Annotated in this window: 34 protein-coding genes and 3 pseudogenes; 23 read left to right on the forward strand and 14 right to left on the reverse strand. The window is 66.3% G+C overall.

Going from position 1 to position 47,844, the window contains the following annotated elements; all coding sequences use genetic code 11:
* The first annotated feature begins 128 nt into the window (after window positions 1–128).
* Entirely contained in the window at window positions 129–1,106 is a 978-nt protein-coding gene (locus tag IQ782_RS26145) for a TRAP transporter substrate-binding protein (protein WP_194137622.1), read from the forward strand.
* Between the two features lie 93 nt (window positions 1,107–1,199).
* Entirely contained in the window at window positions 1,200–3,080 is a 1,881-nt protein-coding gene (locus tag IQ782_RS26150; protein ID WP_194137623.1) for a TRAP transporter large permease, read from the forward strand.
* 826 nt (window positions 3,081–3,906) lie between these two features.
* Here the strand turns inward: IQ782_RS26150 and IQ782_RS26155 are convergent.
* The 5 genes from IQ782_RS26155 to IQ782_RS26175 all read right to left on the reverse strand — a co-directional run bounded on the left by IQ782_RS26155 (window position 3,907) and on the right by IQ782_RS26175 (window position 7,421).
* Window positions 3,907–4,641 carry an amino acid ABC transporter ATP-binding protein gene (locus IQ782_RS26155; protein WP_194137624.1) on the reverse strand — a complete coding sequence of 245 codons (735 nt, stop codon included), beginning with the start codon at window positions 4,639–4,641 and terminating at the stop codon, window positions 3,907–3,909.
* The gene (locus IQ782_RS26160; RefSeq protein ID WP_194137625.1) at window positions 4,638–5,312 is read right to left on the reverse strand and encodes an amino acid ABC transporter permease; all 675 of its coding nucleotides are present in this window, start codon (window positions 5,310–5,312) and stop codon (window positions 4,638–4,640) included. Before IQ782_RS26160 ends, IQ782_RS26155 begins: the two co-directional genes overlap by 4 nt.
* Before the next feature lie 4 nt (window positions 5,313–5,316).
* The gene (locus IQ782_RS26165; protein ID WP_194137626.1) at window positions 5,317–6,087 is read right to left on the reverse strand and encodes an amino acid ABC transporter substrate-binding protein; all 771 of its coding nucleotides are present in this window, start codon (window positions 6,085–6,087) and stop codon (window positions 5,317–5,319) included.
* 295 nt (window positions 6,088–6,382) lie between these two features.
* Window positions 6,383–6,604 (reverse strand): hypothetical protein, encoded by a 222-nt coding sequence (locus IQ782_RS26170; protein WP_194137627.1) that lies wholly within the window; start codon window positions 6,602–6,604, stop codon window positions 6,383–6,385.
* Window positions 6,605–7,097: 493 nt separating this feature from the next.
* The gene (locus IQ782_RS26175; protein ID WP_194137628.1) at window positions 7,098–7,421 is read right to left on the reverse strand and encodes a P-loop NTPase family protein; all 324 of its coding nucleotides are present in this window, start codon (window positions 7,419–7,421) and stop codon (window positions 7,098–7,100) included.
* 933 nt (window positions 7,422–8,354) lie between these two features.
* Between IQ782_RS26175 and IQ782_RS26180 the strand changes: the two genes are divergently transcribed.
* The 6 genes and pseudogenes from IQ782_RS26180 to IQ782_RS26205 all read left to right on the forward strand — a co-directional run.
* Window positions 8,355–9,545, forward strand: a complete 1,191-nt coding sequence (locus tag IQ782_RS26180; protein ID WP_194137629.1) for a pyridoxal-phosphate-dependent aminotransferase family protein — start codon at window positions 8,355–8,357, stop codon at window positions 9,543–9,545.
* 128 nt (window positions 9,546–9,673) lie between these two features.
* A complete protein-coding gene (locus IQ782_RS26185; protein ID WP_194137630.1) occupies window positions 9,674–10,633 on the forward strand; it encodes a Bug family tripartite tricarboxylate transporter substrate binding protein in 960 nt (319 codons plus the stop codon).
* A 73-nt stretch (window positions 10,634–10,706) separates the two neighbouring features.
* Complete coding sequence (locus IQ782_RS26190; RefSeq protein ID WP_194137631.1) at window positions 10,707–11,225, forward strand: tripartite tricarboxylate transporter TctB family protein; 519 nt, start codon at window positions 10,707–10,709, stop codon at window positions 11,223–11,225.
* 24 nt (window positions 11,226–11,249) lie between these two features.
* Window positions 11,250–12,770 (forward strand): tripartite tricarboxylate transporter permease, encoded by a 1,521-nt coding sequence (locus IQ782_RS26195; RefSeq protein ID WP_194137632.1) that lies wholly within the window; start codon window positions 11,250–11,252, stop codon window positions 12,768–12,770.
* Between the two features lie 88 nt (window positions 12,771–12,858).
* On the forward strand, window positions 12,859–15,792 hold the full coding sequence (locus tag IQ782_RS26200; RefSeq protein ID WP_194137633.1) for an FAD-binding and (Fe-S)-binding domain-containing protein: 2,934 nt from the start codon (window positions 12,859–12,861) through the stop codon (window positions 15,790–15,792).
* 253 nt (window positions 15,793–16,045) lie between these two features.
* A pseudogene (locus tag IQ782_RS26205) lies at window positions 16,046–16,330 on the forward strand (pyridoxal-phosphate dependent enzyme); the annotation flags it as partial.
* A 386-nt stretch (window positions 16,331–16,716) separates the two neighbouring features.
* Here the strand turns inward: IQ782_RS26205 and IQ782_RS26210 are convergent.
* The 3 genes and pseudogenes from IQ782_RS26210 to IQ782_RS26215 form a co-directional block, all read right to left on the reverse strand.
* A complete protein-coding gene (locus tag IQ782_RS26210) occupies window positions 16,717–18,699 on the reverse strand; it encodes an acyltransferase family protein (protein ID WP_194137634.1) in 1,983 nt (660 codons plus the stop codon).
* 238 nt (window positions 18,700–18,937) lie between these two features.
* Window positions 18,938–19,173, reverse strand: a pseudogene (locus IQ782_RS30005) (transposase); the annotation flags it as partial.
* 158 nt (window positions 19,174–19,331) lie between these two features.
* On the reverse strand, window positions 19,332–20,309 hold the full coding sequence (locus tag IQ782_RS26215) for an MBL fold metallo-hydrolase (protein ID WP_194137635.1): 978 nt from the start codon (window positions 20,307–20,309) through the stop codon (window positions 19,332–19,334).
* Window positions 20,310–20,659: 350 nt separating this feature from the next.
* On the opposite strand from IQ782_RS26215, the gene IQ782_RS26220 reads away from it, so the two are divergent.
* From IQ782_RS26220 to IQ782_RS26235, 5 genes and pseudogenes are all read left to right on the forward strand, one after another.
* The gene (locus tag IQ782_RS26220; RefSeq protein ID WP_194137636.1) at window positions 20,660–22,183 is read left to right on the forward strand and encodes a tannase/feruloyl esterase family alpha/beta hydrolase; all 1,524 of its coding nucleotides are present in this window, start codon (window positions 20,660–20,662) and stop codon (window positions 22,181–22,183) included.
* A 1,067-nt stretch (window positions 22,184–23,250) separates the two neighbouring features.
* A pseudogene (locus IQ782_RS30450) lies at window positions 23,251–23,382 on the forward strand (GMC oxidoreductase); the annotation flags it as partial.
* 312 nt (window positions 23,383–23,694) lie between these two features.
* The gene (locus IQ782_RS26225; RefSeq protein WP_240989586.1) at window positions 23,695–24,702 is read left to right on the forward strand and encodes a TAXI family TRAP transporter solute-binding subunit; all 1,008 of its coding nucleotides are present in this window, start codon (window positions 23,695–23,697) and stop codon (window positions 24,700–24,702) included.
* Between the two features lie 120 nt (window positions 24,703–24,822).
* Window positions 24,823–26,904 carry a TRAP transporter permease gene (locus tag IQ782_RS26230; RefSeq protein ID WP_194137638.1) on the forward strand — a complete coding sequence of 694 codons (2,082 nt, stop codon included), beginning with the start codon at window positions 24,823–24,825 and terminating at the stop codon, window positions 26,902–26,904.
* A 173-nt stretch (window positions 26,905–27,077) separates the two neighbouring features.
* Window positions 27,078–27,773 (forward strand): transposase, encoded by a 696-nt coding sequence (locus IQ782_RS26235; RefSeq protein WP_194137639.1) that lies wholly within the window; start codon window positions 27,078–27,080, stop codon window positions 27,771–27,773.
* A 101-nt stretch (window positions 27,774–27,874) separates the two neighbouring features.
* Here IQ782_RS26235 and IQ782_RS26240 read toward each other — a convergent pair whose 3' ends face one another.
* A complete protein-coding gene (locus IQ782_RS26240; RefSeq protein ID WP_194137640.1) occupies window positions 27,875–28,792 on the reverse strand; it encodes a LysR family transcriptional regulator in 918 nt (305 codons plus the stop codon).
* 156 nt (window positions 28,793–28,948) lie between these two features.
* On the opposite strand from IQ782_RS26240, the gene xdhA reads away from it, so the two are divergent.
* From xdhA to IQ782_RS26270, 6 genes are all read left to right on the forward strand, one after another.
* On the forward strand, window positions 28,949–30,400 hold the full coding sequence (xdhA, locus tag IQ782_RS26245) for a xanthine dehydrogenase small subunit (protein WP_194137641.1): 1,452 nt from the start codon (window positions 28,949–28,951) through the stop codon (window positions 30,398–30,400).
* A 12-nt stretch (window positions 30,401–30,412) separates the two neighbouring features.
* A complete protein-coding gene (gene xdhB, locus IQ782_RS26250) occupies window positions 30,413–32,737 on the forward strand; it encodes a xanthine dehydrogenase molybdopterin binding subunit (protein ID WP_194137642.1) in 2,325 nt (774 codons plus the stop codon).
* Entirely contained in the window at window positions 32,734–33,561 is an 828-nt protein-coding gene (xdhC, locus tag IQ782_RS26255) for a xanthine dehydrogenase accessory protein XdhC (protein ID WP_194137643.1), read from the forward strand. The genes xdhB and xdhC overlap by 4 nt, the downstream gene beginning before the upstream one ends.
* 67 nt (window positions 33,562–33,628) lie before the next feature.
* Complete coding sequence (locus IQ782_RS26260; RefSeq protein WP_194137644.1) at window positions 33,629–35,212, forward strand: xanthine/uracil/vitamin C permease; 1,584 nt, start codon at window positions 33,629–33,631, stop codon at window positions 35,210–35,212.
* Between the two features lie 92 nt (window positions 35,213–35,304).
* Complete coding sequence (gene guaD, locus IQ782_RS26265; protein ID WP_194137645.1) at window positions 35,305–36,642, forward strand: guanine deaminase; 1,338 nt, start codon at window positions 35,305–35,307, stop codon at window positions 36,640–36,642.
* A 157-nt stretch (window positions 36,643–36,799) separates the two neighbouring features.
* A complete protein-coding gene (locus IQ782_RS26270; RefSeq protein ID WP_194137646.1) occupies window positions 36,800–37,684 on the forward strand; it encodes a bifunctional allantoicase/(S)-ureidoglycine aminohydrolase in 885 nt (294 codons plus the stop codon).
* Here the strand turns inward: IQ782_RS26270 and bhcR are convergent.
* On the reverse strand, window positions 37,665–38,507 hold the full coding sequence (gene bhcR / locus IQ782_RS26275; RefSeq protein WP_194137647.1) for an HTH-type transcriptional regulator BhcR: 843 nt from the start codon (window positions 38,505–38,507) through the stop codon (window positions 37,665–37,667). The genes IQ782_RS26270 and bhcR overlap by 20 nt on opposite strands.
* 168 nt (window positions 38,508–38,675) lie before the next feature.
* Between bhcR and bhcA the strand changes: the two genes are divergently transcribed.
* The 4 genes from bhcA (at window position 38,676) to bhcD (ending at window position 43,072) form a co-directional block, all read left to right on the forward strand.
* Window positions 38,676–39,866, forward strand: a complete 1,191-nt coding sequence (gene bhcA, locus IQ782_RS26280) for an L-aspartate--glyoxylate aminotransferase BhcA (protein ID WP_194137648.1) — start codon at window positions 38,676–38,678, stop codon at window positions 39,864–39,866.
* On the forward strand, window positions 39,866–40,837 hold the full coding sequence (gene bhcB, locus IQ782_RS26285; RefSeq protein WP_194137649.1) for a beta-hydroxyaspartate dehydratase BhcB: 972 nt from the start codon (window positions 39,866–39,868) through the stop codon (window positions 40,835–40,837). The genes bhcA and bhcB overlap by 1 nt, the downstream gene beginning before the upstream one ends.
* A gap of 3 nt (window positions 40,838–40,840) precedes the next feature.
* The gene (bhcC, locus tag IQ782_RS26290) at window positions 40,841–42,004 is read left to right on the forward strand and encodes a 3-hydroxy-D-aspartate aldolase BhcC (protein ID WP_194137650.1); all 1,164 of its coding nucleotides are present in this window, start codon (window positions 40,841–40,843) and stop codon (window positions 42,002–42,004) included.
* 102 nt (window positions 42,005–42,106) lie between these two features.
* Window positions 42,107–43,072 (forward strand): iminosuccinate reductase BhcD, encoded by a 966-nt coding sequence (gene bhcD, locus IQ782_RS26295; protein WP_194137651.1) that lies wholly within the window; start codon window positions 42,107–42,109, stop codon window positions 43,070–43,072.
* Between the two features lie 200 nt (window positions 43,073–43,272).
* Here bhcD and IQ782_RS26300 read toward each other — a convergent pair whose 3' ends face one another.
* From IQ782_RS26300 to IQ782_RS26315, 4 genes are all read right to left on the reverse strand, one after another.
* Window positions 43,273–44,736, reverse strand: coding sequence for a uracil-xanthine permease family protein (locus tag IQ782_RS26300; RefSeq protein ID WP_194137652.1), 1,464 nt, complete (start codon window positions 44,734–44,736; stop codon window positions 43,273–43,275).
* 52 nt (window positions 44,737–44,788) lie between these two features.
* Window positions 44,789–45,277: an ureidoglycolate lyase gene (locus IQ782_RS26305; protein ID WP_194137653.1), complete on the reverse strand. Its 489-nt coding sequence runs from the start codon at window positions 45,275–45,277 to the stop codon at window positions 44,789–44,791.
* The gene (puuE, locus tag IQ782_RS26310; protein WP_240989587.1) at window positions 45,274–46,710 is read right to left on the reverse strand and encodes an allantoinase PuuE; all 1,437 of its coding nucleotides are present in this window, start codon (window positions 46,708–46,710) and stop codon (window positions 45,274–45,276) included. The genes IQ782_RS26305 and puuE overlap by 4 nt, the downstream gene beginning before the upstream one ends.
* Window positions 46,711–46,833: 123 nt before the next feature.
* Window positions 46,834–47,769, reverse strand: a complete 936-nt coding sequence (locus IQ782_RS26315) for a LysR family transcriptional regulator (RefSeq protein ID WP_194137654.1) — start codon at window positions 47,767–47,769, stop codon at window positions 46,834–46,836.
* Window positions 47,770–47,844 lie beyond the last annotated feature (75 nt).

Consider the following 47,844-nt stretch of genomic DNA (forward strand, 5'->3'; position numbering starts at 1 on the left):
ATCTTCCTCGCCTCCGACGCCTCGAACTACGTCTCCGGACAGCTCATCTTCGCCGACGGCGGCATGAGCTCGGTGCTTTAGGTCGAGGAACGCCGAATTTTAGAGATTTTTTCAGGGAGGAGACATCAATGACCCAATTCAGCTTCGCCGCGACCGCGCTCGCGGTCGGCCTCACGCTGGCAGGCGCTGCCACCGCGCAGGAGTACACGGCCCGCTTCTCGCTCGACGTCCAGGAAGGGAACCCCAAATACCTGGCGGCCGAGAGCTTTGCCAACGCGGTCTCCGAGGCCACCGACGGCGCGGTGAAGATCCAGCTCTTTGCCAATGGCCTGCTCGGCGGTGAGGTCGAATCCGCCGAGGGCATGCGCCTCGGATCGATCCAGGGCGGCATCATCACCAGTTCGGTCTTCGCGACCTGGGTGCCCGAAGTGCAGGTGCTCGACCTACCCTTCCTGTTCCGCGACGACGCCCATGCGGTTGCCGCCAACCCGGTGCTGAGCGAGCGCTTGGCCGACAAGTTCGAGGCACAGGGCTTCCACCTGCTGGGCTTCTCGATCAATGGCGCGCGCCAGCCGATGAGCACCTTCCCGATCACCTCGCCCGAGGACGTGAAGGGCAAGAAGATGCGCGTCATCCAGAGCCCGATCCACATCGCGCTCTGGGAGGCGGTCGGCGCGGCCCCGGTACCGATCCCGGCTGCCGAGGTCTACAACTCCATGCAGACCGGCGTGGTCGACTTCTTTGACAACACCGCCACCAACTACCTGACCTTCAAGTTCTTCGAGGTCGCGCCCTATTACACCGACCTGCGGCACGTCTACGCCATGGGCACCTGGGTCGTCGCGAAGTCCTGGTGGGACAGCCTGCCGGCGGAATACCAGGCCGCGATCACCGAGGCCGCTGCCTCTGCCCAGGCCGAGGTTGCCCCGATGCTGGCCGAGGTCGATGCCGCTTCGCTCGCCGAGACCGAGGCCCAGGGTGCCACGATCAACGTGATCGAGGACAAGCAGCCCTGGATCGACCTGATGGAGCCGGTCTGGGCCGAGTTTGCCCCGAAAATCCCCGGCGCCGAGGCCACCATCGAGGCCGTCCAGGCCATCGAATAAGAACCTTCCGCCCGGCCCTCGTCCCACGAAGGCCGGGCGTTCGCCCTAGGACGACAGCACCAGGCAGAGGGCAGCCGACAGAGGGCAATTTCCATGAAAGACGACATCCGGGCGCACCAAAATGGCGCGGGAGCGACGACCTGCGCGCGCGGCCTCGACCGCCTCGCGGCGGGGCTCGAGCTCACCGCGAACACGCTCAACGTCGTGATCCTCACGGCGATCATCATCGTGATCTTCCTGAGCGTCATCCTGCGATATGTTTTCAGCTCCGGGATGCCTTGGTCCGAGGAGTTCGCGATCTGGGGCTTCACCTGGCTCATCTTCTCGGGCGTCGCCCTCGGGGTGCGCGGCGGGCGGCACGTGTCTGTCGATCTGCTGCTCGGGAAGCTGCCGGAAGGACCGCGCCGCGGCGCCGAGTTCCTGCGGGACGCCTTCGTCGCGATGGCCCTGATCTCGCTGGTCTTCGGGGGCACCCAGCTTGCACAGATGGTCGGCGGGGTCAGCACCAGCCTGCAATGGCCGAACTGGCTTCGCTACGCCGTCATCCCGGCGGCGGGCGCACTCGCGCTGGTCTTCCTGCTGCTCGAGGACACTCGCGGCCCCGCGCTTCTGCGCAAGGCCGGATCGATCGCGCTCGGCGCCGCGCTCTACGCGCTCATCCAATATCCCGCGCTTTCGCCCTTCGGCGGCGGCTCGGCCAGCGTGGCGATGATCCTCGTCTTCTTCGTCACGCTCCTCCTCGGTGTGCCTGTCGCCTTCGCCATGGTGCTGGGCGTGGTCACCACGACCTGGAGCGGAGGCCTCCTGCCCGCGCCGGCGATCCTGCAGAACATGGTGGCCGGATCGAGCAAGTTCATTCTCTTGGCTATCCCGTTCTTCCTGACCACCGGCTACCTGCTGAACATCGGCGGGCTGTCGACCCGGCTCATCGATTTCGCCTCTGCGCTCTTCGGTCACTTCCGGGGCGGGCTCGCGCAGGTGAACGTGTTCAACAGCGTGCTGGTCGGCGGCATCTCCGGCTCGTCGGGCGCCGACGCCGCGAGCACGACGAAGGTGCTCGTGCCGCAGATGGTCAAGCGCGGTTACGCCTCCGAGTTCGCCTGCGCCATCACCGCCGCCTCGTCGGTGCTGCCGAACGTGCTGCCCCCCGCGATCGCCATGCTGGTCTATGCCTCGGTGTCGAATGTCTCGATCGCCAAGCTGTTCGTGGCGGGGATCGCGCCGGGCCTGCTGATCGCGGCGGCGCTCATGCTGTGCAACAATCTCATCGCACGCAGGCGCGGCTACGAGAAATCCGGCAGCCGCGCGCCCTGTAGCGTGGTGTGGAGGACCCTTCTGCGGGCCCTGCCCGCGCTCGTCATCGCGGTCGTCGTGCTGGGGTGCATCCGCTTCGGCATCACCACCGCGACCGAGGCGGGCGTGATCGCGCTGGTCTGGGCCTTCGTGCTCGGCAAGTTCGTGTTCCGCGAGTACAGCTGGCGCCAGCTTGGCCAGTCGCTTGCAGAATGCTGCGTCGACAGCGCGCTGATCGGCTTCCTGATCGCGGCGTCGGTGCCCTTCGCCTGGATCCTGATCGCCGACGGCCTGCCGCAACAGCTCGTCGGGTTGACCCAGGACTACGCGCTCGGGCCGGCAGCGCTGATCCTCGTGGTCGTGCTGACGCTCTTCGTGGCGGGCATGTTCCTCGACCTGACTCCCGCCATCCTGATCGCCGCACCGCTGTTCCTGCCGCTGCTCACTGCCGCGGGGTTCGATCCGGTGCAGGTCGGGATCATCATGATCATCAACCTTCAGCTTGGCGGGGTGACGCCGCCTGTCGGCATCCTTGTCTTCATCACCGCCCAAATCAGCAAGACCCCGGCCTCGGCGGTGTTCCGCGAGGTGACTCCCTTCGTCGCGGCGATCATCGCCGTGTTGTGCCTGGTGTGTGCCTTCCCGGCGCTCACGCTGGGATTGTGGGCGTTGATCGGCTGAGTTGCGACGGAAACTCTGGCCGATCCGGCCGGGTCCCGGGCCGGGCTCCGCTTTGCGGCGGCGAAGTCCTCTGCCGACCGTCCGTTCCATTCCGGCGACGGCGTCAGCACGGATGGGCCCGTGACGAACCATAACCGCCCGCAGGGCAGCGGCCTGAGGTCCTGGCTCTCACGTCCCGCGACGATCTGCCCGTCAGCGCGCGGGTCAACGGACCCGTGATCATCCCGATCACCGTCGAGCACTAAGCCCTCGTGCCCGCCAAATGGAAGAGACGCCCCGGCCAAGGAGGTGTTGTGAAACAGTGTTCCTCGGCTGGCGGCCATGACGCGCGCCTTGTTAGCCATGTTTTGGCTGTCGGACGATGAAGGTGGACAGGATCGGGAAGGCAGACAAGATCGGCAGAACCACCGCCGAGATCAGACAGATGGGCATCGTGAGAACTGACACCATGCCGGGTTCGCCCTGTCATCGCCGCGGCGACAAAGACGCTGAACCCCACCGGCGTCGTCAGCAACCCCAGGTCCGAATTGATCACGACGACCACACCGAACAGGGCGGGCTGATCCAGTGGGCCCCGGCACCAGGGCGCTCTAGAGCACGAACAGAGGGATTGCCTGTTGCCTGTCTCCTGGACACGGCGATAAGACCGCGGCCACGCAATCGGCAGCAGAAGAAACGGATTCAGGACCAAGCGTGCCATCGCGGCCCTGTCACGGTCGCGGCTGGCGTCGAGGCAGGCATGGATGAACCCCGCCTGCCAGACCCCGAAGCGCAGGCGCACGTTGAACCGACCAGACGATCGGCCGAAACGCCCCGCGCGATCCGCCTATTGCGACAGCCGCCGGAGGAACCGCTGCAACCGCTCGTCCTGCGGTGCGCCGAAGAGCTGTTCGGGTGAGCCTTCCTCGACGATCTTTCCGCCGTGCATGAAGATCACCCGGTCGGCAATCTCGCGGGCAAATTGCATCTCGTGGGTGACGATCAGCATGGTCTGGTGGCGTGCCGCAACGCGGCGCATGAGGTCGAGCACCTCGCCGACCCACTCGGGATCGAGCGCAGAGGTCGGCTCGTCGAACAGCATCAGTTCGGCGCCGATGGCCATCGCCCGGCCAATGCCGACGCGCTGCTGCTGCCCCCCCGAGAGGCTCGCAGGATAACTGTCCGCCTTTTCGGCGAGCCCGGTCTCGGCCAGCACATCGAGCGCGCGCGCCTCGGCCTCGGCCTTGGGTCGCCCCTGCACGGTGACCAGCGCCTCCATGATGTTTTCCTTCGCGGTCTTGTTGGCAAAGAGCGCGTAGTTCTGGAACACGAAGGCAGAGCGGCGGCGCAGGGCGAGGATCTCGGCCCGCGTCGCACGGTCGGCATCGAGCGTCACGTCGCCGATTGTGATGTGCCCCGCGTCGGGCTGGTCGAGGAAGTTGAGGCAGCGCAGCAGCGTCGACTTGCCGGTCCCCGAGGGGCCGATGATCACCACCCGCTCGCCCGGCGCGATATCGAGGTCGATGCCGTTGAGCACCGCCGTGCCGTCGAAGGTCTTGCGGAGGCCGCGAACGGAAATCATCGTGCATACGCCTTGTTCAGATAGGTCTCGAGCCGCTTCTGACCCTGGCTCAGCAACTCGACCATGGCCCAGTAGATCAGCGCCACGACGAGGAAGGCCTCGAAGTAGAGGAAGCTGCCCGCCGCCTCTTTCTGTGCCGCGCCCATCATCTCGGTGACACCGAGGGTGAAGGCCAGCGAGGTGCCCTTGATCATGTCGATGAAGTAGTTGACCAGCGTCGGCGCGGCGACGCGCGCCGCCTGCGGCAGGATGATCCGCCGCATCATCTGAAGCTGCGTCATGCCGATCGATTGCGCCGCCTCCCACTGGCTGCGATCGACGCCAAGGATCGCCGCGCGGATGGTCTCGGCCATGTAGGCCGAGAAGTGCAGCGTCAGGCCCATGATCGCGGCGGTGACCCCGTCGATACTGGTCAGAAAGCTCATCACCTGCGGCAGGCCGTAATAGAAGAGGAACAGCTGCACCAACAGCGGCGTGCCCCGGAAGAAGCTGATGAACAGCACCACAGCCCAGTCGATCCACGGCAGCCGGAACACCCGCTCGACCGCCAGCAGCGAGGCGAGGATGAGCGCCAGCACCATCCCCGCCGCCGCCATGCCGAGCGTCAGCGGCACATAGCCCAGGATGACGGGGACCAGCCCCAGCATGTACTCGAGGTCCAGTCCCCGCATGGGTTCACTCCGGGCTGGTGATGTCGGTGCCGAACCATTTCTGCGAGATCTCGGCCAGCGTGCCGTTCTCGCGCAGGGTGGTCAGCGCCGCGTCCACCTCGTCGCGCAGCGCGGTGCCCTCCGCGTCGTTGCGGAACGGCAGGGCATTGTGGATCTCGGAGAAGGGCTTGCCGGCCAGGGCCAGCGGCAGCGGGCTTTCCTGGATCAGCTGCACCGAGGAAACGCGGTCCATGACAAAGGCGTCGACACGCCCCAGCGCGGTGTCCTGCGCGATGTTCGATTCGTAGGTCTTGATCTCGACCTCGTCGGCGAAGGGCAGCTCGCGCAGCAGCTGCTCGAAGTTCGAGCCGAGGTTCACCGCGACGGTCCGCCCGCGGAGATCCTCGACGCCGGTGATGTCCTCATTGCCCTTGCGGACCACCACCTGCGCGCCGTCGTAGACGTAGGGCTGGGTAAAGGCGAACTTGGCCTCGCGCTCCGGGGTGATGGTGATCTGGTTGGCGATCGTGTCGATGCGGCCCGCGTCGAGCGCGCCGACAAGGCCCGAGAAGGACATGGTCTCGAACGCCACGTTGAGGCCGGCCTCTGCGCCGACGGCGTTCATCACGTCGACCTCGAAGCCCTGCAGCACGTCCTGCTTGACGAAGGTGAAGGGGAAATAGCCGCCCGACATGCCCACGCGCAGGGTCGTGGCCTCTTGCGCCGTAGCGCTGCCTGCCAGTCCGCTGGTGAGCCCAGCGGCAAGGATTGTGGCGGTAACGATGGACTTGAGCATCTTGGCAACTCCTATGAATTAGGAGCACTAGGTGTCTTCCCGAGCCACGAGGATCAATGGCTGCGGAAAGAAAAGGCTCCCGTCTCCAGCAGACGCGCGGCTTGAGGAACGTCGTTCTGCGAAGGCCGCTCGGCGCAGAATGCACGTTTGCCCCGAACCGCGTGCAGGGGGCTTGCGGCGGGACGCATTCCTGAGCATGTCGAAGGTGTTGCGTCCTGTCGAGGGGCTTTGCGCATCGCCTGCGCCTGCCCCGGCGCTCGCTCTGGGGCCAGTCCGTGTGCCGCCGTAAGCTGGTTTACCTCCGGAACGGCGAGGGCCGTTGCCATCTCCTTCGCCCTGCCCGCCGACCGCAGGGGCCGGTCTTGGTGGGAAAGACGGCGACGAGCAACTCGCCAAAGGCGATCAGGAAGCGCGGGGTGGCCGCCGAGATGCGTGCGGCGGCACGCAGGGTGCCGTCGAGCTTGCGCATCGCGCCAATCAGCGAGGGCCGCCTGCCGGGCAGCAGCGCATACGCCATGCCGATCACCACGCCCGCCTGATGGAACAGAGGCTTGAAGGGTGTGCCCGCAACGCCAAGCCCGGCAGGAATGCTGTTGAGACCCTCCGTTGCGCCCGAGCAGCACGATGAAGACAGAGGGCCGACCGAGCGAGCCGGTCAGGAAGGGAAACAGGATCGCGATGCTGGTCAGGGCCGCCTTCCACCCCTCAAGGCGCGACAGGTCGGTTGCCGCCGGACAGCCGATCACGATGCAGGCAAGGGTCACTTCCAGCGCGGTGATGGTCGCTTGCAAAAGCACAAGCCGCAGGCTTGTGGACGCAGCGAACTCTCGGAATTGCACAAGCGGAAGACGGCCCTCTGGGTCGGTCAGGCTCAACGCGCGGACATTGACCAGCGGCACCAGAAGGCAACGCGATCGACACCCCCGCCGAGATCCGGCCGGTCGATGCCCCCACCGTCTTTCAGGAGGTTGAAATCGCCCAGAAACCGCGCGGCAAAAACGGTACGCGGGTTATTGGTAGAGCTTCTGGTCGGGGTCCTGTTGCTCGATCTGCCCGTCACGCATCAGCGCGACCAGATCAGACATGGGCATGGCCCCGTTCTGGGCGCGGGTGACGTAGATTCCCGTGGCACCGATCTCTCGCTGAAACCGACGCACATCGAGTTGCCGCTCTTCCTTGAGGCGCACATCCAGCGCGCCCATCGGTCCTTCCATCATCCGTACGGAAGGGTCGGACACCGGCGCCCGCGCCAGCGCGCCCCCTGTTGCTGCCGCCCCCGACAGCCGCGCGGGCTTGCCGTCCGAATGGACCCTGCTGAACGAGCTTCGAGACATCGGGCACCCACATCTCGATCTCGCGCCGCGCAAGCCTGCGCACGTCCAGGGGATCGGCGACGTTTCCGCTACGGTCATGTGCGGGAACAGCGCGTAGGTCTGGAACACTGCTGATATCTCGCTCCCGGCCGATTGAGCACGGTCACATCGCGCCCGCCGACGGTGATCCGCCCGGAATCCGGCTTTGGGAAAGCGACCACCGCCAAGATGGTCGACGTCTTTCCCGAGCCTGATGCCCTAAGCAACGTTGCGCGATCCCCCGGCGTTCATGAGCCAGCCCCAGCGAGTGGTCCGAGTTAAATGCCAATGCATGGTGGGCCTTCGGTTTGGTGGAATGAAGGTTTCCTGGACGCCGGATGCCCAATGACCTGCTGACCTAGGCAGCCAGGTCTTCCCGACATGGGACGTCGTCGGACCTGATAAACCACGACGGGCCGCGCTGGAGTGGTCCACTGCCCGGCAGTGCATCTCGGCGTGATCTCACGGGCGGGTTCAGCCAGAGCCGACCGCGCTTCATCTGCCTGTGCGGGACCGTTCGGCGGTATCCTTGATACCGATGGCGGAGCCGCCAAATGCGCGCCACTCGCTAGTGGTTCACCTACCGGCCGGCCCGATGCAGCAGCAAGGCGATCGCAGTTCAGGCGTCGTGAGCGGACCACTTCAAGGCGGCTGGCACAGGCTCACCCCTTCGGTCATCCCGGCAACTTCGGAAAGCCGCTCCGCGCTCAAGCGCGCTGCAGAACTGCCAGAATTATGCATTCAATATTTACAGATTCGCAGACCGCCAACGTAACAAGCAACTGAAATTAGATGATATTGCACCCAGATCGCCAGCCTTGACAGGCCGCCGTTCAAAATGCATTCATTATTCATATAGTGGGAGATATTTGGCGCCACGGCCTGGGCTGCGTCGCCGCATTGGGAGGACCAACCATGACACACAGGGCAGGACGCCATTTCCTTCAAATCCCCGGACCGAGCCCCGTTCCCGATAGGGTCCTGAGAGCGATCTCCACGCAGACGATGGACCATCGCGGGCCCGATTTCGCCGAAGTGGGACGCACGGCCCTGGCCGGCATGAAGTCGATCTTCAAGACCGAGCAGCATGTCTTCATCTACCCCTCGTCGGGCACCGGCGCGTGGGAGGCCGCGCTGGTCAACGTGCTGTCCGAGGGTGACGAGGTGCTGATGTACGAGACCGGCCACTTCGCCACGCTGTGGAAGAAGATGGCCACCAGGCTCGGGGTGAACGCCGAGTTCATCGAGGGTGACTGGCGGGGCGGCGCAGATCCGGACCGTATCGAGGCCCGCCTCCGCGCGGACAGCGCGCACAGGATCAAGGCGGTGTGCGTGGTCCACAACGAAACCTCGACCGGCTCGGTCTCGCCGATCGCCCAGGTGCGGCAGGCGATCGACGCCGCCGGGCACCCTGCCCTGCTCATGGTCGATACGATTTCCGGACTCGCCTCGATCGACTTCCGCTTCGATGAATGGGGCGTGGACGTCGCGGTCTCGGGTTCGCAGAAGGGTCTGATGCTGCCGCCCGGCCTGTCGTTCAACGCGGTGAGCGAGAAGGCCTTCGAGCTGTCCAAGACCGGCGGCATGCGCCGTTCGTATTGGGACTGGCAGGAGATGGCGACGATCAACGGCACGGGGTATTTCCCTTACACGCCCGGCACCAACATGCTCTACGGCCTGAACGAGGCCATCTCGATGCTGCACGAGGAAGGGCTCGACAACGTGTTTGCCCGCCACCAGCGGCACGGCGCGGCGACCCGCGCGGCGGTGCGGCATTGGGGGCTGGAGGTGCTCTGCCGCCAGCAGGGGCAGGAAAGCGGCGTGCTGACGGCGGTGCTAATGCCCTCGGGGCATAGCGCCGACAACTTCCGCAAGGTGGCGCTCGCGCATTACGACATCTCGCTCGGCAATGGCCTGTCGAAAGTCGCCGACCGGGTGTTCCGCATCGGCCACCTCGGCGACATCAACGACCTGACGCTGGCGGGCACGCTCACCGGCGTCGAGCTCGGCCTGCGCAAGGCGGGCGTTCCCCATGCCGCTGGCGGTGTGGCGGCAGCGATGGACGCGCTGGAAGACACGCGCATCACGGCGCTCGCCGCCGAGTAGTCCCGCAAGTTGCAGCATTGGCCGGGGTGGAGGCCCCGGACATCAGAACTTGGCCGCGAGGAGGCGACCAAGTTTCAGGCGGGGGTGGCGGGGCACTGCCCACCTCCGCGCAAATCAGGGAGGAAACAATGGAAATCAATGTCTTGAAAGCGCTTGGCAGCGCCGTCGTGACGACATCCGTCGTGTTGACCGCGGTGGCGGCGCAGGCCGCGGATTACCCGGCGCGCACCGTCGAAGTCATCCACCAGTACGGTCCCGGTGGCGGCACCGACCGTTTCATCCGCGCCATCGCCGAGCCGATGCAGGAGGCGACGGGCCAGAGCTTCGTGCCGATCTCGATCACAGGCGGCAACGGCGTGCCGGCCTATGTGAGCTTCCTGCAGCGTCCGGCCAATGGCTATACGCTCGTATCGCTCAGCCCTGATGACGTGATCAATGCCGCGCTAGGACGGATCGATCTGTCGCAGGTGATGCCGCTGGTACGCATCCAGTACGATCAGGGCCTTCTTCTGGTGTCCAAGGACAGCGCACTGAAGTCGCTCGACGACCTGCTCGATGCCGAGAAGGCAAACCCCGGCGGGATCAAGGTCGGCGTGACCGGCTCTGCCGGCTTCGACGACGCGCTGATCGGGCTGTTCAACGAGAAGGCGGGCACCGAGCTGGCGACCGTACCGTTTGGTGCTGCCGAGATGGTCTCGAACACGCTCGGCGGGCATGTGGACATGATGTACGAGGAATATGGCCCCACCCGCGGCCTGATCGAGTCCGGCGACCTCGTACCGATCTTGCTCTTCTCCGACGAGCGGCTTCCGGAACTGCCCGACGTCCCTACTGCCAAGGAATCCGGCTACGACGTGACGTTGGGACGGTGGCGCGGCTTCGGCATAAAACCCGACACCGATGCGGCGGAGATCGAGACGCTGGTTTCGCTGTTCCGCGATGCCTCCGCCAACGAGGGCTACAAGAAGATCGAAGCCGACAGTGCCCTGCAATACCGCTCCGAGTTCCAGGGGCCGGACGAGTTCAAGGCGTTCATCGACGAGGAGATCGCGACCTACACCGAGATCATGAAGCAGCTCGGCTACTGACGACGGGCCGGTGGCGCGGACCGCGCGCCACCCTGCCACAGGTCGACTGTCAGCCACTGGGAGGAGCTAAGTCATGCTGCACAAACTATTCGAGGTGGCGGCATTTGCCGCCATGACCATCGCGTCCGTCGCGCTCTGGTTTTCTGCCGACGCATTGCCTGTCTCCAAGCGCTACGCGCAGGTGGATGCCGACCTATGGCCCAAGATGGTGTTCGGGGCGCTTGCGATTTGCTGCGCGGTGCACCTCGCTCAGAAGGTCGCCGGGTTGATCGCCGCGCCCTCTGGCATGCCGCTTTCCGAAGACGAAAAGCTCGAGGCCTATCGCCCCGAGGGCTACCACCTGCGGCTCGCGCTCACCGGCGGTCTCGTCGTCGGCTATTTCTTTGCCCTGCAGTACATCGGTTTCCTGCTCGCCACGGTGATCTTCCTCTGGGCGGGGGCCTGGATCCTGCCGTTCAAGAACACCGCCGCGAAACTGACCTTCGCCCCGGTCTTCACCGTCCTTCTCGCGGTGCTCTTCAGCTACGGGCTGCAGCTGTCGCTGCCACGCGGCACCGGCGTCTTCTACGATCTCAGCCAAGCGCTCTTCTGAGCCTGCCCAGCACCGGAGACCCCCATGCTAGATGCATTCATTTCCGCCGCCGGGTACATGCTCGGAAACCCCATGAGCTTCCTGCTGATCATCTTCAGCGTCATCTGGGGGATCATGTTCGGCGCCGTGCCCGGCCTGACCGGCATCGTCGGCGTGGCGCTGCTGATCCCCTTCACCTTCGCCTTCGATCCGACCCAGGGCATGCTGCTGCTTGGCGGCGTCTATGTCGGCTCGACCTTCGGCGGCTCGATCTCGGCGATCCTGTTCAACACGCCCGGCTCGCCCGAGGCTGCCTGCACCTCGCTCGACGGCTACCCGATGGCCAAGCGCGGCGAGGCCGGCAAGGCGCTCGGCATCGCGCTGGCCGCCTCCGCCGTGGGCGGCATCTTCGGCACGCTGGTGCTGATGTTCGCGGCGCCGCCGCTTGCCCGGCTGGCGCTGGAGTTCGGGCCGGCGGAGTATTTCGCGCTCGCCGTTCTCGGCATCACGGCGATTGCCTCGATCGGTGGCGGATCGCTGATCAAGGGCTTGATCGCGGGCCTGCTGGGGCTCGCGGTGGCGCTGATCGGGCTCGATCCGCTGACCGGCGTCGCGCGCTTCACCTTCGGCAACATGATGCTGCTGACCGGGGTCAGCTTCATCGCGGCGATCATCGGCATCTTTGCGCTCGCCGAGGTGCTGCAGCGCTTCGCGGACGGGCTGCACAAGGCAGAGGCGATCACCGAGGTCTCGACGAAACTGCCGTCCTGGGCCGAGTTCATCGCGACCAAGGCCACCTTGCTGCGCTCCTCGATCATCGGCACGATCATCGGCGCGCTTCCGGGTGTCGGCGCGACCACCGCCGCCTTCATCAGCTACTCCGAGGCGTTTCGCTGGTCGAAGCGCCCCGAACTCTTCGGCAAGGGCTCGGCAGAGGGCATCGCCGCGCCGGAGTCGGGCAACAACGCCGCGGTCGGCGGCTCGATGATTCCGCTCCTGGCACTCGGCATCCCCGGATCGGCCACCACCGCCGTGATGATCGGCGGGCTGACGATCCATGGCATCGTGCCGGGGCCCATGCTGATGCAGAACAACTCCGACCTCGTCTACTCGGTGTTCATCGGAATGTTCCTGGCCAACGTGCTGATGCTGGTCTTCGGCCTGCGCGCAGCCCGTCTTTTCGCCCTAGTGCTCAAGGCCCCCTACCCGCTGGTCGGTCCTGCCATCGTCGTGCTGTGCATGACCGGCGTGTTTGCGCTGAACAACAACGTCTCTGACGTGGCGGTCATGCTGGTCTTCGGCGGCGTGGGCTTCCTGCTCAAGAGCCTGGGGCTGCCGGTGGCGAGCTTCATCATCGGACTGGTGCTGGGACCGATTGCCGAGGTCAGCCTGCGGCAGGGGCTGATCCTCGCGGATTATGATTTCGTCGCGATGGCCACCCGTCCGATCGCCGGCACGCTGCTGCTGCTCTCGGTTCTGTCCCTGGCCTACGGCGTCTGGGGCCAGCTGCGCCGCCGTCCGCCGCAGGACCCGCCAAACCCGCAGGCAGAGCCGGAACGCGCCTGACCCCACGCCCCCAAAGGCACATCCAAACATCAGCGACCGGGCCCAAGGGCCCGGACCGGACGCACCTTTTCGAACGAGAGGCTTTACGATGAACGCTCCGTTGCTCCAGCGTACCCCCCCGGCGGCCAGATCCGTCGCCCGCAATCAGGCCTTTGAAAAGGCATTGTCCGCCGCGATGGAGGGAGAGACCGACTTTGGCCGGTTCACCCGCGGCCGATATGCCACTGACGCCTCGATCTACCAGATCATGCCGATGGGCGTCGCCTACCCGAAATCCGCTGACGACATCGCCGCGGCGTTGCAGATCGCGGGCGAGCACGGGGTGCCGGTCATCGCCCGCGGCGGCGGCACCTCGCAGAACGGCCAGCCGATCGGGCGTGGGCTGGTGCTCGACATGTCGCGGCACTTCAACGACCTGATGGACTACGACCCCGCCGCGCGCGCGGTCACGGTGCGCCCCGGCATGGTGCTCAACACGCTCAACGACCGGCTGCGGCAGGACGGGCTGTTCTTTCCCGTCGAGCCCTCGACCGCCTCGCGCTGCACCATCGGCGGCATGTGCGGCAACAACTCGTCCGGCGCCCGCTCGCTGCGCTTCGGCAAGACCGTCGACAACGTGCTGGCGATGGAAGGCCTCTTGCACGACGGCGACACCTTCCGGCTGGATGGCGCGCGCTGCTCCGAGATCGCCTCGCCGCGGATGCGCGAGATCATGAGCAGGCTCATCGCGCTCGCCGACAGCCACCGCGACCGGATCGAGTCGATCTTCCCCAAGGTCCAGCGGCGGGTCGGCGGCTACAACCTCGACGAATTGCTGCCCACGCAGCCGAACCTCTCGCACCTGCTGGTGGGCTCCGAGGGCACGCTTGCGGTCAGCACCGCCGTCACCCTGAAGCTGTCGCAACTTCCCAAGCACCGCGTGATGGGCGTCTGCCACTTCCCCGATTTCCGCTCGGCGATGGAGACGACGCAGCATCTCGTGGCACTCGGGCCGGTCGCGGTCGAACTTGTCGACAACAACGTGCTGGTCATGGGCGCCGACATCCCCGCCTTCGTGCGCACCATCGGCGACATCACCAAGGGCACGCCCAATTGCTTGCTGCTTTGCGAATTCGCCGGCGATGACCTCGATGCGCTGAAGCGAGACCTCCAGCGTCTCGACGAATGCATGTCGGATCACAGCCATCCCGATGCGGTCGTCGAGGTCGTCGAGCCGCACCGGCAAAAGGCTGTCTGGGGCGTGCGCGAGGCCTGCCTGAACATCATGATGTCGATGAAGACCGAGGGCAAACCCGTCTCCTTCATCGAGGATTGCGCCGTGCCGCTCGAGCATCTGGCGGATTATACCGATGGCATTACCGATCTCTTCGCGCGGCACGGCACGCGCGGCACCTGGTACGCCCATGCCTCGGTGGGCTGCCTGCACGTGCGGCCGATCCTCAACATGAAGACCGAGGAAGGCGCGACGACCATGCGCGCCATCGCCGAGGAGGCCGCCGAGCTGGTGCGCAAGTACAAGGGGTCCTTCTCGGGTGAGCACGGCGACGGAATCTCGCGCTCGGAATACGTCGAGCCGATGTTCGGCGCCGAACTGACCCGCGCCTTCGAGCAGGTGAAGGACAGCTTCGACCCCGAGAACCGCCTGAACCCCGGCAAGATCGTGCGCCCGCTGCGCATGGATGATCGCGACCTGATGCGCTTCAAGCCCGGCTACAAGACCAGGCTTCCCGCCGAGCCCGCGCTCGACTGGTCGGACTGGGGTGACTTCGGCGGCGCGGTCGAGATGTGCAACAACAACGGCACCTGCCGGACGCTCTCGGGCGGGACCATGTGCCCCTCGTATCGCGCCACCCGCGACGAGCAGCACCTGACGCGCGGCCGGGCCAATACGCTGCGGCTGGCGATCTCCGGTCAGCTTGGCGAGGACGCCTTCACCTCGACCGAGATGAAGCAGACCATGGACCTCTGCGTCTCGTGCAAGGGGTGCAAGCGCGACTGTCCCACCGGCGTCGACATGGCGCGGATGAAGATCGAAGTCCTGCACCATTACCACAAGCGCCACGGGCTGCCGCTGCGCGAGAAGCTTATCGCCCACATGCCGCGCTACGCGGCGCTGGCCTCGCGCTTTGCCCCGCTGGTCAACCTGCGCGACCGGGTGCCGTTGCTGGCGCAGCTCTCGGAGAAATGGCTCGGGTTCTCGGCGAGGCGCCGCCTGCCGCAATGGCGCAAACCCTGGGCCGAGGGCCGCGCCCCCGCCAAGCTGCACGAGGTGAAGGGCGACGGGCGCGACCTCGTGCTCTTCGGCGACACCTTCAACCGCTATTTCGAGTCCGAAAACCTCGAGGCAGCCGAGCGGGTGCTGCTGAAAGCCGGCTACCGGCTGCACCGCGTCGTGGTCGAAGGCAGCAACCGCCCGATGTGCTGCGGGCGCACCTATCTCGCCTCGGGACAGACAGACGAGGCCCGCGCCGAGCTGCGACGCACGCTGGGCGCGCTGAAGCCCTTCGTCGAGGCGGGCGCACGCGTTGTCGGGCTCGAGCCCTCGTGCATGTTCACTTTCCGCGACGAGATGACGGCGCTGCTGCCCGCGGCCGAGACCGGCTTCATCGCGGGCAAGGCGCTGATCCTCGAGGAGCTGCTGGCCGGGGACATCGCCGCCGGGACCCTGACCTTGCCGGTCGGCGATGCGGGCGGGCAGGTGGTGCATGTGCACGGCCATTGCCATCAGAAGGCCTTTGGCGCCATGGGCGCGGTCGAGACCGTTCTGCGCGGCGTCCCCGGCCTTGACGTGCGGATGATCGAAAGCTCCTGCTGCGGCATGTCCGGCGCCTTCGGCTACGCCGCCGAGAACTACGAAGTGTCGATGAAGATGGGCGAGACCTCGCTGCTTCCAGCAGTGCGCAAGGCCGACGCCGACGCGCTGATCGTGGCCGATGGCACCAGTTGCCGCCACCAGATCCACGACGGCGCCGCGCGCGAGGCGATCCACGTCGCCCGCGTACTCGAGCGATACCTGCAGTGATCCCGGCCCACGCCGGCACCTGAAAGCCAGCTGCGCCCGTCGGCCGGGCGCAGCAGGGACATGGCTCAACCGATTTGACCAAGTCCGACCTGGGCGAAGATCCTCGTCCCGCCACATGCTGCGCATCCGCAGACAGCGACGCGCCATGCACCGGACGCACCGTGCCCTGAACGTCTTGTCCCCGCCATCCCGCCACGCTCGCCAGTGAGATCGCCCGATGGATGCCCCGACGATGATCTTCCCCACCTATGACGACATGGTTGTGGCGCCCATCGGCGGCGGCATAATCTCGGGCATATGCCTGACTCTGTCGACGCGGCCCCCCGAGCGCCGGTTCATCCCCGCCAAGCCCGAGCAGGCGGACGACGTCTACCGCAGCTTCAAGACCCGGCACATCATCGCCGACGGGCTGCTGGTGCCGCTCAAGGACCTGACCTGGCAATTCATCTCGAACGGGATTGTCGAGGCGATGCGGCTGATCTGGACACACCTGCGCGTGGTCATGGAGCCGTCGAGCGCGGTGCCCTGCGGAATGGTGCCCCCCTTCAAGAAGCGGAACCGGCCACCTGTCACGCGGCGTGTCCAGCGCAAGCTGGGCAGAGCCCCCACTGGCGGGTGGATGTTCGCAGCGCGAAAGTTCTGGAGCAGCAGCGCAAAGTCGTGCTCATCAACTCCCCGGCAGCGCATTGCGGAGCATTGTCCCGAGAGCGGCGGCACCGGCGAGGCGCATCTGGCTGTCGGGATTGCCCGGGCCTGCACCCGCAGCGGCCAGAGGCACCGCGTCTTCAACGTCGTCGCCCTGGTGAACGAGCTCGCGGCCCTAAAAGGCCTAGAGTGCCGGGCGAAGCTCAGACCCCGTTGCAACCTTTTGGCACTTACGCGCCCGGACACCGAGAACTGCGGCTCCCAATTCTGTCCGAACTCCTAGAGCCTGGGGCTTTGAGAGTTCGGATAGAGCACGGACAAGAGTTCATGTGCAGACGGCTTCAGTCTCAAGGCTCCCTTCCAGCTCAGGTGATCTCCATCGCGGAAGAGAAGAACATCTCCGTCGAAAAGGTGGCACACCTCATCGTCGCATAGGTCTTCGTAGATCGGACGATAAGAGATATTGGGCACGTCCTCGGCAAGTGACTTGAGGAGATCCTCATAGATCATGCGCTGTTCCAGGTTGATCTCGGACTTCAAACCCAAGGTCTCGGTTCTATCTAGCTTCATATGGCGCAACTGTTCCCTGACATGCAGATCCGAGCCGGAAGGCACGTCGTCCAGCAGAATGAACCGACGGTCCGGGAAGCGCGAAGCCAGCCTCTCAAGCCCACGCTTCACCGCCTTTGGATTGTAGTCTGTCAGTGAGCCGTCATATTCGGCATCCAGCCAAACATCACCCTGGTGGCGGTATGTCGCGCCCGTCACAATGTGAAGCCAATAGTTCTGAATGATGACCGTATTGATCTCGGGCCGTTCGTCGAGGAATTCGACAAACGCGTCCATTGTTCCCTTGTCGCGCTCACCCAACTCTCTCACTCCCAGCAGCGGTGCGAAACCAGCATCGGTAAACTGGTAACCCGCAATTCCCAGATCCTCGGCAGCCCCGAAAATCGCAGGGCTGATGGCGTCTGCATGGCTGTCTCCGACCAGAACAAAGCCAGGAGTTTCGGCGTCCCGTCCGCGCACGCAGATATCGCCTGCATGTGCACGTTCTGCGGTCATAAAATGGCAGTCTCGACGGTCATGCATGAAATTCTCGCTGTCGGACATCGCCAGAAGATTTGGGTCCATACGGCTTGGCAGCCCATCGAGTTTCCAAAGCGTCAGGCCAGCCAGGATGAAACATGCCATACCGGCCGCAGACCCCAGGAAAACCTTCCGTTCGCTGAAGCGCTTCCGGCTACGAACGGGCGTTTCGACGAAACGATACGACAGATATGCCAGAACGAAGGAGATGAAGAGGCAAAGGATGCCCGTACTCGTGGAAAGCGAACCATATCGATAGAATGCGTATACGACCACGGGCCAATGCCACAGATACAGGGAGTAGGACAGCTTTCCGATGAAGGTCATCAGGGGCAGCGACAGAAACCGTGCCGAAAAGGTTCGCCCCGACCCGCCAGATGCAATCAGAGCGGCTGCACCTAGACAGGGCGCCAGGGCAGCGAGTCCCGGGAACGGGGTCGCGGCGCTATAGATGAGTGTAGGGATTACGATGGCGGCCAACCCGGCCAGCCCTTGCAGGTGCGCCGCACGCGCAGGCATTTCCTGCAGGATCGACCACTTCTGCCAGAATCCCATGGCGAGCAGCGATCCTGTCAGAAGCTCCCAGGCGCGGTACTGCGGCAGGTAGAAGGCTGCTTTAGCTGAAACATTCAGCATATAGACCGCTGCCGCGAGAGACGCACATGACATCAGCGCGGTCAGCAGCAAGGTGACACGAGCGCTAGACCAGCGCATCAAACCATACAGGATCAGGGGAAAGAAGATATAGTATTGCTCCTCGACCCCCAGCGACCAGGTATGGAGCAGTGGAGAAAGCTCCGCTGCCTCGGTGAAATATCCTTGTTGAGAATAAAACCAGATGTTTGCGGCAAAAACGGTCGTTGCAACGGAAGATTTTGCGAAACTTTCCAGATCAAACGAAGTCATGAAAACTGTCGCGCCTGCGCCCGTCACGGCAAGCATCGCAAACAGCGCCGGAAACAGCCGACGCGCTCGTCTCTCGTAGAACTTGGCGACCGAGAATTTACCCTCATCCAGCTCCGAGAGGAGAAGTGATGTGATCAAAAATCCAGAAATGACAAAGAAGACATCTACCCCGACAAATCCGCCAGGGAAGGCCAGTCCGGTATGAAAAAGAACAACCGGAACAACAGCAACCGTTCTGAGACCATCAATGTCCGGTCTGTAGCGCAACTACTCGAATCCATTTGCCAAAAAGCGTAAATCAAATTTTGACACATATATACGGCAATATATGAAGAGAGTCCACCGACGCGGAAATCATAGGCCATCGCCTCGCCCGAAGTTTCGCGGGCGGGTGAATGGATTTTCGAGAGTTTTGTGAAAGAAAGCCCCGTCTCGCAAAGGCCTTATCGCTTGGGAATATGCCTGTCGACCGCGGTCGGGTTCCCCAATTTCTTGCCAATGGCCAGCTGAAGACCATTCCTGTGGTCTGACGGAGCGGCGGGCCGAAGAGAACCTTACCCAATAAGCCGACCTGGCTGGCCGCATCGGGACAAACTGCCGGACGCCCGGACCCGCCACATTTTGGACGCGCGCCAGGTCATATTTCCGTCCAGTCAGACGAGCAGTGACCCGCGCCGTTTCCAGTGCGTCGTCACAGGACTTCCCGTTCGTCGTAGGGTGGCAGGCAGGTTCAGGCATCATCGGGGCCTGAACCCACCGGACTCAGGCCGTGGCCTCGAGATGCCTAGGAGTTTTGCAACATTGCGGGAGCGGGTTCTCACCTCGCTCGAATGGTCTTTCCATTCTTGGCGAAGGCCGATTGCGGCGAAGGCCGGGCCATATTTCCCGGCCTTCGCGCATCAGGGATGATCGTGAACATCACCTGGGGCCAAGGCCCGGAACCTCTCTTGCGGAATGCCCGCAGCTTCCAAACTTGCCGAGAGCAGCGCCACCGGTTCCTCGCGCGGCTCATCGGTCAGCTGGAATGTTCCCCAGTGGATGCCAAGCGCCTGGCCCGCATCGACATCCGTCAGGATGCGCACGGCCTCCTCTGGTGCGACGTGTTGCGGCGCCATGAACCAGCGTGGCTCGTATGCCCCGATCGGGATCAGCGCGACCTCAGGAGCACCGTAACGAGCTCTGATCTCACGGAAGATCGACCCGTCGCCGTAGCCTGTGTCCCCCGCAAACCAGATTCGCCGCCGCGGGGCCTCGATCCAGAAACCGCTCCACAGCGCCATGCGTCGATCACCGAGGCCACGGGCGGACCAATGGTTTGCGGGCGTGAGGGAGACAGACACATTGGCGCCGACGTCGAAGCTGTCATGCCAGTCGCCGGTCATGATCCTCGCATCGCGCACGGCCTTGGCGACGGTGACCTCCGTTCCGAGGGGCATGACCATCTGCGGCCGGTGGCGTTCCTGCAGGCGTTTGAGTGTGGCGACATCCAGATGGTCATAGTGGTTGTGGCTGAGCAGCACGACATCGATCGGGGGCAGATGCTCGAAGTCGATCCCAGGCGCCGTGACCCGCCTTGGGCCGGCGAAGCTGAAGGGGCTCGCCCGTTCCGACCAGACAGGGTCGGTCAGGATATTCAGGCCGGCGATCTGTATGAGGATCGACGCGTGGCCGATCATCGTGATCCGGAGCGACTCGCTGCGCGCTACGGGAACCACCGGCGTTACGGGAACATGGGTCGGCCATTTGGCGCGCTGCCCGCTTCGATACCACCTAACGAGGTCGGCGAAGGAGCGGTCGGTCGAATGGCCCGGGGACTGAAACCGCGTGCCGTCAAAGTGGGCGCTGACCGGACCGGAATGGTAGCGATTGAAACGCATGGAGTTCCTGACTTTGGTTCTTCCTCAGTTAGTCGTTTTGCGCGCCCTCACAAGTGCTCGGGCCCTGCTCGTGTCATGCGGCCTGCGCCGCAGTCGAAGAAAATTGCCCGGAAAGCGCCAACCGCGCCATTCCAATGAGTTGATGCTGGCGTTTTGCTTCGGCATGAAACGAGGTTGTCACAACTGGGCCCGGCTCTCGCCGAGGCGTCGAGCACAAGGCAGATGCCATGCCGCGATCGGCGTTTGCGGGGCCCTTTCCAAGACCCCGAGGGTTCAAAACGGCGTTGCATTAACCGACCGGTCGGTTATTTTTTACCTAAGGTAAACCGAATCTTGGGAGGAGATGATTCATGTTGAACCGCATAGGCTTAGTGCCAGGCTTGCTGTTGGTCGTCATGGGCAGTCCGCTCTGGTCACAGACTTCGGAGCCGGATGATTTTGCGGCGTCCTGCAGCGCGACCGTCAACCGGATCATTTCAGGCGTGACGGTCACCGGGGCGGAAACGTTCACGCTTGAAGGAAGCTCCTACTGCGTTGTGGACGGAACCCGCGCGCCCTTCCTCGATATCGAATTGGTGATCCCCAAGGCTTGGTCGGGTCAACTGCTGCAGCGCGGCGGCGGCGGCTTTGACGGCACCATCCGCTCTGCGCTGTCGCGCAGCGAAACCGGCGAAGTCATCGGGCTACTGCCGCTGGTGGCGGATCGTGGAGTGGCCTACGTCGCCTCTAACGGCGGCAACCGTGCCAAGGTCGAAGGCGAGGCCGCCCCTCAGGTCTGGGCCGGGGAAAGCCCTCGGGCTCGGGACTCCGCGATCGATTACGCCTACCGCGCGACCGGGACGACGATCTTCTTCGCCAAGGAGGCCATCGCGGCAGTTCAGGGGAGATACCCCGAGCACAGTTATTTCAACGGCTGCTCGAATGGGGGTCGAAACGCCTACATTGCGGCGCAGCGGTGGCCCGCAGAGTACGACGGCATCGTTGCTGGCTGTGAAACGATGGACATGGCGGGACAGACCCTGGGCTGGTTGAACATCGGTCGCTTCGACGGAACGCCCGGCCAACTCAGCCCCGAGCAGTACAGCTTTGCGTATCGGGAGGCGGTCGCGGCGTGCGACGAGGACGACGGGCTTCGCGATGGCATCATTGCCAACCCCAGAGCCTGTGAGTTCCGGCCCGCCGAACTGGCCTGTGACACGAAGCCCACCGATCTGTGCCTCAGTCCGGAACAAGTGGCCACTCTCGATACACTCCTCAGCGACGTCGAGCTCGACGGGCAGGTCGTGTACAAGGGCTACAACTGGGCCGACCTCAGCAGCTATGGTCCGCGATACAACCAGTTGGCCTCCGGGTTCGCGCTGATCGCGACCGGGGACGCCGGCTGGCTAACCCCGGAGTATCCGCGCGCCTTCGATCCGGAACACGATTCCGCGCCGCTCTCGCTGGCCATGTTGCGCAGCGGCACGGACCAAGACCTGATCGGCGTGGCGCAATATGTGGCGGGGGGCGGAAAGCTCTTGTCATGGCACGGCAACAGCGACGGGCTTCTATCGCCGAATGCCCATGCGGCAAAGCACGCCGAGATGCTGGACCTGGCCCGCGAGTTGGGGATGGAAACCCCGCGCGAGGGCGCGATGTTCTTCACCGTGGCCGGATCCAACCACAACGGTGCGGGCGACATGCGCGGCGTGGACTGGTTTACCGCGATTTCGGACTGGGCAGAGAAGGGCCGCCAGCCCGCAGGTCTCACCTACACCTTCGAGGATGCGAGCGGGCCGCGCAGCATCCCGATCTGCGAATACCCCGCCTTTCCGCGCTACAGCGGTACGGGGGATCCGGCCAAGGCGGAAAACTTTGCCTGTACCGCGCCATGACAGGGTTCCCCGCTTCCTAGCGCGCTGTCCCGGTTGCGAAAGCTGGCCACGCCCAAGGCGTTGCTACATACTTTCATCGGGCAGATTGGCGGCGTGCATCTGAGCATCGGGCGCAGCCTGCAACCGAATTGCCCCAGCGGCGAGGGATCGGCTGGCCCTGCCAGCCTCGACGCCGGAGCAGAGCATGCCCAGGCCGCCGCGGTGACCGCCGCGGCGCTGCACGCCCTTCGGATGGTGCCCAAGCGCAAATCTTGTCCTCCCGACGCGTCCGAGGCGCGGCTTTGCGTACCGGAAGATCCCCGGACCGGCTGCGTCCAAACGGAACAGGGCGCCGAGGCCGAGAACAATCCGCGCCCAGTCAGCAGGAACAGGCGCGCATAGCTGCCGGTTTCGCTGCCATGGGGGTGCTGGACGGTCTCCAACCAGCGGAGCCTGTCCACGGCAGAGGCAGCATCGGTGAACTGCGCGGCGGCGGTCATGAACACGGGATCGGTGTCTAAATCGAAGCCATGGTCGTCGAAATCCGGGTCCGCCGGGTCGGGGACATTCAGCTCCTGTATCTGCGCCCGCGGAACTCGGACTGCTGCGAGGGCGCGGCTGGATCACCGTCGCGACCAGCGACGAGGGCACGCGCGCCAAGCTGGCCTTCCCGACCGAGGAGGGGCGTCGGGTCCTCGCCGAGATCGAGGGGCTGGTCTTGACGCGCCAGCAAGAGACGTTCAGCGCGTTGACACGGCACGAACGCGACCTGTTCCTAGAGCTATGCCGCAAGCTGATCCTCGGTGAAGGGCTTGCGGCCCCCGATGCGCTCGGTGCCGAGGGTGACCGGTGAAACGGCCGGACCAGCGCGCGCCCGTGTCGCGGTGGTCCGGGTGGCCGACTTCCGTTCTTGGACCCCCTTCAGGAAATACAGAATGCGGCTTGGCCGAAGTTGGGTCCGCCAGCCCGCCAATCGCGGCGCATTGAATACCCTGCGAGCCTCGACCAACCTCGGCTCAGGACACATGGTAGAGACGAAGGAGCATGATGCACCGCGCTCCACAGGGTGGGGACATGTCTGATACGTTCTGGCCGGGCGCGGCGCAGATGGCGCGCCTGTGGTCGACGCCACGCTGCGGGTCAGGGGGAGTAACGGCCCGCGGGTGGTCGATGCCTCGATCATGCCGCGGATCCTGTCCGGCAAAGCGGCCTCGCCGATTGTGATGATCGCCGAGAAATCCGCTGTGATGATCCTGCGTTCCCAGGAGCGTGGCGGCACGCAAGATACAAAGCTATGGACGGTGAGCCGCTCCCGTCGCGTGGTCTGGGTTAAATGTCACCGTTTGCACAATTGCACCGAACCGAGGGTCCCCGCACAAGGCATGCGGCACTCAGAGTTCAACGCGCTGGAGGCACTCCTGAAGCGCGCGATTAATGTAATCGACACTTACACGAATGCCCTTGTGCGAGCCGGGGAAGGGCCGATAGATTGCGGATGTCTTAGGTACCTCAGTGACTTTGGAGAGAACTCTATGAAAAACCAGACGCTTTTGGCTGCGCTGGCGGTTTCTGCCGCAGTGGCCGCAGGCTCCGTCTCCGCGCAGGAAATGTCCTTCTTCCGCATCGGCACCGGCGGCACCGCCGGCACCTACTACCCGATCGGCGGCCTTCTCGCGAACGCGATCTCCTCGCCTCCGGGTTCGCGCGCCTGCGAAGAGGGCGGCTCCTGCGGCGTTCCGGGGCTCGTTGCCTCGGCACTCTCGGCGAACGGCTCGGTGGCCAACATCAACGCGATCGCCGGCGGCACTCTGGAATCCGGTTTCTCGCAGTCCGACGTGGCGACCTGGGCCTACACCGGAACAGGCATCTGGGACGGCAAGGAGCCGGTCGAGAAGCTGCGCGCCATCGCCAACCTCTACCCTGAATCGATCCACCTCGTGGCCAGCGCCGACTCCGGCATTGCCTCGGTCGCGGACCTGAAGGGCAAGCGCGTCTCGATGGACGAGCCGGGCTCCGGCACGCTGGTCGATGCCCGCATCATCCTTGAAGGCTACGGTCTGTCCGAGGCCGACGTGAAGGCCGAATTCCTCAAGCCCGACCAGGCCGCCGACCGGATGCGCGACGGCGCCATGGACGCCTTCTTCTTCGTGGGCGGCTACCCGGCGGGCGCGATTGCCGAGCTGTCCAGCCAGCACGACGTGACCATCGTTCCGATCAGCTGCGACGACGCCCCCTCGATCTGCGAAACCTACGGCTTCTTTGCCTCCGACACGATCCCGGGCGGCACCTACGAAGGCACCGCCGACGACGTGAACACGCTCTCCGTTGGCGCACAGTGGATCACCTCGGCCGACCAGCCCGAAGAGCTGATCTACGGCATCACCAAGGCTCTGTGGAACGACAACACGCGCAAGCAACTCGATGCCGGCCACGCCAAGGGCAAGGTGATCACCAAGGAAACCGCCCTCAACGGCATCGGTATCCCGCTCCACCCCGGCGCCGAGCGCTTCTACAAGGAGGCGGGCCTGCTGACCGAGTGATCGGCCACAGCTGACCGCCGTGACGTCCGGGGCCGCGCATCGTCGTGGCCCCGGACTGCTTTCGGAACCCGCGCCGCCGCCGCGGCCCCTGCCCCGACCCCCTGACATCCCGGAGCCCCGATGACCCAGGACCGACCTCAACCGCTGACGGATGGAGACGACATCCGCAGCCTCAGCGCCGAAGAGCTTCAGGCGCTGGAAGAAAAATTCGACCCCGAGCTGCGGTTCCGGGTGCTGGCGAAGCCGCTGGCCATCGCCGCCGGGGTGATCCTCTTCGCCCTGTCGTGCTACCATTACTACACCGCCGGCTACGGCATTCCGCAGGCCACCACGCACCGCGGCCTGCACCTTGGCGCGACGCTGCTGCTGGTGTTCCTCAGTTTCTCCGCCTTCGGCAAGAAGGAAATCCGCCCCTCCATCCTCGCGCCAGGGGGGCTGCCGATCACGGACTGGGCTCTGATGCTGGCCGGCGCGACTGCCGCGCTCTACGTGCCATGGATCTACGCGGATCTGGCATTCCGCGTTGGCAATCCGCTGCCCATCGACGTCGCCATGGGCACCATCTTGATCGTGGTCCTGCTCGAGGCGGTGCGCCGCTCCATGGGCTGGCCGCTGCCGGTGATCGCGGTGCTCTTCATCGCCTATGCCTATTTCGGCCAGTACATGCCGGGCATCCTCGTGCACCCTGGCGCGAGCTGGACGAACATCGTCAACCACCTCTACCTGACCTCGCAGGGCATCTATGGCACCGCCCTCGGCGTGATCGCGACCTACGTGTTCCACTTCGTGTTGTTCGGGGTGATGGCGACGCGGATCGGGCTGGGGCAGCTCTTCATCGACATCGCCTCGGCGCTGGCCGGCCGCTACGCCGGCGGCCCGGCGAAAGTATCGGTCGTGTCCTCGGCGCTGCTCGGCTCCATTTCCGGTTCTTCGATCGCGAATACCGTCACCACCGGCTCGCTGACCATTCCGGCGATGATCCGCATCGGCTACCCGCGCCACTTCGCGGCGGCCGTCGAGGCCGCCTCGTCCACCGGCGGGCAGATCACGCCGCCGGTGATGGGAGCCGTGGCCTTCCTGATGATCGAATATCTCGGCGTGCCACTGACCACCATCCTGACCGCGGCGCTGGTCCCTGCCTTCATGCATTTCTTCGGGGTGCTCGTGCAGGTCCACCTCGAGGCGCGGCGCCTTGGCTTGCGCGGCCTGTCTGCCTCCGAACTGCCGAACGCCTGGAAGGTGTTCAAGGCAGGCTGGCTTTCGGTCGTGCCCCTGGTGATCCTCGTGGCGGTGCTGCTGTCGGGCCGCACGCCCTTCGCCGCCGCCTTCTACTCGATCACCGCCTGCATCGTCGTCTTGGCGATCCAGCAGATCATGGCCGGCGGCCTTGCCGAAGGCATCAAGGGGACCGCGCGCGGCGTATGGGAGGGCTTCATCCTCGGCGCCCGCCAGTCGCTCGCAGTGACCGCCGCCGCCGCCCTGGTCGGCGTGGTGATCGGCGTCGTGACCCTCACCGGTGTCGGCTTCAAGATCGCCTACATGGTGACAGGCGTCGCTTCGGGCTGGGCGACGGAGGTCTCGGGCTGGCTGTCGGTATTGCCGTTTGAGATCATGGGGGTGCAGACCCTCACGCTGCTCTTCACCCTGATCCTGACAGCGATCGTCTGCATCCTTATGGGCTGCGGCATCCCGACCACGGCGAACTACATCATCATGGTTGCGGTGGCGGCTCCGGTGCTGGGCCTGCTGGAGGTGCAGCCGCTGGTCGCGCATTTCTTCGTCTTCTACTACGGGGTGCTGGCGGACGTGACACCGCCCGTTGCCATGGCCGCCTACGCGGGTGCGGGCATCGCAGGAGCCAACGCGTTCAAGGCGGGGAACACCGCCTTCCGCCTGTCCATGGGAAAGGCGCTGGTTCCGTTCATCTTCGTCTTCCAGCCTGCGTTGCTGCTCGTCACCGACGGGTTCACCTGGTCGGGCTTCTTCCTCGCCTTCGGGGGTGCGGTCATGGGAATCTGGGCGCTGTCTGCCGCGGTGTCCAACTGGTTGTTCGCGCCGCTGCACTGGCTGGAGCGAGCCGTTCTGGCCTTTGCGGCAATCCTGCTGGTCGCTCCCAATATCACGGCAACGCTGATCGGTCTCGTTCTGATCCTGCCCACCGCGTTCCGGCAACTCGCGGCCAACAGGCGACAGGCGGCCTGACCTTCAGGACAATGCGAAGAGGAGAAGCCACGTGGAGAACCACGTGGCTTTTTCTTTGCACTAATGGGGAATGTTGCACCGGCCTTGCACATGCGATGGCGTGCGCCCCTGCGGGAAGACCAGTTGGCCGGGTTGAATTGACCCGCCGCGGGCTTTCCAGGGGAAGAATGCCCATGCCCAGACTCCACCGAAGCCACAGGACCGAATGCAAGCGCCAGATCGTCGCCAAGCATAGTGGCGGCGAGACGCGCCGCGCGCTTGGCCGCCGCCACGACGTGTCGCGCAACCTGATCGGTGCCTGGATCGAAAAGGCGGAAGCCCGTGAGCTCGACGCGGACGTGGCGGCGACCGAGTTGATGGCCGAGTACGCAGCCCGGATCGTTGCGCTCGAGCGGCTTGCCGGGCACCAGGCGCTGAAGATCGCGGTTCTGAAGGGGACTCAACGCTCCGGACGCTTGCCGAGAAACGGGCCTGCATCCGGGCTGCCGACCTCGGGGGCTCTCGATCCGGTAGGGATGGCAACCGATGGACGTCGCGAGGTCCGGCTCCTATGGCGACCGCCGGGTCGATGCCGAGTTCCGGCGTCCGGGCATGGTCGTGAATTCGAAGTTCAGGACCCGGACCAACTCTGGATGGCCGACCTGACCTACACCACCATCGCCCGAGGCTTTCTCCATGCCGCATGGATCAGGTCGGAGGAGCAGATCGAGGCGGTTCAGGCCGAAGCCATCGCCCGCCCGGCCCCAGCGTCATCGGGAGACGCGTGCCCTCTCAGGATCAGCTCGCACCCTTCGTGCCGCCCTGGATCGAGGCTGCCAAGCGACGCGAACTCCCCTATTTTGCGGATCGCGCCAGCATGCCCGGCGTGAGTCAGGTCGGTTCTCGCCCGCCAGTCTCTGAACCGCAGCCATGCATGTGGTCCCGTGGCGAAGGCCGCGGTGCCACTGCTCCTCGCCCAGAGGGGCGGGCCCTACCCCTTGGGCATCCCCGCGATGGTCGCCCTGACCGCCTCTGCCATGTGATCGACAAAGAGCCTGATCTTGGGATCCTGAAGCTTGCGATGCGGAAAGAGGCAACCGAAGGTCGAAGGCGGCGGCGGCGCGTCCGGCAGAACCTCGACCAGCGCGCCGCTGCGCAGGTGCTCCGCCACTTCGAGCCGCGGACGGTTGGCGATGCCCTGCCCGTCCAGCGCCCAGCGGATCAGCACGTCACCGTCGTCGGCATCGAAGCGCCCCGCGACCTCCAGCCGCCGCAGCCCGCTGCCTGTCTTCAGCTGCCAGAAATACTCCGGCGAGCGCGGATAGCGCAGCAGCAGGCAATTGTGCTGACCGCCGAGCAGATCCTCCGGAGCCATCGGTGTTCCATGCCGCGCAAGGTAGGACGGGGCCGCGCAGAGCACCCGCGGGCAGTCGCAGATATGGCGCAGCTTGAGGCTCGAATCCTTGGGAACCCCCAGGAAGAAGGCGAGGTCGAGCCGCTCGGCCACCATGTCGATCAGGCGGTCCGACAGGCGCATCTGCACCTGGACCTCAGGGTATCTGTCGGTGAACTCCGGCACCAGCGGCGCGATGATCCGCCGCCCGATCCCCAGCGGCGCCGTCACCCGCAGCGCGCCGCGCGGGGTTTCCGAGAAATTCGCCACCACCGCCTCGGCTTCGTCGACAGAGGCGAGCACCGTCTTGGCCTGCTCGTAGAACACCCGGCCGACCTCGGTGGGGCTGATAGACCGGGTGGTGCGATTGAACAGGCGCACCCCAAGGCGGCTTTCCAGTTCCTTGATCCGTTTGCTGGCGACCGCCGGGGTCAGTCTCAGGTCGCGCCCCCCGGAGGTGATGCTGCCCAGCTCGACGGTCCGGACAAACACCCGCAGGCTCTCGATATATTGCATGGCTGACCTCCGTCCGCAGGCATACTACGGCGCGCGACAGATTATTATCAACAATACGTATAAAGTCCTTGGCAAAAGCGCGCGTATTCATTGAGAGTGCCTTGCTCTAGCGTCGCCTCCGATCACCCAGCCACATGCTCAGCCACGGAGGGATGCATGACGCACCGGAGCGAGATCCGCTTTCTGCTCAACGGGAGGGCCGTGTCCCTGCCTCAGGTCCCCGCCGCGCAGACCCTGCTCGACTTCCTGCGGCTCGACCGCCGCTTGACCGGGACAAAGGAAGGCTGCGCCGAGGGCGACTGCGGCGCTTGCACCGTGCTGGTCGGCCGCCTGCACGACGGCGTGCTCCGCTACGAGGCGGTCAATGCCTGCATCCGCTTCGTCGCCTCGCTCGACGGCTGCCACGTGGTGACCATCGAGCATCTCTCGGGCCCAGACGGCGCGCTGCACCCGGTGCAGCGGGCAATGGTCGAGCATCATGGCGCGCAATGCGGCTTCTGCACGCCGGGGATCATCATGTCGCTCTACGCACTCTGGATGCAGGTGCCACAGCCGACCGAGGCGCAGGTGGAAACCGCGCTGCAGGGCAACCTCTGCCGCTGCACCGGCTACGCGCCGATCATCCGCGCCGCCGTGGCGGTGAGCGAATACGGCACGCCCGAGGCGGATCATCTGACGGTCGAGCGCGACCGCGTCACCGCCGAGTTGGCGGCGCTGAAGGATGGCCGCCGGGTCGAGACCGGGCCCGATGGCGACCGCGCCATCCTGCCCGCCGATCTGGACGATTTCGCCGCGGCCTACGCCGCGCACCCGCAGGCCACGGTGATCGCCGGCGCAACCGACGTCGGGCTCTGGGTCACCAAGTTCCTGCGCCCGATCTCGCCCGCCATCTTCATCGCGCATCTGCCCGAGCTGAAGGCGGTGGAGGTCACCCCCAAGGCGATCACCCTCGGCGCCGGGGTCAGCTACTCCGAGCTTCAGCCGCTGATCGCGCAGCACCTGCCGCATCTTGCCGAGTACTGGGACCGCATCGCCGGCTGGCAGGTGCGCAACATGGGTACGATCGGCGGCAACATCGCCAATGGCTCGCCGATCGGCGACACGCCGCCGGTGCTGATCGCGCTCGGCGCCGAGGTCACGCTGCGCCTTGGCGCGAGCCGCCGGACGCTGCCGCTGGAGGCGTTCTTCATCGATTACGGCAAGCAGGACCGCCGCCCGGGTGAGTTCGTGGAAAGCATCCGCGTCCCCCTGCCTTCCGCTGCCACCCGCTGCGCTGCCTACAAGATCTCCAAGCGCCGCGACGAGGACATCTCGGCCGTCGCCGCCGGGATTTCCGTGACGGTCGAAGGCGGAGTGATCCGGGATGCCCGCATCGCGCTTGGCGGCATGGCGGCCACGCCGAAGCGCGCCGCCAAGGCCGAGGCCGCGCTGATGGGCCAGCCCTGGAGCGAGGCCAGCTTTGCCGCCGCCGCCCGCGCCATGGCCGAGGATTTCGCCCCGCTCAGCGACTGGCGGGCCAGCGCCGACTACCGGATGCGCGTCGCCCAGAACCTGCTGCGGCGGTTCTTTCTCGAACAGGATGGCCAGCCCGTCCGCCTGAGCGCCTGAGGGAGGAGAGACATGAAACACCAGCCCAACATCCGCGGCGCGGTCCACGAGGATCGCCAGCACGACAGCGCGATCAAGCACGTGCGCGGCCTTGCTGAATACACCGACGACATCGCCGAACCAATCGGGACGCTGCACGCCTATCTCGGTGTGTCCTCAGTGGCCCATGCCACGCTGAAGGGCCTCGACCTTTCCGCCGTGCGCGCTGCCCCCGGCGTCGTCGATGTGCTCACCGCCGCCGATATCCCCGGCCACAACGACATCAGCCCGACCGGGCGCGGCGATGAGCCGGTCTTCCCCACCGAGAAGATCGAGTTTCACGGCCAGCCGCTTTTCGCGGTAATTGCCGAGACCCGCGATGCCGCCCGCCGCGCCGCCGCGCTCGCCAAGGTGGAGGCCGAGGTGCTGCCGCATGCGCTGGACCCGATCGCGGCGCAGGAGGCGGGCTATCCGCTGATCACCGACCCGCTGAAGCTGGAGCGTGGCGAGGTCGAAGCCGCGATGGCCACGGCGCCGCACCGGCTTCGCGGCAGGCTCGCGGTTGGCGGGCAGGATCACATGTACCTCGAGGGGCAGATCGCCTTCGCCCTGCCGGGCGAGGACGACGACGTGATCGTCCATTGCTCGACCCAGCACCCGAGCGAGGCGCAGCATATGGTGGCGCATGTGCTCGGAGTGCCGAGCAACGCCGTGGTGGTCAACGTCCGGCGCATGGGCGGCGGTTTCGGCGGCAAGGAAAGCCAGATGAACCTCTTTGCCGTGGTCGCCGCCATGGCGGCCAAGCGGCTGAACCGCCCAGTGAAAATCCGCCCCGACCGCGATCAGGACATGACGGCGACGGGCAAGCGCCACGACTTCGTCATCGACTATGACGTCGCCTTCGACGGCGCGGGCCGCATCCGCGCGGTGGACGGCACCTTCGCGGCGCGCTGCGGCTGGTCCTCGGATCTCTCGGGCCCGGTCACCGACCGCGCGCTCTTCCATGCCGACAACGCCTATTTCTACCCCCACGTGCGCCTGCAGAGCCGCCCGATGAAGACCAACACCGTCTCGAACACCGCCTTCCGCGGCTTCGGCGGGCCGCAGGGCGTGGTCGCCGCCGAACGGATGATCGAGGAGATCGCCTATGTGCTCGGCAAGGACCCGCTGGAGGTGCGCAAGGCCAACTTCTACGGCGACGCCCACGACGGCCGGAACCTGACCCCCTATCATCAGGAGGTCACCGACAACATCATCGGCCGGGTGGTCTCGGAGTTGGAGGAAAGCTGCGACTACCAGCAGCGGCGCCGGGACATCCTGAAGTTCAACTCGGAAGGCGGCGTGCTGCGCAAGGGCATCGCGCTGACCCCGGTGAAGTTCGGCATCTCCTTCACCGCCACCCACTACAACCAGGCTGGCGCGCTGATCCACGTCTACTCGGACGGCTCGGTGCACCTCAACCACGGCGGCACCGAGATGGGTCAGGGGCTCAACACCAAGGTGGCGCAGGTGGTGGCGGATGCCTTCCAGGTCGATTTCGAGCGCATCAAGATCACCCGCACCACCACCGAGAAAGTGCCCAACACCTCCGCCACCGCCGCCTCGTCGGGCTCGGACCTCAACGGCATGGCGGCGCTCGACGCCGCCGAGCAGATCAAGGTGCGGCTGGTCGAGTTTGCCGCCGGGCATTGGGGCGTGCGCCCCGAAGAGGTGCGCTTCGTGCCGGGACATGTGCAGGTGGGCGCGCAGCTTCTGCCATGGGAGCAGATGATCAAGGCCGCCTACATGGCGCGCGTTCACCTCTCGGCGGCAGGCTTCTACAAGACGCCCGACATCCACTGGGACCGCGCCGCGGGCAAGGGACGGCCGTTCTACTACTTCGCCTACGGCGCGTCCTGTTCGGAGGTCACCATCGATACGCTGACCGGCGAGTACCGGGTGGAGCGCACCGACATCCTGCACGACGTCGGTCGCTCGCTGAACCCGGTGCTCGACCGCGGGCAGGTCGAGGGCGCCTTCGTCCAGGGCATGGGCTGGCTGACCACCGAGGAGCTCTGGTGGGACCAGAAGGGCGCGCTGCGCACCCATGCGCCCTCGACCTACAAGATCCCGCTCGCCTCGGACCGCCCGCGCGTCTTCAACGTGAACCTCGCCGAATGGTCCGAGAACCGCGAGCGCACCATCAAGCGCAGCAAGGCCGTGGGCGAGCCGCCCTTCATGCTGGGCATCTCGGTCTTCGAGGCGCTGTCCATGGCCGTGGCCAGCGTGGCGGACTACCGCGAATGCCCGCGCCTCGACGCCCCGGCCACGCCCGAGCGCGTGCTCATGGCGGTCGAGCGGCTGGCGGGGCGGGCATGAACGCGCTGCAAACGTTCCTCAGCACCCCCGGCGCGGTCGCGCGGGTTCGCTTGGCCCGCGTGCGCGGCTCCTCGCCGCGCGAGGCGGGCTGCGAGATGTACGTGAGCACCGGGGCGCAGCACGGCACCATCGGCGGCGGCCAACTCGAACATCGCGCCATCGCCGCCGCGCGGGCGCTGCTGGCGCGCGGAGATCTTGCGGAAACGCTGGATGTGCCGCTCGGCCCGGAGATCGGCCAATGCTGCGGCGGGCGGGTCGAAGTCGCGCTCACCCGCATGGGCACGCTGGACCGGCAGGCAGCGCTGGCGCGGGCGGCAGAGCAGGCCGCTGCCCTGCCCGTGGTGCAGATCCACGGCGCGGGCCACGTGGGCCGGGCGCTGGCGAACCTGCTGCAACACCTGCCGGTGCGCTGCGTGCTCATCGACTCCCGTGCCGAGGAAGTGGCGCTCTGCAGCGCCCGGGTCGAGACCCGGATCACACCGCTGCCGGAGCTGGAGATCACCATGGCGCCGCAAGGCAGCGCCTTCATCGTGCTGACCCACGACCATGCGCTCGACTTTCTTTGTGCATCGGCGGCGCTGCAACGGGGCGACGCGCGCTACGTCGGACTGATCGGCTCGGCCACCAAGCGCGAGAAATTCCGCCGCTTCGCGCGGGACCGGTGCGACGGGCTGTCCGATGCGGCGCTCACCTGCCCGATCGGCGCGCAGGGCGGTCGCGACAAGCGCCCCGAGGTGATCGCCGCCTTCGTCGTGGCCGAGGTGCTTTCCGCCCTCACCCGCGAACAGGGCGCGGCGCAGCCCGTGGCCTTCGCCGCCGAATAACCCCCGCGACCGTCCGAAGAGGAGCGGACGCCGCGGGACAACTGCAAGCAACCCGAGGAGATCCCACATGCGGGAAGGGAGCTACACCTACAAGCTGTTCTCACGCAGCGATTTCAGCGCCTTCTGGGCGCTGTTCACCGACAATCTGATCAACCTGATGGTGCTGGCGGGCGTCTGCCAGTTCGTCTTCGGCATGCCGTCCGAGATCGTCTACGGCCGCATCCTGCCCGGCGCGGCGGTGGCGATCCTGTCGGGGGTCGCGGCCTATGTCGTTCTGGCCAAACGCGCCGCCGCGCGGCACGGGCGCGACGTGACCGCCCTGCCCTACGGCATCTCGACGCCGGTGATGTTCGTCTATCTCTTTGGCGTCATCGGCCCGATCTACTGGTCGACGAACGATCCCATGCTGGCCTGGCAGGTCGGCATCGGCGCGGGCTTCATCGGCGGCATCGTCGCCGCCATGGGCGCGATCGTCGGGCCGTGGCTGAAGCGGGTCACCCCGCGCGCCGGGATGCTCGGCACGCTCTGCGGCATCGCGCTGGTGTTCATCGGCACCGTGCCGCTGGCCACGATCTTCGAGCAGCCCTACATCGGCTTTGCCTCGATGATCATCATCCTCTGGGGGCTGGTCGGGCGCTTTCGCCTGCCGTTCAACATGCCCGCGGGTCTCTTGGCGCTGATCGTCGGCACCGCAGTGGCCTTCAGCATCGGCGAGGCACGGATCAGCCTCGAAGGCACCGGCTTCTACCCGCCGCTGCCCTATGTCGGGGACCTGATCGCGGGGATCAACCACCTCTTTGCCAACCCCGAGCTCTTCCTGGTGCTGGTGCCGGTGCAGATCTACAACTTCATCGAGACGATGAACAACGTCGAGAGTGCCGAGAGCGCCGGGGATCACTACCCGGTCGGCGTGTGCCAGATCACTGATGGTCTGGGCACGATGATCGGCGCGGTCTTCGGCTCGCCCTTCCCGACCACCGCCTACATCGGCCACCCGGCCTACAAGCGCATGGGCGCGCATGCGGGCTACATCATCGGCGTCGGCACGGTCATCCCGCTCGCCGCCTTCCTCGGGTTGCTGGCCTTCCTCAACAACCTGATCCCCGAGGCGGCCGCCGCGCCGGTGCTGGTCTTCGTGGCGCTGAGCCTGATCACCAACACCGCGCATTGCGTGAAACCTTCACACATGGCCGCCGTCACCATAGCGATGATGCCGCATGTGTCGTCCTTCCTGATGATCAAATGGGGGGCGCTGATGGGCGCGCTGCAGGCAACCGGGGTGCAGGGCCTGCCGCAGCTCGGCGACGAAGCCCTCACGGCGGCCCTGCTGCAGCAGGGCGCGCATTTCGCCGGGCATCTCTCGCTCAGCCAGGGCGCGATCCTGACCGGGCTGATCTGGGGCGCCATCGTCGCCAGCGTGATCGACGGGCGGTTCCGCAACGCCGGGGGCTTCGCGCTTGCCGCCGCGATGATGTCGCTGGTGGGGATCATCCACGGCGCCAGCCTGCACTGGCCCGCGCTCGGCCCGGTGTCGGCCGGTTACCTGATCGCCGCCGCCTTCCTCTACATCTACCCGCTCTTCCACCGCGAGGGCGCGCCGCAGAACGACACCGTGGTGCTCGACGAGCCGCCTGCCGCGCCCGCGGAGTGATCCGGGCAGAGGCATCCCGAGCCCACCGGCGCGGGCCGCACCCCGGCCCGCGCCCCTTTTCTTCCTCCCCAAGCCTGCCGAAAGGTGACCCCATGAAGACCGACCAAGTGCTCCTGCGCGGACGCATCCTCAGCTTCACCGCCGAGCCGAAAGGCCCCGAGGACCGTACCGCCTATCGCTACATCGAGGACGGGGCGATCCTGCTCGGCGGCGGGCTGATCCGCGCCACCGGAAGCTACGACCAGCTGTCCCGGCAGGCGCCCGCGGTGCCGGTGGTGGATCACCGCCCGCACCTGCTGATGCCCGGCTTCATCGACACCCACATCCATTACCCGCAAGTCCAGGTCATCGCGTCGTGGGGGGCGCAGCTTCTGGACTGGCTGAACAGCTACACCTTCCCCGAAGAGACACGCTTCGCCGATCCCGCCCATGCCGAGGTGATGGCCGAATGGCTGATGGGGCAGCTCTGCGCCCAGGGCACCACAACCGCGGTCGCCTACGCTTCGGTCCATGAAGCTTCGGTCGAGGCCTTCTTCTCCGCCGCCGCACGGCGGGACATGCGGATGATCACCGGCAAGGTGATGATGGACCGCAACGCCCCCGAGGCGCTGCGGGACACGCCGCAATCGGGCTATGACGCCAGCAAGCGGCTGATCGCGCGCTGGCACGGCAAGGGCCGTGCGGGCTATGCCATCACCCCGCGCTTCGCCATCACCTCGAGCCCCGAGCAGCTGGAGATGGCGGGCGCGCTGGTCGCCGAGCATCCGGACTGCCACGTGCAGACCCACCTGTCGGAGAACCGCGACGAGATCGCCTATACCCTCAGCCTCTACCCCGAGGCGCCGGACTACCTCGGCGTCTACGAGCGTTACGGGCTGCTCGGCCCCAAGACGCTGCTTGGCCACTCGATCCACCTCGAGCCGCGAGAGATCGACCTCTTGGCCGCGACCGGGGCCAAGCCGGTGTTCTGCCCGACCTCGAACCTCTTCCTCGGCAGCGGGCTCTTCGATGACGCCGGGCTGCGGGCGCGCGGGATTTGCAACGCCGTCGCCACCGACGTCGGCGCGGGCACCAGCTACTCGATGCTGCAGACGCTGAACGAGGCCTACAAGGTGCTGCAATTGCAGGGCCAGAAGCTGCACCCGCTCCGCGCCTTCCACTGGATCACCCGCGGCAACGCCGTGGCGCTGGGGCTCGAGGACCGGATCGGCACGCTGGAGCCGGGCACCGAGGCGGATATCGTCGTGCTCGACGCTTCTGCAACCGAGCCCATGGCGTTGCGGATGGCGCGCGCCCAGACCCTGAGCGAGGAGCTGTTCGTGCTGCAAATGCTCGGCGACGAGCGCGCCGTGGCCGAGACCTACGTGTCCGGCGTGCCGCAGAAGCGCGGCGCGGCCCGGGTCCGTCAGCCGGAGCTGCATCCGGCCTGAGCCCAACCCAAGCACACTCCTCGCCTTTCGAAAGGACCGAAAGGCGAGGGGCGATTATCTTTCTTTTCCGAAAAGACCTTTCGCCCCGCGCCCGGTCGCGCACCGCGTACGCGGCCTGCATACTCGTGCCAGATCCCCTCCCTTCGGAGATACGACAATGACTTCCCCCAAGACCAGCTACTACGCCCCCGAAGGCGGCCACCCGCCGCAGACCCAGCTCTTGACCGACCGCGCCGTCTTCACCGACGCCTATGCGGTCATTCCCAAGGGCACGATGCGCGACATCGTCACCAGCTTCCTGCCGTTCTGGGAAGGCACCCGACTTTGGGTGCTGTCGCGCCCGCTCAGCGGCTTTGCCGAGACCTTCTCGCAATACATCATGGAGGTGCAGCCGGGCGGCGGCTCGGACCACCCCGAGACCGACGCGGGGGCCGAAGGCGTGCTCTTCGTCGTGGGCGGCGAGGCGACGCTCACCGTCGAGGGCGAAACCCATGTTCTGACCGAGGGCGGCTATGCCTTCCTGCCGCCAGCCACGCTCTGGACCCTGCGCAACACGGGGAGCGAGGTGCTGCGCTTCCACTGGATCCGCAAGGCCTACGAGGCGGTGCCCGGCCTGCCCCACCCCGAGGTGATCATCGCCAACGAGCAGGACATCGCCCCCACCCAGATGCCCGGCACCGACGGCAAATGGGCGACCACCCGTTTCGTCGATCCCTCGGACCTGCGCCACGACATGCATGTCACAGTCGTCACCTTCGAGCCCGGCGCGGTGATCCCCTTCGCCGAGACCCACGTGATGGAACACGGGCTCTATGTGCTGGAAGGAAAGGCGGTGTACCGGCTGAACCAGGACTGGGTCGAGGTCGAGGCGGGCGATTACATGTGGCTCCGCGCCTTCTGCCCGCAGGCCTGCTACGCGGGCGGCCCGGGTCGGTTCCGCTACCTGCTCTACAAGGATGTGAACCGCCACATGGCGCTGCGCCCGTCCGGCGCGGCCCAGCCGATGCCGGCGCCGCGCAAGGTCAGCGCCCCGGCGGTCTGACCCCGCCGATCGCCTCTGTCAGCTCCCGGGCCGCGCGCATCACCGCGCGGCTCGTCTCGTTCGTGCTGTCCTCGCGCAACCGGATGGTGGGACCCGACACCGAGATCCCCGCCACAGCCTCGCCCGAGGCATCGAAGACCGCCGCCGCGATACAGCGCATCCCGAGGTTTTTCTCCTCTGCGTCGATCGAATAGCCCCGCGCCCGGATTGCCGCGAGATCGTCATGCAGCGCCTCGGGCTCTGCCAGCGTATGCGGGGTGAATCGTTCCATGGTCCGCGCCAGAAATTTCCGGAGTCGCTCTCCCTCCATCTCGGCCAGCAGCGCCTTGCCGATCCCCGAGGCGTGCAGCGGCGACAGCGTGCCCGGCGGGAAGAACGCGCGGATGCTCTCATGCGTCTCGACCTGGCTGACGAAGAGCACCGAGGCCTCGCGCACGATGCCGAGGTTCGCCGTCTCGCCGGTCATCTCCATCAACCCGCGCAGGATCGGCCGCGCCCGCTCGACAAGGCTGGTGCGGCGCAGGAAACGCGCGCCGATGACAAAGGCCTGCGGGCCGATGTGCCAGAGCTGCTCGGCCGGGTCGAACTCCACCATCCGCCGTCCCTCGAGGGTGACGAGGGTGCGGTAGACCGTCGCCGGGGACTGGCTCAGGTCGCTCGCGAGCTCCGACAGGGTGAGCCCGGGGCGGGTGCTGAGATAGTCGAGCACCTCCATTGCCCGGTCGAGCGACTTGATGGTGTTCTGCGCGCTGTTGTCCTCCCATCCGCGGGGCCGTCCACGGGCGCGGCGGGGGGTGCCTTCGGCATCTTTCGGAGAATCCATCAAATCTCTTTCATTCAACTTGAAAGCCGAATTCATGATATGAAAAAATCAACTACCTGACAACGCGTCATTTTCCTCATTGGCGCTTTTCTGAAAAACGATTTCAAAAAAATTTCCTCGGACACATCCCCCGGCTACGGTGATCTCCAGCGACCAGAGGAGGTGGCCATGAGCTTCCAGAACCCCGTTTTCATTCCGGGCCCGACCAATATTCCCGAGAGCCTGCGCAAGGCCTGCGACATGCCGACGATCGACCATCGCTCGCCGCTGTTCGGGCAGATCCTGCACCCGGCGCGCGAAGGCGTGCGCAAGGTGCTCAAAAGCGAAAGCGCCGAGGTCTTCATCTTCCCCTCGACCGGCACCGGCGGCTGGGAGACGGCGCTCAGCAACACGCTTTCGCCCGGCGATACGGTGCTGGCGGCGCGCAACGGCATGTTCAGCCACCGATGGATCGACATGTGCCAGCGCCACGGGCTGACCGTCGAGGTGGTCGAGACGCCCTGGGGACAGGGCCTGCCGGCAACCCGCTACGCCGAGATCCTCGCCGCCGACAAACAGCACCGCATCAAGGCCGTGCTCGCCACCCACAACGAGACCGCGACCGGCGTGCGCTCGGACATCGCCGCGGTGCGCCGCGCGCTCGACGAGGCAGGTCACCCGGCGCTGCTCTTCGTCGATGGGGTCAGCTCGATCGCCTCGATGGATTTCCGTTTCGATGAATGGGGCGTCGACTGCGCCGTCACCGGCTCGCAGAAGGGCTTCATGCTGCCGCCGGGTCTTGCGATCGTCGGCTTCAGCGACAAGGCGATGGCCGCGACGAAGACCGCCAAGCTGCCGCGCACCTTCTTCGACGTGCACGACATGGCCAAGGGCTATGCCAACAACGCCTACCCCTACACCCCCGCCGTCGGCCTGCTGAACGGGCTGAACGAGGCTTGCAGGATGCTGCTCGACGAGGGGCTGGAGAACGTCTTTGCCCGCCACCACCGCATCGCGGAAGGTGTGCGCGCCGCCGTCCGCGCCTGGGGGCTGGAGCTTTGCGCCGCCGCGCCCGAGGTCTATTCAGACACGGTCAGCGCCATCTGCACCCCCGAGGGCTTCAACGCCACCGACATCGTCAGCCACGCCGCGCAGACCTACGGCGTCGCCTTCGGCACCGGCCTCGGCGAGGTTGCCGGCAAGGTGTTCCGCATCGGTCACCTCGGAAGCCTCACCGACGTGATGACCCTCTCGGGTCTCGCGACCGCCGAGATGTGCATGAAGGACCTGGGCCTCGACATCACGCTCGGCTCGGGCGTCGCGGCGGCACAGGACTTCTACCGTGCCACTCCTGCGCTCACCCGGAAGGAGGCCGCGTGATGAAGGATATCGCGCTGAACATCCCCACCTACGATGACATGCTGGCGGCCCACGCCCGCATCGCGCCGCACATCCACCGCACCCCGGTGCTGACCTCTGCCTTCCTGAACGAGCTCACCGGCGCGCAGCTCTTCTTCAAGTGCGAGAACTTCCAGAAGGCGGGCGCCTTCAAGGTGCGCGGCGCGTCCAATGCGGTCTTCGGCCTCTCGGACGCCGAGGCGGCGCGCGGCGTCTGCACCCACAGCTCGGGCAACCACGCCCTGTCGCTCAGCTACGCCGCCGGGCGACGCGGCATCCCCTGCCACGTGGTCATGCCGCGCACCGCGCCGCAGGCCAAGAAGGACGCGGTGCGCGGCTACGGCGGGATCATCACCGAATGCGAGCCCTCGACCAGCTCGCGCGAGGCGGTCTTCGCCGAGGTGCAGGCGGCCACGGGCGGCGATTTCGTCCACCCCTACAATGACCCCCGCGTGATCGCGGGCCAGGGCACCTGCTCGCGCGAGTTCATGGAGCAGACGGACGGGCTCGACATGGTGCTCGCCCCGATCGGCGGCGGCGGGATGATCTCTGGCACCTGCCTGACGCTGTCCGCCCTCGCCCCCGAATGCCAGGTGATCGCCGCCGAGCCCGAGCAGGCCGACGACGCCTACCGAAGCTTCAAGGCCGGGCACATCATCGCCGATGACGCGCCCGAGACCGTGGCCGACGGGCTGAAGGTGCCGCTCAAGGATCTGACCTGGCACTTCGTTTCCAACCACGTCAGCGACATCCTCACCGCTTCGGAGGAGGAGATCGTCGAGGCGATGAAGCTGATCTGGAAGCGCATGAAGATCGTGATGGAACCCTCGAGCGCCGTGCCGCTTGCAACCATCCTCAAGAACCGCGACCGTTTCGCCGGAAAGCGCGTCGGTCTCATCATCACCGGCGGTAATGTCGATCTCGACCGCCTGCCCTGGACGCAAGGAGCCTGAGCCATGAATGCACCCGTGACTTTCGACCAACTCGAGGTCGGCTATGACGTGCCCGCCCTGCCCGGTATGGATGCCGCCGACATCCAGACGCCCTGCCTCGTGCTGGACCTCGACGCGCTCGAGCGCAACATCCGAAAGATGGGCGATTACGCCCGCGCCCACAACATGCGCCACCGCGTCCACGGCAAGATGCACAAGTCGGTGGACGTGGCGAAGCTGCAGATGCGCCTCGGCGGCGCCGTCGGCGTCTGCTGCCAGAAAGTGTCCGAGGCCGAGGTCTTCGTGCGCGGCGGCATCAAGGACGTGCTGGTCTCGAACCAGGTGCGCGATCCGCGCAAGATCGACCGGTTGGCCCGCCTGCCGAAGCTCGGTGCCCGGATCATCGTCTGCGTCGATGACCTTGCCAACGTCGCCGAACTCTCGGAGGCCGCGCAGCGCCACGGCACCACGATCGAGTGCTTCATCGAGATCGACTGCGGCGCGGGCCGCTGCGGCGTGACCACCTCCGAGGCGGTGGTGCAGATCGCGCTGGCCATCGACGCCGCGCCGGGGCTCGAGTTCACCGGCATCCAGGCCTACCAGGGCGCCATGCAGCATCTCGACAGCTACGAGGCGCGGCGCGACAAGCTGAACGTGGCCATCACGCAGGTCAAGGAGGCCGTGGCGGCGCTGGAGGCCGTTGGCCTGAAGCCCGAGTTGGTCTCTGGCGGCGGCACCGGCAGCTACTATTTCGAGAGCAACTCGGGCGTCTACAACGAGCTGCAATGCGGCTCCTACGCCTTCATGGATGCCGATTACGGCCGCATCCGCGACAAGGACGGCAACCGCATCGACAACGGCGAGTGGGAGAATGCCTTCTTCATCCTCACCCAGGTGATGAGCCACGCCAAATCCGACAAGGCGATCTGCGACGCGGGCCTCAAGGCGCAGTCGGTCGACAGCGGCCTGCCGGTGGTCTTCGGGCGCACCGATGTCGAATACGTCAAATGCTCGGACGAGCATGGCGTCATCTCGGACCCCTCGGGCGTGCTGAAGGTCGGCGACAAGCTCAAGCTGGTGCCCGGCCACTGCGACCCCACCGCCAACGTGCACGACTGGTACGTCGGCGTGCGCGGCGGCAAGGTCGAGGCGCTCTGGCCGGTCTCCGCCCGCGGCAAGGCCTACTGATCTCCATCCCCAAGCCCCACGCGCCTGCCCTGCATGCAGGCGCGTCCTGCCCGCGCGTCCATTGTCCCGGCGCGCGGGCCTTTTTGACGAAAAGGAGAGCCCATGCTCATCGTTCCCGAACGCGAGATTGCCGACCTGATGACCCGCGAGGCGGCCTTTGCCGCGGTCGAAAAGGTGTTCGCTGCCATGGCCGCCGGCGACGCCTATAACTTTCCCGTCGTGCGCGAGGCCATCGGCCACGAAGACGCGCTTTACGGTTTCAAGGGCGGGTTCGACCGCTCGGGGCTGACGCTGGGGCTGAAGGCCGGGGGCTACTGGCCGAACAACCTCGAAAAGCGCGGCCTCATCAATCACCAGTCCACGGTGTTCCTCTTCGATCCCGACACCGGCAAGGCCAGGGCGATGGTGGGCGGCAACCTGCTGACCGCGCTGCGCACCGCCGCCGCCTCGTCGGTGTCGATCCGCCACCTCGCGCGGGACGATGCGAAGGTCATCGGCATGGTCGGCGCGGGCCATCAGGCCACCTTCCAGCTGCGCGCCGCGCTCGAGCAGCGCGACTTCGACAAGGTGATCGGCTGGAACCTGCACCCCGAGATGCTGCCCAACCTCGAGAAGGTCGCGGCCGAGGCGGGGCTGCCCTTCGAGGCGGTCAACCTCGAGGGAATGCGCGCGGCCGACGTGATCATCTCGATCACCTCCTCCTTCGCGCCGATCCTGATGGCCGAGCACGTTTCGCCGGGCTGCCACATCGCCTGCATGGGGACCGACACCAAGGGCAAGCAGGAAGTGTCCCCGGCGTTGCTGGCGAAGGCAACCGTGTTCACCGACGAGGTGGCGCAATCCGTGTCGATCGGCGAAGCGCAGCATGCGGTGGCGCAGGGGCTGATTGCCGAAGGCGACATCACCCAGCTTGGCGCGGTCATCAACGGCACGCATCCGGGCCGTAGATCGGCCGACGAGATCACCCTCTTCGACGGCACCGGCGTGGGGCTACAGGACCTTGCCGTGGCTGCCGCGGTGGTCGATCTGGCGGTCGAGAAGGGCATCGCCATCGAGGTCGATTTCTGACGCCCGGCCAGCATCCGCAGCCTTGAGGGGCGGGGGTGACAAACTCCCGCCCTTTCCTTTTGTCCCGGAGCCCGCCCCTTCTCCGGCGCGCCCGGGAAATGCCCCGGTGTTGTCCGGGGCGCTCCGACCAGCCTCCGTCGAAACGCAGACGGCGCGCCCCCGAAGGGACGCGCCGCCGCTTCCACGAAGGATCGATCGGGTCAGGCGCCTTCGCCGCGCGGCTCCTCTCCGCGATGGCCGGCCATGCCGCCCGAGACCTCTTCGGTGGATTCCTCGGCCAGTTCCTCCGGCAGCACGAGGTTGAGCACGATGGCGATCAGCGCGGCAGGCAGGATGCCCGAGGCACCGAGGATGCGCAGCGTGTCGGGCAGGTGCTGCAGCGCGTTGGGCGCACCCGGCGCGACATTCAGCACCTCGAGCTGAAGTCCCAGACCGACCGACAGCGCCACGGCGAAGATCACCATGTTGCGCCGCGTCCAGTCGACATCCGACAGCATCGAGATACCCGAGGCGACGACCATGCCGAACATCACGATGACGCCGCCGCCCAGCACCTCGATCGGCACGGTGCGGATCAGGCCGCCAACCTTGGGGACCAGCCCGCAGATGATCAGGAAGACCGCGCCGATGGTGACCACGTGGCGGCTCATCACGCCGGTCATGGCGATGAGCCCGACGTTCTGGCTGAACGAGGTGTTGGGCAGCCCGCCGAAGATCCCCGCGATGGCCGAGCCGACGCCGTCCGCATAGGTGGCACCGGCGATCTCGCGGTCGGTGGCCTCGCGGCCCGCGCCGCCCTTGGTGATGCCCGAGACGTCACCGACGGTCTCGACCGCCGAGACGAAGGCCATCAGGCAAAAGCCGATGACCGCCGCGACCGAGAACTCGATCCCGTAACGGAACGGCTGCGGCAGCGAGAAGGCGGCGGCGTTCTGCCACGACCCGGCGATGGCATCGAGCGACAAGAGCCCGGTGAAGATCGCGTAGACATAGCCGACGAGGATGCCGACCAGCACCGCCGAGATGCTAAGCATGCCGCGGGCGAAGAACTTCAGTCCCAGCGTCACCGCCAGCACCACCAGTGCCGCCGACCAGCTGGCCCACGACCCGTAGCTTGCAAGCCCCGCCTCTTTCGCCGGCACGCCGCCCGCCGAATACTCGATGCCGACCTTGACCAGCGCGAGGCCGATCATCGTCACCACCAGCCCGGTCACCAGCGGCGGCAGGGCGAAGCGGATGCGCCCGATCACCGTGCCGAGCAGCGCGTGGAAGATGCCGCCCGCGAGGATGCCGCCGAACATGGCGGCGAGCCCGTCGACGCCCTTGCCCGCGACCAGCGGGATCATGATCGGGATGAAGGCGAAGCTGGTGCCCTGCACAATCGGCAGCCCGGCCCCGATCGGCCCCAGCGTGAGCGTCTGGAACAGCGTCGCCACCCCGGCAAAGAGCATAGACATCTGGATGAGGTAGAGCAGTTCCGGGAAGTCGGGGCTGTTCGAGCCGAAGCCGAAGCCCGCCGCGCCCGCGACGATGATCGCCGGGGTCACGTTCGAGACGAACATCGCCAGCACGTGCTGGATGCCGAGCGGGATGGCGCGGTTGAGCGCGGGGGTGAAGTTCGGATCGCGCAATTGCTCGGGCGTTCCGATGCGGTGGTCGGTCATGGTCTGGGGTGCTCCCTGCTGGTGCGCGGGGCCGGTCTTGCTGCCGGCTTCCTCACGCGGTGGCGTGAACGAGGTAGGGCTCTGTGAACCAGTGCTCCTCGAGGTTTGGCCCCTCGCCGATCCGGTCGATCACGGCAAAGAGCCCCGGCGCGTGCAGCGGGGTCAGCACCCCGTGCCACGTGCCGCGATGGAAATTGATCCCCTGCCCGGGGCGGGTCAGGTAGGCACGGGGCCTGCCGGGGCGGCCGCCCTCGTCGGGGGCGACGACCACGAGGAACGGGTCATGGCTCATCGGCAGGAAGGCCTGGCTGCCCTGTGGGTGGCGCTCGACCATCTCGAGCCGCAGCGGCAGCGCGCGCGGTTCTGCCTTGAAGAGGCTGATCCCGGCCCGGCCCTCCACGATGTCGAGCGACGCGCGGTCGTGGAAGCGCCCGCAGAGCCCCTGATTGATGATCCTGTCGGGGGTGCCCTCGGCCTCCAGCACCTCGCCGTAGGGGGCAAAGGCGGCAGCGGTCAGCGGTTCGGCATGGATACTGCTCATGCGCCGAGCTTGTCGATCAGGCGCAACTCGGCGATGCGCTCGACCTGCCGGCAGGCCTCGGCGAACTCGGTGGTGCGGTCGTTGCCGAGGCGGCGGCGGAAGGCCTGCATGATCGAGGCCTTGTCGTTGTCGCGCACGGCGATGATGAACGGGAAGCCGAACTTCGAGGTGTAGGCCTCGTTGAGGTCGGTGAAGCTGGCGCGCTCTTCGTCGGTCAGCGCATCGAGCCCCGCGCCCGCCTGCTCGGCGGTCGACTCCGCCGTCAGCCGCTTGGCCTGCGCCAGCTTGCCCGCAAGGTCGGGGTGCGCGGTCAGCACGCCGAGCCGCTGCTCGTCCGTGGCCGCGCGGAACACCCGCGCCAGCGCCGCATGCACGCCGCGCGCGGTGTCGTGGGTCTGACCGAGTTCCAGCGCATGGGCCCCCTCGGCGATCCACGGGCTGTGCTCGAAGACGCCGCCAAAGGTCTCGACAAAGGCGCGGCGGTCCATGTCCGACGGGCGCTGGCCGGTCGGCGCGGGATGCTCCGCCGCCCAGTGCTCGGCGATCTGCGCACGGGTGGCGAACCAGACGCCCTCGTGCCCGGACATGTGGGCCAGCACCCGCTTCAGCGCCGCGACCCGGCCCGGACGCCCGACCAGACGGCAGTGCAGCCCGATCGACAGCATCTTAGGCGCGCCATCCGCACCCTCTTCGTAGAGCGTGTCGAAACTGTCGCGCAGGTAGCTCTCGAACTGGTCGCCCGAGTTGAACCCCTGCGGCGACGCGAAGCGCATGTCGTTGGCGTCGAGCGTGTAGGGCACGATCAGCTGGTCCTTGCCGCCGAACTTCACCCAATAGGGCAGATCGTCCGCGTAACTGTCAGCGATATAGGCAAAATCACCCTCCTCGGCCGCCAGACGCACGGTGTTCATCGAGCAGCGCCCGGTGTACCAGCCGCGCGGCGGTTCCCCGGTCACCAGCGTATGCAGGCGGATCGCCTCGCGGATCTGCGCGCGCTCCTCGGCCTCGGGCATATCCTTGTGCTCGACCCACTTCAGCCCGTGCGAGGCGATTTCCCAGCCGGCGCGCTGCATGGCGGCGACCTGCTCGGGGGCGCGGGCGAGCGCGGTGGCGACGCCGTAGACGGTGACGGGGAGGTCCTTCAGCAACCGGTGCAGCCGCCAGAACCCGGCCCGCGCGCCGTATTCGTAAATCGACTCCATGTTCCAGTGCCGCTGGCCGGGCCATTGCGCCGCGCCGACGATCTCGGACAGGAAGGCCTCCGAGGCGGCATCCCCGTGCAGGATGTTGTTCTCTCCGCCCTCCTCGTAGTTGACCACGATCTGCACCGCGATCTTCGCGCCGTTCGGCCAGTTGGCGGCGGGCGGGGTCTCGCCGTATCCGGTCATGTCGCGGGGATAGCGGGATGCGGTCAGCGGGCTGTGCAAGGTCATGGGGACGGGCTCCTTCGGTGTTGCCTCCGGGTCATCCCCCACGTTTAGTCCGGAAAATCCCGGATGATTTTCAATTTCTGTTTGAAGCTGCCTCAACCACCTTGCGCAGGGCGCGGCGCGCGCCTAGCGCCCGCTTTCCGCCGCGCGCTGCTCGGCCTGACGGATCGCCGTGCCGATGCGGTCGGTGATGTAATCCATGAACAGCCGCGTCTTCGGGTCCTGTCCCTTGCGGTGGGTGAAGAGGCAGGCCATCTGGATCGGCTCTGGCGGCGTGTCCTCGGCCACCGGCACCAGCCGGCCGCTGCGCAGGTACTCGGCGACCTCGAAGACCGGCTTCAGCGCAATGCCCTCACCGGCCAGCGCCCAGTCGGTCAGAACGTCGCCGTCATCCGACTCGTAGCGCCCCGAGACGGCAAATCGCTTCGGGCCCTCGGCGGTGCGCAGCCGCCACTGGAACTCGGTCGCGCCGGGAAAGCGCAGGTTGAGGCACTCGTGACGGTGCGCGATCAGCGCCTCGCCCGAGGTCGGATTGCCGCGCCGCGCGATGTAGGAGGGTGCGGCGACCAGCACCCGCGCGACGTCGGCGATCTTGCGCATGCGCAGGGTGCTGTCCTCGGGCTGGCCGAGGAAGAAGGCCAGGTCGAGCCCCTCGGTGGTCAGGTCCACCTTGCGGTCCGACAGGCGCAGGCGGATTTGCACCTCTGGATACTCCTTCAGGAAGCCAGGCACTTGCGGCGCGATCAGCCGCCGCCCCACGCCCAGCGGTGCCGCCACGTAGAGCGAGCCCTTGGGGTTGTCGGTCAGTTGCGCCACCTGCGCCTCGGCCGCCTCGAGGGCTTCGAGCACCTCGCGCGCGCCTCCGTAGAATGCACGCCCCTGCTCGGTGGGGGTAAGGTTGCGGGTCGTGCGCTGGAACAGCCGCACATTGAGGTGCTCCTCCAGCTGCGAGATTCTGGCCGAGGTCACCGCCGGCGAGATGCGCAGATCCCTCCCTGCGGCAGACATGCTGCCCAACTCGTAGACACGAACGAAGGTGCGGATATTGTCGAGGTAGGACATTCTTCGGCAAATCTTGAAACTGCTTGGGTGATGCCGGAGATAGCAGAATAATCGGGGCGGGCCTAGGGTGCCGCA

It is taken from the genome of Salipiger mangrovisoli (assembly GCF_015223355.1).
GTDB lineage: Bacteria > Pseudomonadota > Alphaproteobacteria > Rhodobacterales > Rhodobacteraceae > Salipiger > Salipiger mangrovisoli.

Bases quoted from the DNA above. Each gene is read 5' to 3' on its own strand.
- puuE (WP_240989587.1), bottom strand. From the start codon at position 46,710: ATGACCTTGCACAGCCCGCTGACCGCATCCCGCTATCCCCGCGACATG.
- xdhA (WP_194137641.1), top strand. From the start codon at position 28,949: ATGACGCACCGGAGCGAGATCCGCTTTCTGCTCAACGGGAGGGCCGTG.
- bhcR (WP_194137647.1), bottom strand. From the start codon at position 38,507: ATGGATTCTCCGAAAGATGCCGAAGGCACCCCCCGCCGCGCCCGTGGA.
- IQ782_RS26270 (WP_194137646.1), top strand. From the start codon at position 36,800: ATGACTTCCCCCAAGACCAGCTACTACGCCCCCGAAGGCGGCCACCCG.
- IQ782_RS26185 (WP_194137630.1), top strand. From the start codon at position 9,674: ATGGAAATCAATGTCTTGAAAGCGCTTGGCAGCGCCGTCGTGACGACA.
- IQ782_RS26225 (WP_240989586.1), top strand. From the start codon at position 23,695: ATGAAAAACCAGACGCTTTTGGCTGCGCTGGCGGTTTCTGCCGCAGTG.
- bhcB (WP_194137649.1), top strand. From the start codon at position 39,866: ATGAAGGATATCGCGCTGAACATCCCCACCTACGATGACATGCTGGCG.
- IQ782_RS26165 (WP_194137626.1), bottom strand. From the start codon at position 6,087: ATGCTCAAGTCCATCGTTACCGCCACAATCCTTGCCGCTGGGCTCACC.
- IQ782_RS26195 (WP_194137632.1), top strand. From the start codon at position 11,250: ATGCTAGATGCATTCATTTCCGCCGCCGGGTACATGCTCGGAAACCCC.
- IQ782_RS26160 (WP_194137625.1), bottom strand. From the start codon at position 5,312: ATGCGGGGACTGGACCTCGAGTACATGCTGGGGCTGGTCCCCGTCATC.
- bhcD (WP_194137651.1), top strand. From the start codon at position 42,107: ATGCTCATCGTTCCCGAACGCGAGATTGCCGACCTGATGACCCGCGAG.
- IQ782_RS26145 (WP_194137622.1), top strand. From the start codon at position 129: ATGACCCAATTCAGCTTCGCCGCGACCGCGCTCGCGGTCGGCCTCACG.
- IQ782_RS26180 (WP_194137629.1), top strand. From the start codon at position 8,355: ATGACACACAGGGCAGGACGCCATTTCCTTCAAATCCCCGGACCGAGC.
- IQ782_RS26230 (WP_194137638.1), top strand. From the start codon at position 24,823: ATGACCCAGGACCGACCTCAACCGCTGACGGATGGAGACGACATCCGC.
- IQ782_RS26315 (WP_194137654.1), bottom strand. From the start codon at position 47,769: ATGTCCTACCTCGACAATATCCGCACCTTCGTTCGTGTCTACGAGTTG.
- IQ782_RS26150 (WP_194137623.1), top strand. From the start codon at position 1,200: ATGAAAGACGACATCCGGGCGCACCAAAATGGCGCGGGAGCGACGACC.
- IQ782_RS26300 (WP_194137652.1), bottom strand. From the start codon at position 44,736: ATGACCGACCACCGCATCGGAACGCCCGAGCAATTGCGCGATCCGAAC.
- IQ782_RS26260 (WP_194137644.1), top strand. From the start codon at position 33,629: ATGCGGGAAGGGAGCTACACCTACAAGCTGTTCTCACGCAGCGATTTC.
- xdhC (WP_194137643.1), top strand. From the start codon at position 32,734: ATGAACGCGCTGCAAACGTTCCTCAGCACCCCCGGCGCGGTCGCGCGG.
- bhcA (WP_194137648.1), top strand. From the start codon at position 38,676: ATGAGCTTCCAGAACCCCGTTTTCATTCCGGGCCCGACCAATATTCCC.
- IQ782_RS26200 (WP_194137633.1), top strand. From the start codon at position 12,859: ATGAACGCTCCGTTGCTCCAGCGTACCCCCCCGGCGGCCAGATCCGTC.
- IQ782_RS26175 (WP_194137628.1), bottom strand. From the start codon at position 7,421: ATGTCTCGAAGCTCGTTCAGCAGGGTCCATTCGGACGGCAAGCCCGCG.
- IQ782_RS26190 (WP_194137631.1), top strand. From the start codon at position 10,707: ATGCTGCACAAACTATTCGAGGTGGCGGCATTTGCCGCCATGACCATC.
- xdhB (WP_194137642.1), top strand. From the start codon at position 30,413: ATGAAACACCAGCCCAACATCCGCGGCGCGGTCCACGAGGATCGCCAG.
- IQ782_RS26215 (WP_194137635.1), bottom strand. From the start codon at position 20,309: ATGCGTTTCAATCGCTACCATTCCGGTCCGGTCAGCGCCCACTTTGAC.
- bhcC (WP_194137650.1), top strand. From the start codon at position 40,841: ATGAATGCACCCGTGACTTTCGACCAACTCGAGGTCGGCTATGACGTG.
- IQ782_RS26305 (WP_194137653.1), bottom strand. From the start codon at position 45,277: ATGAGCAGTATCCATGCCGAACCGCTGACCGCTGCCGCCTTTGCCCCC.
- IQ782_RS26170 (WP_194137627.1), bottom strand. From the start codon at position 6,604: ATGGCGTATGCGCTGCTGCCCGGCAGGCGGCCCTCGCTGATTGGCGCG.
- IQ782_RS26235 (WP_194137639.1), top strand. From the start codon at position 27,078: ATGCCCAGACTCCACCGAAGCCACAGGACCGAATGCAAGCGCCAGATC.
- IQ782_RS26240 (WP_194137640.1), bottom strand. From the start codon at position 28,792: ATGCAATATATCGAGAGCCTGCGGGTGTTTGTCCGGACCGTCGAGCTG.
- IQ782_RS26155 (WP_194137624.1), bottom strand. From the start codon at position 4,641: ATGATTTCCGTTCGCGGCCTCCGCAAGACCTTCGACGGCACGGCGGTG.
- IQ782_RS26220 (WP_194137636.1), top strand. From the start codon at position 20,660: ATGTTGAACCGCATAGGCTTAGTGCCAGGCTTGCTGTTGGTCGTCATG.
- guaD (WP_194137645.1), top strand. From the start codon at position 35,305: ATGAAGACCGACCAAGTGCTCCTGCGCGGACGCATCCTCAGCTTCACC.